Genomic DNA, 57,671 nt, shown 5'->3' with positions numbered 1-57,671 from the left:
CAGCCGGCCGACCCGCTCGAACTTGGCCCGGTCCTGCTCCTCCCGCCAGGCGTCGTGGTAGCGGTACTGGCGGCGGCCGGCCGCGTCGGTGCCCACGGCCTGGATGTGGCCGTCGGGGTCGCGGCAGATCCACACGTCCCGCCAGGCCGGGGGCAGCACCAGCGCCCGGATCCGGCGCAGGGTGCGCAGGTCCTTCACGGGGCGGCCGTCGGCGTAGGCGTAGGAGAAGGAACGCCCGCGACGGCGGCGGGTGATGCCGGGTTCGGCGGGGTCGCTGGGGCGCAGTTCTGGCACCCTGCCACCGTGCCCGGCACCGGGCCGGCCTAACGGACTACGCGTCTCTCAGCCGGGGAACCCTCGTCTACGTGCTGAAATACGTGATGGGGATGGTGCTGCCGGTGAGCGCCTGCGCCGCCGGGGCCGGGCCGGCCGTCGAGCAGGCCACGGGGCGCTTCTACGCCGCGGTGGCCGCCGGGCAGGGGGCGGCGGCGTGCGCGCTGCTCACCGACGCCGCGGCCAGGAGCCTCCCCGAGCCGTGCGCGACCAGCATCCTGGACGTCGGACTGCGCGGCGGCCCGGCCGAAGAGGTCGCGGTGTGGGGTTCCGAGGCCCAGGTGCGCCTGCGGGGGGACACCGTGTTCCTGCACCGCGGCGCCGACGGGTGGCGGGTGCGGGGAGCGGGCTGCCGGCCCGGCGGGGAACGGCCCTACGACTGCGAGGTGTCGGGCTGATGCGCACCGTGTTCGCCCTGACGGTCGCGATCATCGTGGTCGGCCTGGCCTACTTCGTGCTCATCGGGTTCCTGCGCCGATGATCCGCCGCAACGGGCTGAGCCTGTTCTTCATGGTGGCCTTCGCGCTGGCGCTGGCCGGGCAGTCGTTCGCGGGCCTCGGCGCCTACAACGACGACCAGCTCGGCTCCGGCGGCACCCCCGTCTCCTGGGGGGCCTACGTCACCTCGGCCGACTTCGCGGTCGACGTCGCGGAGAACTGGCAGTCCGAGTACCTCCAGTTCCTGCTGTACATCGTGGTCACCGTCTGGCTGATCCAGCGCGGCTCGCCGGAGTCGAAGACCGGCGACATCGGCGACAAGGTCCGGCCGGGCAGCCCGCAGTGGGCGCGGGTGGGCGGACTGCGGACGATGTTGTTCGCCAACTCGCTCGGCCTGGTGATGGGCGCGGCCTTCGTGTTGTCCTGGTACGCCCAGTCGGTCGCCGGCACCGCCGCCTACAACCGGGAACAACTCTCCCGGCTCCAGGACCCGGTGACCTGGCCCGAGTACGTGACCTCACCCGACTTCTGGGACCGCACGCTGCAGAACTGGCAGTCGGAGTTCCTGGCGGTGCTCTCGATGGTCGCCCTGTCGATCTACCTGCGCCAGCGGGAGTCGCCCGAGTCCAAACCCGTCGGCGCACCGCACGAGGAGACCGGCACGGAGGCCTGAGTTGACGCTCCCATTACCTAACCGCTATTCATTACCTAGCCGTTAGGGGTGGTGCATGCAGGACGCGATACTGGCGATGCTCGCCAAGGAGCCGTCGCACGGCTACGACCTCGGCCTGCGGCTGCGGCGTGCCCTCGGCCCGCTGGGCGGGTCGATGAACGCGGGCCAGGTCTACGTGACCCTGGCCCGGCTGGAGAAGGCGGGCCTGGTCGTCCACGAGCGGTCCGAGGAGTCGCCGGCCCGCCCCGACCGCAAGGTCTACGCCCTCACCGACGCGGGGCACGAGCGGGTGGCCGCGTGGCTGGCAGAGGTGAACCGGCCCAAGCCCGACCTGGTCGAGTTCCACCTCAAGCTCGCCGCGGCGAGCGCGTCCCGGCTGGCCGACCCGGTCGAGCTGGTCGACGCGCAGCGCCGCGAGCTGCTGCGCCGGCTGGCCGAGGCGCAGCGGGCGGTGCTGGCCGAGCCCGAGGGCTCGACCGGCGGCCTGCTGCTCGAAGGGATCGCGTTGCGGCTGCAGGCCGACCTGCGCTGGCTGGAGGCCTGCGAACGGGTCTGGTCGGGGGCCGGGAAGGAATCCGGGAACGAATGAACGTGCTGCAGGTCCGCGATCTGGCCAAACGGCACGGCCGGAAAGACAACCTGGTCCGCGCCGTCGACGGCGTCGACCTCGACGTGCCGGCCGGGCAGATGCTCGCGGTGATGGGGCCGAGCGGCTGCGGGAAGTCCACGCTGCTGCATCTGATGGGCGGCCTCGAACGGCCCACCGGCGGCCAGGTGTGGCTGGCCGGGGAACGCATCGACACCGCGGGCGAACGGGCCCTGGCCCGGCTGCGCCGCCGGTCGGTGGGGTTCGTCTTCCAGTCCTTCCACCTGGTGGAGGAGCTGACGGCGGCCGAGAACGTCGAACTGCCGGTGCTGCTGGCCGGCGGGTCGCCCAGGGCCGCCAAGCGGCGGGCCCGGCACCTGCTCGACCAGGTCGGGCTGGCTCATCGCGCCCGCCACCTGCCGTGGAAGTTGTCGGGCGGAGAGCGGCAGCGGGTGGCCGTCGCCCGCGCCCTGGCCAACGAGCCGCTGGTGGTGCTGGCCGACGAGCCCACCGGCAACCTCGACACCGCGGCCACCAACGAGGTGCTGCGGCTGTTCGCCGACCTGCGCGGCATGGGGCAGACCCTCGTCCTGGTCACCCATGACGGCAGGGTCGCGGCCAGCGCCGACCGGCTGATCTCGATGCGCGACGGGGTCTTCGTCGAGGACACCTGGCTGGGCGGGCGCACCGGGCAGTTCGACGGCCTGTTCGCGATGGGGGACTGACCGCCGTGGGACGCCTCCTTCTCGTGTTCCGCCTCGTGCTGGGCGACCTGCGCCGGCATCCCGGCCCGGCCGTGCTGCTGGTGTTGTCGACGCTCGTCGCGACCGCCGTGCTGAGCCTGGGCATGTCGCTGCCCGGGGCGACCGAGCGGCTCTATCTCCAGACCCGCGCCGCGACGGCCGGGCCCGACGTGGTGGCGGTGGCCCCCGGCATGAGCCGGGCGGCCGACACCGCGCTGAGGTCGCTGGAGAACGTGCCGGGGGTGGCGTCCCGCAGCCGGACGTACCGGACCTTCTTCACGCCGATCACCACGGGCGGCCGCGAGGTCCGCGCGGCGGTCCTCGGCGCCGACACCAGGCCCGGCCCGATCGACCGGCCGCTGGTGACGTCGGGGGTGTGGGTCCGCCCCGGCGGCGTCGTGGTCGAACGGGGCTTCGCCGGGGCGCTGCGCCTGCGCGTCGGCGACCGCGTCACCGTCGCCGGCCGGTCGTTCCCGGTGGTCGGCATCGCCGTCACCGCCGCGCGCATGGTCTATCCGTGGGCGACGATGGGCGGCCCCGACGGCGGCCCCAGCGACCAGTCGGGCCTGGTCTGGTTGCACGAACGCGACACCCGGGCGCTGGCCCAGGCGGACGTGCCGGTGGCCTCCCTCGTCTACCTGCGGCTGCGCGACCCGGCCGCCACCGCGGCCTTCCGGGCCGTCTACCACGAGGCCCACGACCCCGCGATCAGGGTGAACTGCTTCACCTGGCCGGTCATCGCCTACCAGGACTCGGTCTACCTCCGCGACGGCCAGCCGATCCTGATCGTCGGCGGCTGGCTGCTCAGCTTCATGGTCGTCGCCGGGCTGAGTACCCTGGCCGCCGGACGCGTCGCCGGGCAGACCCGCCGCGCCGGGCTGCTCAAGGTCGTCGGCGCGACCCCGGGCCTCGTGGCCGTCGTCCTGCTGACCGAATACATCGCCCTGGCGCTGCTGGCCGACGCGGCCGGCCTGGCCGTCACGCGGCTGGTCGCCCCGCTCGTCGTCAATCCTAGCGACAGCCTGCTCACCACCGGCGCGGGGCCGAGCGGCCCGGTCGTCGTGATGACGACCCTCGTCGCCGTCGGCGTGGCCGTGCTGACCGCCCTCGCCCCGGTCGTCAGGGCCCTGCGCACCGACGCCGTCGCCACGCTCTCGCCCGCCGTCCGCCGCCCCGACCACCTGGTCCTGCTCAGCAGGCTGGCCGGGCTGCTGCCGGTGCCGCTGCTGCTCGGCCTCCGCCTCGTCGCCCGCCGCCCCGGCCGCGCCCTGCTGCACGCCGGCGGCACGGCGACCACGGCCGTCGGCCTCACCGTCCTGCTGATGGTGGACGCCCAGCCCTACCGGGGCTGGGACTTCGGCGGCGTCACCATGGCCGACCTGATGGACGACCGGTCCCGCCTGCTCCTGCTGGGCGTCATCGCCGCGATGGTCATCCTCGCGGTGGTGAACACCCTCACCATGACCTGGACGACCGCGCGGGAGTCGCGGGCCACCATGGCCGTCGCCCGCACCCTCGGCGCCACGCCGGGACAGGTCACCGCGGGCCTGGCCACCGCCCAGCTCCTGCCGACGCTGCCCGGCGCGCTCGCCGGCATCCCCTTGGGCCTGTTCATGCAGTGGCTCTTCGGTCACCAGAACCCGCCGCAGCCGCCCGTCCCGTCGTTGTGGCTGATCCCGCCCGTGCTCGTGCTGGCCACCGCCGTCCTGGCGGCCGTGCCCGCGCGGGTCTCGGCCCGCCGGTCGGTGGCCGAGACGCTCAGGGCCGAAGCGGCCTGACGGCCGGAGGGCGGTCTCTTCACCGTTTCTTCGCCGTGCGCGGAGACTTCGGGCCGGTGTTCCCGGAGAGGATCCCAGGGTGCACAAAACGGCGGAGCGGCTGGCGAGGGACGGGGTCGTGGGCCTCATCGTCGTGTGGGCCGACAACAACGGCATCCCGCGCTCGCGGACCGTCCCGATCGAGCAGCTCCCGCAGGCGGCCGAGCGCGGCCTCGGCGTCAGCCCGCTGTTCGCGATCTTCGACACGCACGACGGCATCACCTACGGCCCCCCGGGGCTGAGCACCCCGTCGGGAGACGTGCGCCTCGTCCCGGTCGCCGACCGGATCGTCCGGCTGGCCGGGCAGCCCGGCTTCGCGTGGGCCCCCGGCCGCCAGATGACCGCCGACGGCTCCCCGTGGCCCTACGACCAGCGCGGCGTGCTGGAACGGCAGGTGGAGGCCGCCGCACGGGCCGGTCTGGAGTTCCGGGCGGGCTACGAGCTGGAGTTCCGCCTCAGCCGGGAGGACGGCCCCCTCGCGGTCGTGGGCCCCTCCTACAGCCCCCGGCTGATGCTGGAGGTCGACGAGTTCGCCACCCGGCTGATGCGCGACCTGCGCGCCAACGGCGTCGAGATCGGCCAGTTGCACGCCGAATACGGCCCCGCGCAGTTCGAGCTCAACATCGCCCCCGCCGACCCGCTCACCGCCGCCGACCTGCAACTGCTCACCCGCCAGACGATCCACGCCGCCGCCCGCGCCCACGGCCTGCGGGCCTGCTTCGCCCCGCTGACCGACGGCGCGCGCGTCGGCAACGGCTGGCACCTGCACACCTCGGTCGCCCGCGACGGCGTCAACCTCCTGTCGGGCGGCGACGGCCCGCACGGCCTGACCGCCGACGGGGCCGCCTACCTGGCCGGGCTGCTGCGCGACCTGCCGTCCATCGCGGCGGTCACCGCCCCCAGCGCCGCCTCCCTGCTGCGCCTGCGGCCCGGCTTCTTCTCCAGCGCCTACGCCTTCTGGGGCGTGGAGAACCGGGAGGCCGCCCTGCGCTTCGTGCCCTCCACCGGCCTGCTGGGCGCCGCCCACGCCAACGTGGAGCTCAAGCCGTCGGACGCCTCCGCCAACCCCTACCTGTCGCTGGCCGTCGTCATCGCCTCGGGCCTGGCCGGCATCGCCGACGGCCTCGTGCCCCCGCCGCCCGTCCAGGAGGACCCGGGCCCGTGGACCGAGGAACGCCGCGCGGCGGCGGGCATCCACCGCCTGCCCGCGACGTTCGAGGAGCAGCACGCGGCGCTGAACAGCGGCCTGGTCCGCGCGGTCCTGGGCGAGGAGCTCTTCGGCGCGTTCACCGTCGTGCGCGCCGCCGACCAGGCCTGGGCGGAGGGCAGGCCCCTCGACGAGGTCATCGCCGCCCATCTGTGGAGATACTGAGCACGCCCATTCCCTGTCACATCGGCGAATCGACGTACCGGCACGAACACCGGACGACGAACGGAGACCGAGATGCGTTACCTGCTGCTGAGCCTGGCCGACGAGAACACCCCCGCCCCCGACGAGAGGCTGTTCGCCGAGATGGGCGCGTTCATCGAGGAGATGAGCGCCAAGGGCGTCCTGCTGGCCACCGGCGGCCTGGAGCCCGGCGGGCTGCGGATGACCTCGTCGGGAGAGGAGTTCACGGTGACCGACGGGCCGTTCACCGAGGCCAAGGAGGTCGCCGTCGGCTTCGCCCTGGTGGAGGTGCGGTCGCGGGAGGAGGTGCTGGAGCTGGCCCGCCGCTTCCGCCGGATCGTCGGCGACGGGGTCAGCGAGATCCGCAGAGTCCAGTGATCGACGCCGTCTGGAGACTGGAGTCGGCGAAGATCATCGCCGCGCTGACCCGGCTGGTCGGCGACGTCGGCCTGGCCGAGGAGTTCGCCCAGGACGCCCTGGTCGCCGCCATGGAGCAGTGGCCCGCCGAGGGCAGGCCCGGCAACCCCGGCGCCTGGCTGATGTCCGTGGCCAGGCGCCGGGCGATCGACCACATCCGGGCCGAGCGCCGGCACGACCGCACCCACGGTCAGCTCGCCCACGACCTGCGCCAGGACGCCGATGACACCACCGGAGAGGACGACCGGGACGACACGCTGCGGCTGATGTTCCTGTCGTGCCACCCGGTGCTGCCGCCTCCGGCGCGGGTCGCGCTCACCCTGAAGCTGCTCGGCGGGCTGACGAACGCGGAGATCGCCCGCGCCTTCCTCACCGGCGAGCAGGTGATCGCCCGGCGGATCGCCGACGCCAAGCGCGCATTGGCCGAGCACCGGGTGGGCTTCGACCTGCCCGGCCCGGCCGAGGCGGCGGAGCGGCTCGCGTCGGTGCTGGAGGTCGTCTACCTGATCTTCAACGAGGGCTACGCGGCGGCGTCCGGCGACGACCTGATGCGGCCCGGCCTCACCCTGGAGGCGCTGCGCCTCGGCGGCATGCTGGCCGAGGCGGCTCCCCGGCCCGAGGTGCTGGGCCTGCTGGCCCTGATGGAGATCCAGGCCTCCCGCGCGGAGGCCCGCACCGGCCCGTCGGGTGAGCCGATCCCGCTGTACGAGCAGAACCGGGGCCGCTGGGACCGGCTCCGCATCCGCCGGGGGTTCGCCGCGATGTTGCGGGCCCGCGAACTCGGCGGGCCTCCCGGCCCCTACCTGCTCCAGGCCGCCATCGCGGTCTGCCACGCCCAGGCGCCGACGGCCGAGGAGACCGACTGGGCCCAGATCGTCTCCCTCTACGAACTCCTCGTCCGGCTGACCCCGACCCCCGTCGTGCGGCTCAACCGGGCGGTGGCCGTCGGCATGGCCCACGGCCCGCAGGCGGGGCTCGACCTGACCGAGGACCTGACCGCCGATCCGGCGCTGCGGAACTACCACCTGCTCCCGGCCGTGCGCGCCGACCTGCTGCTGCGCCTGGGCCGCGCCGGCCCGGCCCGGCGGGAGTTCCTGCGGGCGGCGGCGCTGGCCGACAACGCCGCCGAACGCGCCTTCCTGGCACGGCGGGCCGCCGGCGTCCCGGCGGCCGAGCCCGCCGGGGCGCTGCTCGGCCCGGCCGTGGCCGATTTCCTCGCCGGGCGCGCGGACGCGACGGCCCGGTCCTACGGGCAGACGCTGCGGCGGCTCGGCACGGCCCTCGGCGAGCAGACCCCGGTGGCGGAGCTCACCCCCGCCGAGACGGCCCGCGTGGTGACCTCGGCCTGGGGCGCGACGGCGGCCCGGACGTGGAACCGGCACCTGGCCGCGCTGCGCTCGTTCGGCGCGTGGGCCGGCCGGCCCGACCTGGTCGCGGAGCTCGCGCGGCGGCCCGAGCCCGCGCCGGCGCCCCGGCCCGCCGTGCCCGCCCAGGCGTGGCGCGAAGCCGATGCGGCGCCGCGCGAGCGGGCCCTGTGGTGGCTGCTGCACGAGTCGGCCGCCCCGGTGACCCGGGTGCTGGCCCTCAACGTCGAGGACCTCGACCTGGAGGCCCGCCGCTCCCGTACCGGGATCACGTGGCGCTCCCGGACGGCCGCGCTGCTCCCGGACCTCATCGGCGACCGCACCCGCGGCCCGCTGTTCCTCTCCGGCCGCCGCCCCGCGCCCGCCCGCGCCCCCGCCGAGGGCGACCTGTGCCCGCACACCGGCCGCCGCCGGTTGTCCTACGAACGCGCCGAGCACCTCTTCAAAACGGCCACCGGCCACACCTTGAGTGCACTTCGCCTGACCTGAAAAGTCAGGACGATTACCCACCTGTACACCCGAATACCCCCGATTTACACTCACGGAGAATGATCGGGAGGTGGCCCGGCATGCTGGTCAGCGACGTCATGACGGCGTTCCCGGCGCACATCCGGCTCGGTTCGACCATCAGACGGGCGGCCGAGGTGGTGAGCGTCTCCGAGGTCGGCCAGCTCATGGTCATCGACCACGACGGCAGGTTCGCCGGATCGTTGTCCGAAGAGGATCTGGTCCGGGCCATGCTGCCCGGCTTCGACGACGTGACCGCCGGAGGCGGCACCCTCGCCGACGCGTTCCGGATCTTCCTGGAGAAGGGCCGCGCGCTCGCCGACCGGGTCATCGACCCGCTCGTCGTGCGCGACACGGCCACCGTGCGCCCGGCCGACGAACTGGCCAGGGCCGCGATCGTGATGATCGAGCGCGGCATCCGGAGGCTCCCCGTCGTCGACGAGGGGAATCTCGTGGGCACGCTCTCCCGCGCCGACCTGTGCCGTGCGGTGATCTACCATTCCTGAGCTGCGGTTGACCCTCACCGACCGGCACACCCGGGCGACCAGCCAGCGGGTGTGCACCCTTCCGGTCATCCTCGGCCGCGACGCCGGCGCGGCGGCCGTGGTGCTCGACGACGGCGCCGTCTCGCGGCGGCACGCGCGCCTCGAATCCGACGGCGGCCGGGTCGTGCTCACCGACCTCGGCAGCTCCAACGGGACCTTCGTCAACGACGTGCGGATCACCCGGCACGTGCTCGGCACGGGCGACCGCGTCCGCATCGGCCGCTACGAGCTGACGTGGGCGTTCATCGACCCCGACCGGACGACCACCCTCGACGCCGGCCAGCTCACCATGGTGCGCCCGGTCGGACCGCCCCGGGTCGCCGCCCGCCGGGTGGTGGAGGCGGCCGAGGCGTTCAACCGGCGGGCCGGGCACGAACTCGACGGGTTCCTGTCCTTCGCCCACGGGTTCCTCCCCGCCGAGCCGCCGCTGCTGTCCTTCCCCGAGTCCCACCGGGCCTGGGACGAGATGACCACCCGGTTGCCCGAGCTGTTCCGCCGGCTGACGCTGCGGCGGGCCTTCGACGCGATGCCGGTGCTCGACGCCCGGCCCGACGCGCTGCCCGACCGCTACCTGCTGCGCGCCTCGACGATGCTCGGGGTGTTCGCGCACGCCTACCAGTACATGGCCGTCGACCCGCCGAAGGCGCTGCCCGACTCGCTGCTGCGGCCCTGGACGACGGTCTCGCGGCGGCTGGGCAAGAAGACGCCCGCCGTGTCGTACATCGACCTGTTCTTCTACAACTGGCGGCTGCGCGACCCGGCCGGGCCGCGCGTGCTCGACAACATGGACCTGCTCGTGCCGACCTGGGACAACGCGGCCGAGCGTGTCTTCTACCTGGTCACCACCGAGTTCGCGATGGGGCTCACGCCCGTGCTGGGCGCCATGGTCGAGGCACAGGAGGCCGTCGTCGCCGACGACCCGGCCGCCCTGGAGCGTTCCCTCCTGGTCATCCTCGACCGGCTCCGGTACGTCACCCAGGTCGTCTACCCGCAGATCGACCCCAACCCCCGGGGCCGCAGCCCGCTCGACCAGGTGCTCTGGGCCAAGACGGTCGGCACGGCCGGCGTGCCGATCTTCGACGGCGCGCCCAGCCCGAGCGGCACCGCCCAGCCGCAGGTCCACGCGATCGACGCGTTCCTCGAACGCCGCGAATACGGCTCGATGGTCGGGCGGCAGAGCACCTACCTGGCCGGCTTCTTCCCCCGCCACTGGCGGGAGCTGGTGGCCGCGCTCCGCGAGGTGTCGGTGCGCCAGTACGTCGAGGACACCCGCGACAGCACCCTGCGCGGCGTCTACAACGCCATGCTCGACGCCTACGTGGGCGACCGCGGCTGGATGGGGCTGCACCGCGTCAAGGCGTACGGCTTCCTGGAGGTCGCCTTCAAGGTCGGCCGCCAGGTGACCACCGGGGCCCGGTTCACCGGCCTGTTCAAGGACCGGACCTGGGACAAGGTCGACGGCGAACTCGCCACCGTCCGGGAGGAGCGCCGCCCTCCGGTGGGCGCGCCGGTGGTGTTCGGGACCGCCCGCCGGGGCCGCGTCGTCACCGGGGAGTCCGGTGCCTGGACGTGCTACCTCGACATCGACGTCACCGGGCAGGGCGTGCACCACCTGCCGGGCGACCGGGTCGGCGTGCTGGCCGAGAACGACGACGACCTCGTGCGCCGCACCGTCGCCGCGTTACAGGCGACCGGCGACGAACTGGTGCCGCTCACCCCCGAGTGGCGGACGGCGGTGGCCGGCCGGGCCGGGTTCGGCGAGGTCGACGTGCTCCCCCTCCGCACCCTGCTGCGCTTCGCCCGCCTGCGCCCCGTCGGCCGCGAGGTGGCCAAGCGGCTGATCCGGCGCACGGCCGTCGGCGCCTGGCAGCGGATCGTGGACGCCCGCATGGAAGACCAGTGGGAGCTCTGGGACGTCCTGAACCTGCTGTACGCGGGCGGCTACGACGTCACCCGCCTGTGGAAGGCCGACCTGCGGGAGAAGGACGCGTTCTGCCGGGTGGTCCCGCCCGAGCCGTTCCGCCTCTATTCGATCGCCTCGGCCCCGCCCCCCGGCGAGGCGGCCACCACGTTGCGGCTCGTGGTCGCCGGGCTCGGCTACACCTCCGCCCGGACCCCGTGGTCCTACCCCCGCGAACGGCGCGGCACGGCCTCCCACTTCCTGCGCCGCGCGGCCCAGGAGGGCCGCGGCCACCTGTCGCTGCGGATCGTGCCGACGCCGAGGTTCCGGCTGCCCGCCGATCCCGGCCGGCCCGTCGTGATGTTCGCCGCCGGTTCGGGCATCGCGCCCTTCCTCGGGTTCGCCGCCGCCCGCACCGGACCGGGGGAGAACCGGCTCTACCTGGGGATCCGGTCGCCGGGAGAGTTCGTCCACCACCCTGATCTGGAGACCGCGGCGGCCGAGGGCCGGCTGCGCCTGTCGGTCGCGTTCTCCCGCGCCGACGCCGGCGTCACCTTCGACGGCGCGCGCCACGTCGTCGGGGCCGGGCGACGCCGCCGGGTCGACGACGTGATCCGCGCCGAGGCCGACGACCTCTGGGCGCTGCTCGAACGGGGCGCCCACGTCTACGTGTGCGGCAGCGCGCGGTTCGCCGTCGCCGTGCTCGACGCGCTCGCGGAGATCGTGCCCGGCGACGGCCGCGAGTTCCTCCGGCGGCTGACGGCCGACGGGCGGCTGAGCCAGGACGTCTTCACCACCTACCTGGGCCACGCGCAGCAGGGCCCCCGCTTCGACGTGTCGGAGCTGGCCCGGCACACCACCGCCGAGGCGGGCTACTGGATGGCGATCGGCGGGGCCGTCTTCGACGTCGGCGAGTTCCTGCACCTGCACATCGGCGGGCCGCACATCGTCCGCAACCACGTCGGGCTCGACGCGACGGCGGCGTACCGGAAGATCCTGCACCACGCGCACGCCGAGATCGACGCGCAGCTCGCCATGTACCAGATCGGCCACCTGCGCCGGCTGGAGTTCGGCGCGAAGTGGGGCGTGGTGCTCACCGAGGAGGGGCTGCGCGCGCTGCCGCTGGAGGAGCTGTTCCGGACCTGGGTCCGGTTCGTCTACCTCCTGGTCGGCATGGAGAACGCGCTGACCGCCGACTACGCCTTCACCACCATGGCGGCCACCGCGGGCGAGGACCCGGCCGAGCTGACGCCGTTCAAGGCGCAGTTCGCCGTCGAGGCCCACCGGCGTTTCCTGGTCAGCTACCTCGACGGGCTGCTCGGCGACGACCTGCGCACCCTGTGGCAGCTCACCGCCGGGTTCTGCGACCCGCACCTGGACATCCGCTCCTACGACGCCGACCTGGCGGCCCTGACGGCCCGGCCGGAGACCACGCTGGTCAGGACCACGGTGTCGGCCGTCAGGGACCTCGACTTCACGCGCGTCGCGACGTTGTGCCGCGCCTACGCCCACCACGACGTCCGCCTGCTCCGCGACCTGAAGGCCGCGATCCTGGAGGGCCTGCGGGCGTTCGAGACCCATGAGGCCGACGTCGTGGAGCGGGCGGGCGCCACGTTGCTGAACGCGGTCGGCGAGGCCCTCGGCGCGGTCGCGGCCTACCACCGGCGGCTGGCCGACCTGACCCGCGCCCAGGGCGTCACCCCCGGCGACGCCGCCGACGACGTCATCCCGCCCGACCGGGGCATCCCCGGCCACGGCGGCCCTCTCCCCGTCTGAGAACCGGCATCCCGGCCGGCCTCAGCCGGTCAGCAGGGACAGCGCCTTGCGCAGGGCGGGGTCGCGGCCGGTCGCCAGATCCAGGGCCGTCATGGGGGCGTGGTGGTCGGCCGGGACGCCGACCGTGTCGATGATCTCCTTTCCGGGGCCGAGATGGCGCACCGACGGCATCGCGAGCACGCTGCCGTCGCCGAGCGACCACGCGGAGGCCGGCCCCGAGACGGCGCCCGCCGTGCGGGTGCCCACGGTGGGGGCGATCCCGTTGCCCTGGGCCGCCGCGCTGAAGTCCTCACACGCCGACGCGCACCGCCGGTCGGTGAGGACGACCAGCCGGGCCCCGAGCAGGGGCACGCCGTCGTCGGTCCGGTTGGGCGTGCACGAGCCGTCGTAGGCGCAGAAGTAGCTGGTGACCTTGCCGTGGGCGAACGCGCCGAGCAGCCTGACGACCTCTCTGGGGGAGCCGCCGCCGTTGCCGCGCAGGTCGAGGACGACCTTCTTGGGCCCGCCGCGCAGCGCCGCGATCACCTGGTCGGCGGCGCCGTCGTAGAAGCCGGGGAGCCGCACGTACCGGACCCCGGAGACGTCCCTGACCCGCAGGGTGCGCGCCCGAGGCGTCAGCGGGCCCTCGGTGAGCCTGACCGTGCGCACCCGGCCGGTCGTGGGCCGCTTCAGGGTCATCGTGAACGACGGTTGCCGCACCTGCTCGACCAGCAGCGGGTTCAGCGTGCCGCCGACCCAGACGGGCACCCCGTCGATCGCCTGCACGATGTCGCCGGGCCGGACCCCGGCCCGGTCGGCCGGGCTGTCGTCGACGACGTCGGTGATGAAGAACGGCGGCCGGGCCGCCGGGTCGATTCCCGCCCCGCCGATCCCCGACGCGCCCACGATGCCGGTCCCCACGGGGCCGCCCTCGCGCGGCGGTTCGGGCACGTGGTGCCGGGCGTGGTTGTCGCGCAGCCCGGCGACCATGCCGTCGACGGCGGCGCGCAGCGCCACCGGGTCGCCCGTGCCGAGCGCGGCGGCCGCGGCGGCCCAGTCGGCGTCGCGGTCCCCGGTCAGCGCGGGCAGCCGCAGCCCGGCGACGTCGGCGCCGCGCCGCTGCAGGTTCCGCGTGTACGCGGCGAACGCGTCCCTCAGCAGATCCTGGGTGCGCAGGCCGGGCCCGGCGTAGTAGTGGTCGAGCACGCAGAAGAACGCCTGCCCGAGCGTGTCCACCGACGTCGGGGGAGGAGAGGCGGGGGGTGGTCCCGTCATGCGGGCGCACGCCGGAGGGGCGGCGGCCGCCGCCGGAGCGGCGGGGGCGAGGGGCACGGTCAGGAGGGCGGCGAGGGCCGCCGCGGCCAGCAGCTTGGTCATGGGGCCGAATGTCGCGGACCCGGCGTTGCGCGGGGGTGAACGCGGACGCTAACGCCGCTGTAACCCCGGAGCCGGTAGGAACGGGTCATGCGAGTCTTGGTGGTGGAGGACGAGCGCGACCTGGCCGACCTCGTCGGCGAGGGGCTGCGCCGCCATGCGATGGCCGCCGACGTCGTCTACGACGGCGCCGCCGCGGCCGAACGCCTCGGCGTGCACGACTACGACGTGGTCGTCCTCGACCGCGACCTGCCCGACGTGCACGGCGACGACCTCTGCCGCGACCTGGCCGGACGCGGCGGCCGCACCCGCATCCTGATGCTGACGGCGGCGGCCTCGGTGCCCGAGCGGGTGGCGGGCCTGGGGCTGGGCGCCGACGACTACCTGTGCAAACCCTTCGACTACGCCGAACTGGTGGCCCGGGTGCGGGCGCTGGGGCGGCGCAGCCGCGAACCGGTGCCGCCCGTGCTCACCCGCCACGGGATCGTGCTCGACACCCGGCGGGTGCAGGCCGCCAGGGACGGGCGGCACCTGCACCTGTCGCTGAAGGAGTTCGCCGTTCTGGAGGCGCTGCTGCGCGCCGACGGCGCCGTCGTCAGCGCCGAACGCCTGCTGGAGCTGGCCTGGGACGAGCACGCCGACCCGTTCACGACGGTCGTGCGGGTCGTCGTCAGCCGGTTGCGCGGCAAACTCGGCGACCCGCCGTGCATCCGGACGGTGCCCGGAGCGGGATACGTGTTGTGAGGACGATCCGCGTCCGCCTGGCGCTCACCTACACGGGGCTGTTCCTGGTGACGGCCGCGGTGCTGCTGGCGAGCGTCAACCTGTCGCTGCACCACCGGCTCCGGCTGGAGACGCGACCCCCGGCGCCGCCCGCCCCCGTCGCGGGCGGGGTGCTCACCCGGCCGCCCGAGCCGGTGCTGCGGCCGAGGCTGATGGAGGAGGTCGTCACCTACCAGTGGGAGGTGGCCGGCGTGGCCATCGCCGTGATGACCCTGGTGTCGCTGGCCGTCGGCTGGTTCTTCGCCGGGCGCATGCTGCGGCCGGTCCACCGCATCACCGCGACGGCCCGCCGCCTGTCGTTGTCGAACCTGCACGAGCGCATCGCGCTGACCGGCCCGCACGACGAGCTGCGCGAGCTCGCCGACACCTTCGACGAGATGCTGGCCCGGCTGGAGCGCTCGGTCGAGGGGCAGCGCCGCTTCATCGCCACCGCCTCCCACGAGCTGCGCACGCCGCTGGCCGTGCAGCGCGCCGCGATCGAGATCGGCCTCCCCGACGACGTCGGCCCGGTCAAGGGCAAGCTGCTGGCCGCCAACCGGCGCAGCGAGCGCCTCATCGACGCCCTGCTGGTGCTCGCCCAGGCCGAGCACGGGATCGAGACGCCGGAGGAGGTCGAGTTGTCGGAGGTGGTCCGCCTCGCCGTGGCCGAACTCGACCACGGCGACGTGACCGTGACCGTGACGGCCGGGCCCTGCACGGTGCTCGGCGACCGGACGCTGCTGCACCGCCTGGTGACCAACCTCGCGGGCAACGCGGTCCGCCACAACGTGCCCGGGGGCACCGCGGAGATCACCCTGACGGGAGGCGTGCTGCGGGTGGTCAACACCGGCCCCCACGTGCCGCCCGAGCGGTTCGGCGACCTGTTCGCCCCGTTCCGGCGCATCGGCACGACCCGGACGCAGGGCGCCGGCCTGGGCCTGTCGATCGCCGCCGCCATCGCCCGCGCCCACGGCGCGCGGATGGAGGCGCGTGCCAACCCGGGAGGCGGGCTGGAACTGGTCGCCCGGTTCCCGGCGGTCAGCTGACCGGCCGCCGGCCGGCCGCCCCGAACCGCGACATCACCCGCGACAACACGGCCGACTGGTCGCCGGAGCCGGTCCGGTCCCAGACCCCGCCGGCCAGCAGGTACCTCTCCCCGGCCACGAAGGCGGTGCCGGCCCGCGACATGGCGTCGATCCGGCGCCGGACGTGCGGCCGGCGGGAGAACTCGCCCATCCGCAGGGGCAGCACCATCCAGCTCGTCAGCGTGTACCCGCACGCGCGGGCGTGCGCCAGCACCGAACAGGGGTCGGCGTACGACGAGATCATCAGGAGCACCGTGTCGAACCCGGACGACAGGATGCGTTTGCTGATGCCCGCGCCCGAATGGCCGCCCGACAGGTGCGGAAAGGCCGGCCGCTCCCGCGGATGGGGAAGATAGGGCGGGTTGGCGACCACGCACCGGAGTTTCTCGCCGGGCCGCAGAGCGGCGAAGAAATCGCCGTGCCGGACGTCGTAACGCCCGGACAGGCCGCTCCGGTGGATCAGCTCGCGGGCGGACGCGGCGGACCTCTCGTCGAGTTCGTAGCCGCTCATCCGGCCCTGGAAATCGATGCGCTGAATGGCGCTCACCATGGCCCGCCCCGAGCCGGCGCCGAATTCGTGAACGTGTCTCATCGCAGGTCGGCGAGTGAGGAGCTCCGCCACGCAGAGCCCGTAGAATTCCGACTCCTGGTGATCATAAAAAGCCAGCATCCGCGCTCCTCGATTACTCGAATCGGCGATTGTCTCGGCTTACCCGGGTTCACCCGAGCTATGTCGCGGACGTGTGGAAATCTCTTTTCAACGTTAAATCCGAGTGGTGGCAAAAAGGTGGACAAGTTATGCGCGCCGCGCCGCCGGGTATTTTCACGTCGGCCGAATCAGCGTGCCATTCATCGTCCGGAGCGGGCTGTCCCGCATGACAGACAGGTGCGCTGCCCATGGCCGTCCAAGAGCCGATCACCTCTCCGCTCGCTCCCGTCAAACGGGGCAAGGGCACGGTCGTCGTGTCGTGGCTGACCACGACCGACCACAAGGTGATCGGTTACATGTACCTGATCTCCGCGTTCTTCTTCTTCCTGGTCGCCGGGATCATGGCGCTGCTCATCCGTGCCGAACTGGCCCATCCGGGCCTGCAGATCGTCTCCAACGAGCGGTACAACCAGCTCTTCACGCTGCACGGCACGCTGATGCTGCTGCTGTTCGCCACCCCGCTGTTCGCCGGGTTCGCCAACGTCGTGATGCCGCTCCAGATCGGCGCGCCCGACGTGGCCTTCCCGCGGCTGAACGCGGTCAGCTTCTGGTTGTTCCTGTTCGGCGGGCTGGGGGTGACCGCGAGCCTCTTCAACGCCGGGGGCGCCCCGTCGTTCGGCTGGACGGGCTACACGCCGCTGTCGACCGGGCCGTTCAGCCCCGAGATGGGCGGGGACCTGTGGATCATGGGCCTGGTGTTGTCGGGGCTCGGCACGATCCTCGGCGCGGTCAACTTCATCACCACGATCATCACCATGCGGGCGCCCGGCATGACCATGTTCCGGATGCCGATCTTCACCTGGAACATCCTGCTGACCAGCGTGCTCGTGCTGATCGCCTTCCCGGTGCTGGCGGCGGCGCTGCTGGTGCTGGAGGCCGACCGGCGGCTGGGCGCGCACGTCTTCGACGCCGAGGTCGGCGGCGCGATGTTGTGGCAGCACCTGTTCTGGTTCTTCGGGCACCCCGAGGTCTACATCGTGGCGCTGCCGTTCTTCGGCATCGTCACCGAGATCATCCCGGTCTTCAGCCGCAAACCGCTGTTCGGCTACGTCGGACTGGTCGGCGCGACCATCTCGATCACCGGCCTGTCGGTCACCGTCTGGGCGCACCACATGTTCGCCACCGGGCGGGTGCTGCTGCCGTTCTTCTCGTTCATGTCGTTCCTGATCGCCGTGCCGACCGGGGTGAAGTTCTTCAACTGGATCGGCACCATGTGGCGCGGCCACCTGTCGTTCGAGCCGCCGATGTTGTTCGCGGTCGGCTTCCTGGTGACCTTCCTGTTCGGCGGGATCACCGGCGTCATCCTGGCCAGCCCGCCGCTCGACTTCCAGGCCCACGACTCCTACTTCGTGGTGGCCCACTTCCACTACGTGCTGTTCGGCACGGTCGTGTTCGCCATGTTCGGCGGCTTCTACTTCTGGTGGCCCAAGTGGACCGGCCGGATGCTCGACTTCCGGCTCGGCCGCTGGCACTTCTGGCCGCTGTTCATCGGCTTCCACACCACGTTCCTGGTGCAGCACTGGCTGGGCATCTCCGGCATGCCGAGACGGTACGCCGACTACAGCCCCGTCGACGGCTTCACCACCCTGAACGTGGTCTCCTCGGTGGGCGCGCTCATCCTCGGGATCTCGACGCTGCCGTTCCTGTTCAACGTCTGGTACACCGCCAAGTACGCGCCGAGGGTCGAGGTCGACGACCCCTGGGGCTTCGGCAACAGCCTGGAGTGGACGACGTCGTGCCCGCCGCCCCGCCACAACTTCCACCGCATCCCGCCCATCAGGTCGGAGCGGCCGGCGTTCGACCTCAAGTATCCCCATGTCACCAGACGCGGGATCCCCAGTGGATGACGACCGTGTCCTCGCGGAGATGGCCCGCCATCTCCGCGAGCAGGACCGCGCCTTCGCGGCGCGCATCGACCGGCTGAACGCCACCTGCGCCGAGATGGCCCGGGGGCGCTTCCAGTGGGAGGTGAGCCGGACCGAGATGACCCTGATCGTGCTGGCCACGATCCTGGCCGCCGTGCTGATGGGCGCGGCGGCGGTCATGGTCCATCGTGATCAGCCGAGCACGCAGAACTCGTTGCCGTCGGGGTCGGCCATGAGCACCCGGTCACCGGCGGCGCCGAGCCGGGTCGCCCCGAGGGCGACCAGCCGGTCGATCTCCACCTGGGCGATGTCGAAGTGCAGCCGGTTCCTCCCGGTCTTGACCGGCAGCGGCGGGCCGCCCCAGGTGATCTTCGGGCCGCCGTGCGGCGACCGGATCGCGGTCTCCTCGTTCTGGTCCCACACCAGGGGCCAGCCCAGGGCCGCGCTCCAGAAGTAGCCGACCGCCTGCGACCCGTCGCACGCGAGCGCCCCGATGAACCCGCACTCGGCGAGGAACGTGTTGCCCGCCTCGATGACGCAGAACTCGTTGCCCTCGGGGTCGGCGAGCACGACGTGCTCCTCCTCGGGGAGCTGCCCGACGTCGATGTGCCGGGCCCCCAGGGCGAGCGCCCTGGCCACGGTCGCCCGCTGCCCGTCGTCCGAGTCGCTGGTGAGGTCGAAGTGCATCGGGTTCTCCCGGGTCTTCGGCTCCCGCGTCGGGAGGAACCGCAGGCGGAAGCCGGTATCGTCGGCGGGCAGCAGCGTGGTGGCGCCGTCCGCCTGCCAGCCGAGGAACTCGCCCCAGAACCGGGCGAGCGCGGGTGGGTCGTGCGCGTCGATGGAGAGCGCGGCGAGCTGAGGGGTCATCCGGTTGACGCTAGCCGCGTGGAATGTGGCGGTTCCACTGGATTTCCCACGTCTGTAACGCATCGGTAACGGTTGAACACGCCGCTCTGGTGCCTTCTTTGTGTGAACGCTAACAATCTCAAGAGAAATCCCCTCGGCTGAGCGGTGTTCTGGCGGTGTTAGCGCTAACAATCGAGGGTCGAGCCTTGCAAGTGAAGGGAAGGCCATGACGGCATCCGAGAAGTCAGGAATGAGCCGCCGCACCTTCGTGCGGACGTCGGCCATCGGGGTGGCCTTAGCCGCGACGACCAACGGCGTTCAGGCGGGCACGGCCCAGGCCGCGACCGCGAACGTCACCGAGTCCCTGGCCGGTATCCCCTATGTCGGCGCCGGGAGCAACACCCCGGTCAGGCCGTTCTGGCTGCACGAGATCAGCCTGAAGACCGGGTTGCTGCAGGAGAAGCGCGACCGGATGAAGGCGTTCCTGCAGGCGTTCGACGAGCGCCGTTTCCTCTTCCTGTTCAACAACCAGGCCGGCCGGCCGAACCCCGCGGGCGTGACCGCACCCGGCGGCTGGGAGGACGGCGGCCTGCTGAGCGGCCACTGGGCCGGTCACTACATGAGCGCCCTGGCCCAGGCCTACGCCGACCAGGGCGAGGCGGTCTACAAGACCAAGCTCGACTGGATGGTCAACGAACTCGGCGCCTGCCAGGACGCCATCACCGCCCGCCTGACCGCCCCCGGAGACCCGGAGGAGCCGGAGGCGCTGCCCATCGGCCGGGTGGCCGGGAAGTTCGGCAACGCCCTGAAGCTCAACGGCGGCAGCAACGCCGAGCACGTCAAACTGCCCCAGGAGGCGGTGTCCCAGCTCACCAACTTCACGATCGCGACCTGGGTCAACCTCGCCGCCGCGCAGAACTGGAGCCGGGTCTTCGACTTCGGCCAGAGCACCGCGGTCAACATGTTCCTCACCGCCCGCGCCGGCGTCACCGGCAACCCGCCCCGGTTCGCCATCACCACCACGGGCAGCGGCGGCGAGCAGCAGATCAACGGGACCACCGCGATCCCGACCGGCCAGTGGGTGCACCTGGCCGTCACCCTCTCGGGCACCGTCGGCACCCTGTACGTCAACGGCGCCGTCGCCGGCACCAACCCGAACATGACGCTCAACCCGACCAGCCTCGGGGTCCCGGGCAACGTCTGGATCGGCCGCTCGGCCTACGGGGACGCGATGCTCAACGCGAGCGTCGACGAGTTCCACATCTTCGACCGCGCCCTGAGCGCCGCCGAGATCACCTCCCTCCAGACCTCGGCCGCCGGCACCACGGGCGGCGGCAACATCGCCTGGTACCGGTTCGACGAGACCGACGGCGCCTCCGCGCTCGACTCCTCGCCCAACAACCGTCCCGCCGGCATCGTCGCCATCCCGCAGTCGGGCGGCGCGCTCTGGAAGCCCGTCTACGCCGGCTACCTGGGCGCCATCCCGGAGGACGCCGTCATCCGCGTCGGCCCGCCCCGCTACGCCCAGTACGGCGGCAACGCCGCCACCAACGTGTGGGCGCCGTGGTACACGCAGCACAAGATCGTCAGGGGCCTGCTGGACGCGTACACGCTGACCGGCAACACCAAGGCCCGCGACATCGCCGTCAAGATGGCCGACTGGGCGCACAACGCCCTGAGCACCGGCGACAAGAACCACCCGAACTACACGGGCCCCATCACCCGCGACAACCTCAACCTGATGTGGGACACCTACATCGCCGGCGAGCTGGGCGGCGCCAACGAGGTGTTCGCCGAGATCCACGCGCTGACCGGCGACCCCAAGCACCTGGAGACGGCCAAGTTCTTCGACAACCGCGAGTCCCTCTTCGGCGCGACCGTCGAGAACCGCGACATCCTCACGGTCACCAACCCGCTCGCCTACGGCCGCAGGCGCCCGGCCCGCCTGCACGTCAACCAGCACGTGCCCGGCTTCTCGGGCTACATGCGGATCTTCGAGCAGGGCGGCGGCGACGACTACCTCAAGGCCGCCGAGAACTTCTTCGGCATGCTGGTGCCGCACCGCATGTTCTCCCACGGCGGCCTCGGCGGTAACTACCCGGGCTCCAACAACAACATCGAGATGTTCCAGAACCGGGACAACATCGCCAACGCGATCGCCCAGGGCGGCGCCGAGACGTGCTCGATCTACAACGTGGCCAAGCTGGCCCGGAACCTGTTCTTCCACACGCAGGACCCGGCCTACATGGACTACTACGAGCGGGCCCTGTTCAACCAGCTCGCCGGCTCGCGGGCCGACTCGGCCGGCACGGCCAACCCGCAGGTCACCTACTTCCAGCCGCTGACCCCCGGCGCGGGCAAGTCCTACGGCAACACCGGCACCTGCTGCGGCGGCACCGGCCTGGAGATCCACACCAAGTACCAGGAGGCGACCTACTTCAAGTCGGCCGACGGCTCGGCCATCTGGGTCAACCAGTTCCTGCCCTCGACGGTGACCTGGTCGGAGAAGAACGTCACCCTGACCCAGGAGACGAACTTCCCGCGCCAGGCCGGCACCAAGCTCACGATCGCCGGCGGCGGGCAGTTCGACATCCGGCTGCGGGTGCCCAAGTGGGCCGTCAGCGGCTACCAGGTGAAGATCAACGGCGTGCTCCAGTCGCTGGAGACCCCGACCCCGGGCACCTACCTGACCCTGAGCCGCACCTGGCACACCGGCGACACGATCGAGATCTCGATGCCGTTCAGCATCCGGATCGAGCGTGCCATCGACCGCCCCGACACCCAGTCGATCATGTGGGGCCCGCTGCTCATGCCGATCCTCGGCAACCCCGGCGGCGGCGCCTACCGCGAGCTGACGCTCTACCGCCACCTCAAGCGCGACGGCGACTACTCGCGCGCGGCCATCACGGCGAACGGCGTCAACGCGGCCGGCGACCCGCTGTTCACCACGGGCGGCTTCAACCTCCGCCCCTGGTACGTCGGCGACACCCAGGCCCACTCGGCCTACTTCCGCCGGGTCGAACCGAAGATCGTCTTCGGCGGCGTGGACTCGGGCGTGCCCAACGTGAAGCGCGACGACGGCCTGCCGAACTACGACGTGCCGGTCACCGGCGTCGTCTCGCCCGGCACCGACGGCCTGACCTTCCTGGACGTGCTCTGGGACCAGGCCCCGTTCGCGACGCACGCCGCGTTCATGGCCAAGGTGAACTCCACCGCCGACGCGTTCGTGACGGCGGGGCTGCTGACCGCCGAGCAGAAGGCCGCGATCGTGGCCGCCGCCGACAGCGCCCGCGCCGAGCTCGCGCCCGAGGCGGAGCTCCCGGCCACGGTCACCCCCGAGGCCCGGTTCATCGGCGGCTCGGCCTACCTGGCCGTCCGCGTGGTGAACGACCACGACGCCCCCGTCGACGTCGTGATCGAGACGGCCTACGGCTCGAAGTCGTTCGCCGGCGTGGCCCCCGGCAAGTCCGCGTTCCAGCAGTTCGCGGTCCGCGCCGCGGCCCTGCCCGCGGGCGAGGTCACGGTCACCCTGACCGGCACGGTCGGCGGCGACGAGGTCACGACCGAGATCGTCAAGCAGTACGCGGCCAAGTAAGGATGACCACCGAGTTCGGGCTCTCGGAGCTCTGGGAGCCCGCCACCCGCCGCGACCCGCACACGTTCTACGCGCGCGTGCGGGCCGCGGGCCGGCCCGTCCCGCAGATCGACCCCGGGGGGAACCGGTTCTGGGTGGTGGCCCGGCACGCCGACGTGCTCGAAGGACTGCGGCACCCGGAGATCGGCCACCGGCTCCCCTGGCACACGCACGGGGAAACGGAGGCCGAGCGGATCGCGGCCCGCCAGCTCATCTCCCTCGACCCGCCCGACCACACCCGCCTGCGCGGGCTGGTCAGCCGGGCGTTCACGGCCCGGATGGTGGCACGTCTGGAGCCGTGGATCGCCGAGGTCGCCGACGGGCTGGTCGCCCGCGCGCGGGAGCTGGGCTCCTTCGACGGCGTGGCCGACCTGGCCGACCCGCTGCCGGTCAACGTGATCGCCCAGCTCGTCGGGGTGCCCGAGGAGGACCGGGGGATGTTCCGGGCCTGGTCGGCGACCATCGTGTCGGCCTCCGACTGGGACGGCTCGGCCACGCTGGCGTTCGCCGCCTACGTCGACGACCTGGCCGCCCTCCGCCGGAAGGCCCCGGCCGACGACCTGATCTCCGAGCTCGTCGCCCTGGAGGCCGGCGGCGACGCGCTCGACCGCGACGAACTGGTCGCGATGGTGCAACTGCTGCTCATCGCCGGTCAGGAGACCACGGTCGACGTCATCGTCAACGGGGTGCGGCTGCTGCTCACGCATCCGGACCAGTGGCGGGACCTGCGGGCGGACCCGTCGCTGGCGGGCGCGGTCGTGGAGGAGACGCTGCGCTTCCGCGGCCCGGTCGAGATCGTCCCGCCCCGATTCGCCTTCCGCGACCTCGACCTGGCCGGTGGCGTCATCCCGGCGTACGAGCGGGTGGCCCTGTCGTTGTGGGGCGCCAACCGCGACCCGGAGGTGTTCGCCGATCCCGACGTGTTCGACGTCCACCGGCCCGACGCCGGCCGGCACATCGCCTTCGGGCACGGCGTGCACTTCTGCCTGGGCGCGGCGCTGGGCCGCCTGGAGGCCCGGATCATGTTCGACCGCGTCGCCCGCGAGCTCGGCACGCTGCGCCTGGCGGTCGATCCCGCCGAGGTGGACGACTTCCGCCTGCACCACGGAGGCATGCCGCTGAGCCTCTAGTCTCCCGGCCCGAGGGCGCGCAGGCAGAAGGCGGAGACGAACTCCTCGGCCTCCTCCAGGGTCCGGCCGCCCTCGGTCAGCGGGATGCGCTCCGACCCGAGCACCGCCAGCACCGCCCGCGCGGCGGCCTCGACGTCGGAGGTGCGGAACTCGCCGGAGTCGACGCCGCTCTGGATGATCTCCCGCAGGATGGCCTGCATCGGCGCGACGTGGGCGGCCAGCCGCTGGTAGGCATCGGGCCCGAGGGTGGCCGACAGGTCGGCGGCCCCCGGGTGGGGGTGGGCGACCAGGCCGGTGAGCTGGAGCCGCACGAACGCCCGCAGCCGGACCGACGGCGAGGCGTCGGCGGGCAGGCCGCGGGCGTAGCTCTCGACGAAGTAGTGGGTCACCCGCTCGGTGAAGGCCAGCAGCAGCGCCGTCTTGTCGGGGAAGTAGTTGTAGAGGACGGTCCGGGTGATGCCCGCCTCGGCCGCCAGCTCGGTCATCGAGATCGCGTCGATGCCCTGCCTGCGGGCCAGCCGCGCGATGGCCTCCAGGATCTTCTCCTGGGTCTGGGCGCGGTGCTCGCCGATCGTGGCGGCCGAGATGCGCGGCACGTCAGGCCGCCACCGTGGCCACCCGGCCCAGGTCGCCGAGCACCTCGGTGTTGAGCTGGTAGGCGAGCCGGGTCTCCCGGATGATCCGCTGGCGACCGGCCTCGTCGAGGCTCTCGCCGAGGGCGTCGAGGCGGCGCCGGTATTCGTCCTTGAAGCGGGGGAGGCTGCCGATGTCGAAGTGGTAGAAGTCCACCCCGCCCCCCTTGCCGTAGCCGTAGATCTTCTGCAGTTCCAGCCGGATGAACTGCCCGCCGGACAGGTCGCCGAGGTAACGAGTGTAGTGGTGCGCCACATATCCGCCCGGCCAGTCAGAAACCTGGTTGATCCGGGCGACGAGCGTCTGGGTCGGCTTGCTGGGGGCGACCCGCGCGGCCCAGTCGTCGCCGTAGATGGCCGTGAGGTCGCGGACGAGCGCCTCCTCCCGGTAGAGCTCGGGGAAGACGAAGGCCCCGGCGACGGGATCGCCGGCCAGCCGCCTGGACGCGCCGTCGAGGGCCACATAGGCGAAGTAGTGCTGGGCGACCATCTCGCCGTAGGCCTCGGGACTGAGCCGTCCTGCCATCAGGTTCTTCAGGTAGTTGTCGTCCTCCGCGGACTCGTGGTCGGTCCAGGTCGCGGTCCGCAGGACCTCGGCAAAACCCATCGCAGGCTCCTCAGAGTGTCGTTCATGACGAAGTGTCACAAACCTTCGCCGCGATCGTCAACAGGTTGATGACAGCCTGTCGTTAAACGTGATTACAGAATTACGATCGCTCTCAGCGAACGCACGCAAGCTTGGGAACATCATGGGACTCGCCTTAGTTGAGCGCATATAACTCAAGCCTGAGGAGCACGCATGACTGAGATCCTTCCCGTCCTGCCGCTGGACGACGAGGTCGTCCTGCCCGGCATGGTCGTCCCCCTCGATCTGTCCGACTCCGAGGTGCGCGCGGCGATCGAGGCCGCCCAGGCCACCGGCGCGAAGAAGCCGCAGGTCCTCCTGGTGCCCCGCATCGACGGGCACTACGGGGCGGTCGGCGTCACCGCCGTGGTCGAGCAGGTGGGCAGGCTGCCCGGAGGCGAGCCCGCCGCGGTGGTGCGGGGCGTCTCGCGCGCCCGCGTGGGCACCGGCACGACCGGCCCCGGCGCGGCCCTGTGGGTCGAGGCCACCCTCGTGGCCAAGGCCGCCGGCGAGCCCGACGCCAAGGTCAGCTCCCTGATGAAGGAATACAAGGCGCTCACCACCACGATCCTGCAGAAGCGCGGCGCCTGGCAGGTCGTCGACCAGGTCAACGGCATCGACGACGCCTCCGTGCTGGCCGACAGCTCCGGCTACGCGCCCTGGTTGTCGACCGCCCAGAAGCTGCTGCTCCTGGAGACCCCCGACGCGGGCGAGCGGCTGGAGAAGCTCGTCGGCTGGGCCCGCGACCACCTCGCCGAGGTCGACGTCGCCGAGACGATCCGCAAGGACGTCCAGGAGGGCATGGAGAAGCAGCAGCGGGAGTTCCTGCTCCGCCAGCAGCTCGCGGCGGTCCGCAAGGAGCTGGCCGAGCTGAACGGCGACCCCGAGACCGAGGAGGAGGACTACCGGGCCCGGGTCGAGGCGGCCGACCTGCCCGAGAAGGTGCGCGAGGCGGCCCTCAAGGAGGTCGACAAGCTGGAGCGCACCTCCGACCAGTCGCCCGAGACCGGCTGGATCCGCACCTGGCTCGACACCGTCCTCGACCTGCCGTGGAACACCCGCACCGAAGACGAATACGACATCGCCGGCGCCCGCGCGATCCTCGACGCCGACCACACCGGCCTGGAGGACGTGAAGGACCGGATCATCGAATACCTCGCGGTCCGCAAGCGCCGCGCCGACCAGGGGCTCGGCGTCGTCGGCGGGCGGCGGTCCGGCGCGGTGCTCGCGCTGGCCGGCCCTCCCGGAGTCGGCAAGACCTCGCTCGGCGAGTCGGTGGCCCGCGCCATGGGCCGCAAGTTCGTCCGGGTCGCGCTGGGCGGCATCCGCGACGAGGCGGAGATCCGCGGCCACCGGCGCACCTACGTCGGCGCGCTGCCCGGCCGCGTCGTCCGGGCGATCCGCGAGGCCGGCTCGATGAACCCGGTCGTCCTGCTCGACGAGGTCGACAAGGTCGGCGCCGACTACCGGGGCGACCCGACGGCGGCGCTGCTCGAAGTCCTCGACCCGGCGCAGAACCACACCTTCCGCGACCACTACCTCGAGGTCGAGCTCGACCTGTCCGACGTGCTGTTCCTGGCCACGGCCAACGCCCTGGAGCAGATCCCCGGCCCGCTGCTCGACCGCATGGACGTGGTCACCCTCGACGGCTACACCGAGGACGAGAAGGTCGTCATCGCCCGCGACCACCTGCTGCCCCGGCAGCTCGAGAAGGCGGGCCTGACCCCCGACGAGGTCACGATCGACGACGGGGCGCTGCGCCGCATCGCGGGGGAGTACACCCGCGAGGCGGGCGTGCGCTCCCTGGAGCGGGCGGTCGCGCGGGTGCTGCGCAAGGTCGCCGCGGCGGTCTCGCTCGGCGACAGGGCGCTGCCGCTGACCGTCTCCGACGCCGACCTGGTCGGCTACCTCGGCCGGCCGCGCCACGTGCCCGAGTCGTCGCTGCCCGAGTCGCGCCAGCGCACCTCGGTGCCCGGCGTCTCGACGGGCCTGGCGGTGACCGGCGCGGGCGGTGACGTCCTCTACGTCGAGGCGTCGCTGGCCGACCCCGAGACCGGCTCGACCGGGGTGACCCTGACCGGTCAGCTCGGTGACGTGATGAAGGAGTCGGCCCAGATCGCGCTGTCCTACCTGCGCTCGCGCGGCGCGGAGCTGGAGCTGCCGGTCGGGTCGCTGAAGGACCGCCAGGTCCACATCCACGTCCCGGCGGGCGCGGTGCCGAAGGACGGCCCCTCGGCCGGCGTCACCATGACGACCGCGCTGGCCTCGCTGCTCAGCGGGCGTCCGGTGCGCAATGACGTGGCGATGACCGGTGAGGTGTCGCTGACCGGCCGGGTCCTCCCGATCGGCGGCGTCAAGCAGAAGCTGCTGGCCGCCCACCGGGCGGGCATCACGACCGTCCTGATCCCGGCCCGCAACGAGCCCGATCTCGACGACGTCCCGGCCGAGGTGCTGGCCGATCTCGAGGTCCACGCCGTCGGCGACGTGCGTGAGGTCCTGGAGATCGCGCTGACCCCGGCGACGGTGGGGCAGTCGGCGGCCGCGTAGTCTCCTCCGAGCGCGAAGGGGGTCTCCCGGGACAGGGGAGGCCCCCTTCGTCATGTCCCGGTCATGTCCTGATCTGCAAGGTTCGTGTCGTTGCGGCCGCCGGGCGGCGACTCGCAGGATGGGGGCATGCGGGTCGTCTGCGTCATCACCGAAGGGTTCCAGCACCTGGATCTGGCCGGTCCGGCCGACGTGTTCGCCACCGCCGGGCTGGTGTCCCGGAGGGCGGCGTACACGCTGGAGGTGACCGCCGTCGCGGCGGGGCCGGTCCGGTCGTCGAACGGGCTGGCCACGCTGGTGGAGACCCCGATCGACGAGGTCGCCGGGCCGATCGACACGCTGCTGGTCGCGGGCGGGCCGACCGTCGACGACCACCTGCGCGACGCTCGCCTGGTGGCGGGGGTGCGCCGGCTGGCGGCGGGGGCCCGGCGGACCGGATCGGTCTGCACGGGGGCGTTCCTGCTCGCCGAGGCCGGGCTGCTCGACGGCGGGCGGGCCACCACCCACTGGTTGTCGGCCGGGGAGCTGAGCCGGCGCTACCCGGCCGTCGAGACCGACGCCGACGCGATCTACGTCAGGAGCGGCGACGTCTGGACCTCCGCCGGGGTGACCGCCGGGATCGACCTCGCGCTGGCGATGGTCGCCGACGACCACGGCCACCGCGTCGCGCGCGAGGTCGCCCGGGGGCTGGTCGTCTACCTCCACCGGCCCGGCGGGCAGTCGCAGTTCTCGGCGCCGATCCAGGCCGTACCGAGAAGTGAGCCCCTGAAGGAGCTGCAGACCTGGATCGACGAGCACCCGGAGGAGGACCTCAGCGTCCCGGCGCTGGCCCGCCGGATGAACCTGAGCGAACGGCACTTCTCCCGGGTCTTCACCGACGAGACCGGCATGCCCCCCGGCCGGTACGTCGAGATCGCCCGCACCGGCGCCGCCCGGCGGCTGCTGGAGACCACCGACGAACCCCTCGACGTCGTCGCCCGGCGGACCGGCCTCGGCCTGCCCGGGAGCCTCTACCGGGTGTTCCGCCGGCACCTGCGTGTTTCCCCCGGCGACTACCGGCGCCGGTTCCGAGACAAGGACCATTAGACAGGGAGCACTGAGTGCGCATCGCCATCCCCCTCTACCCCGGCTTCACCGCCCTCGACGCGGTCGGCCCCTACACCGTCATGGCCTTCGCGCCCGGCGTCACCGTCGCCTTCGTGGCGGGTGAGCCGGGCCCGGTCGTCGACGACCGCGACAGCCTGTCGATCACCGCGACCGCGACCTACGACGACCTGCCCGACCCCGACGTGGTCCTCGTCCCGGGTGGTCCGGGCACCGTCGGGGCGCTCGGCGACCGCCGCCTGATCGAGTGGATCCGGTCGGCCCACCGCACCTCGGCGTGGACGGCCTCGGTGTGCAGCGGCGCCTTCCTCCTCGCCCACGCCGGGGTCCTCGACGGCCTCCCGGCCACCACCCACTGGGGCTTCCACGATCAGCTCGCGGCCTTCGGCGCCGTCCCGGCCGCCGGGCGCGTCGTCACGCAGGGGAAGGTCGTCACCGCCGCCGGGGTGTCGGCCGGCGTCGACATGGCGCTGACCCTGCTCGCCCTCCTGCGTGACGAGGACACCGCCAGGGCCGTGCAACTGGCCATCGAGTATGACCCCGCCCCACCCTTCACTTCGGGCTCGGCCGCGACCGCCTCTCCTGAGCTGCGGGAACGTGCGCTGAGTTTCATCCGCGTGGTGTGACCTGCGTTTTAAAGCGAGCTTCAAGCCGGTCGCTACTGACCCGCTATCGGGACGGTTTATTCCTTTACCTGTCAAACTCCTCGTCCCGAGAGGAATCCGAAATGCGATTCATCAAGAAGCTCCTGGTGAGCGGCGGCGTCGCGGCCGCCCTCATCACCGGCGCCGTGGTCGCGCCGACGGCCGCCAGTGCCTCCCCCTTCGTCGGAGACTGGGGCCCCTACTTCTCCGCCGACCACAAGGCCGAGGCCGAGGGCAAGTACGTCCTCGACCACGAGAAGAAGAAGGTCTGGTACTGGGAGAAGTTCAAGAAGCCCATCAAGAAGTGCTGGTGGAAGCACGGCGAGAAGAAGTGCAAGATCGTCGGCTGGAAGTGGGACAAGAAGTGGTCCTGGAAGTGGGTCGACTACACCAAGGTCTCGGTCAAGGGCGAGCTCACCAACCACAAGTGGTGGGGCGACAAGAAGTACGAGTGCGCCTGGGCCGTCTTCAAGATCGAGGACTTCGACGGCCACACCTCCTTCAAGAAGTTCCGCAACTGCGACAAGGGCGGTGACTGGTTCGGGTTCGGCGCCACCGACGTGAACACCATCGACGTCCAGGTCTCCCGCGGCAACTTCTTCGGTCCCAAGGGCTTCTACGGCCCCTGGTCGCCGGTCTACGAAGCCGCCTGACCGGCACCCCCGAACGGTGGACTGAGCGGTCTGCTGAACGGCCCGCGCCAATCCCGGCGCGGGCCGTTTCCTTTCCCGCCCGACGATCACCGAGTAATGTTCGGTCATGTATCCGGGTGCCGTCGCCGCAGTGAGCCCTGACAAACCCGCCGTGATCATGGCCGGTTCCGGCCGGGTGGTCACCTACCGGGAACTCGACGAGGAGTCCAACCGCCTCGCCCACCTGCTGCGCGAGGCCGGGCTGCGGCCCGGCGACCACATCGCGTTCATGCTGGAGAACCATCCGCTCTTCCTCGCGGTCGCCTGGGCGGCGCACCGGTCCGGGCTGCTCTACACGGCGATCAGCTCGCGGCTCCAGGCGGGCGAGCTGACCTACATCGTGGAGAACTGCGGGGCGAAGGCGTTCGTCAGCTCGGCGGCGTGCGCCGAGACGGCCGCCGCGGTGACCGGCCCGCCGCTCCGGCTCATGCTCGACGGCACGGTGCCCGGCTTCCTCTCGTACGAAACCGCGGTCGCCCCCATGCCCGTCACCCCCGTGGCCGACGAGGTGCAGGGCATGGACATGCTCTACTCCTCGGGCACCACCGGGCGGCCGAAGGGCGTCAAGCCCAACTGGACCGGCCAGCCGCTCGACGTGCCCGGCCCGCTGATGAACCTGATCGGCTTCCTGTTCGCCCCCACGGCCGACAGCGTCTACCTGTCACCCGCGCCGCTCTACCACGCCGCCCCGCTGCGCTACTCGCTCACCTTCCAGCGTTTCGGCGCCACGGTCGTCGTCATGGAGCGCTTCGACCCCGAACAGGCGCTCGCCGCCATCGAGAAGCACGGCGTCACCCACTCCCAGTGGGTGCCGACCCACTTCATCAAGCTGCTGAAGCTCCCGGCCGAGACCCGGTCCCGATACGACCTGTCCACGCTCGCGTACGCCATCCACGCCGCCGCCCCCTGCCCGGTGCCGGTCAAGGAGCGGATGATGGAGTGGTGGGGCCCGATCATCCACGAGTACTACGCGGGCACCGAGGGCAACGGCTTCGTCTACGCCGGCCCGCACGACTGGCTCACCCACAAGGGCACCGTCGGACGGCCGCTGCTCGGCGTGCCGCACATCCTCGACCCCCAGGGCGAGGAACTGGGCCCGGGGGAGACCGGCGTCGTCTATCTGTCCGGCGGGCCGACGTTCGTCTACCACGGCGACCCGGAGAAGACCGCCGCCGCGCACGACCCGAAGGGGCGGGGCTGGTCGACGCTCGGGGACATCGGCCATCTCGACGAGGAGGGCTTCCTCTACCTGACCGACCGCAGCTCTTACATGATCATCTCGGGCGGGGTGAACATCTATCCGCAGGAGGTGGAGAACCTGCTGGCCGTCCATCCGAAGGTCGCCGACGTGGCCGTCTTCGGGGTGCCCGACGAGGAGATGGGCGAACAGGTCAAGGCCGTCGTGGAGCCCGCCGACCCCGCGTCGGCCGGGCCGGAGCTGGAGGCGGAGCTGATCGTGTACTGCCGGGAACGGCTGGCCCACTACAAGTGCCCGAGGTCGGTCGACTTCCGCACGGAGCTGCCCCGGCACCCCACCGGCAAGTTGTACAAACGAATTTTGCGCGACGAATACTGGCCGGAGCAGCACAAATAAGGTGGATGTTCGGTTTCGCCAGGTCAGCGGGGTGATCGCTTAAGCCGGCCTTATCGGCGGTTTGCCATCTTAGAACCACCGGCCCGAAGGAGCCGGGATTCGGTAAGGGGATGGCAGAGATGAGCGCTGACGAGCGGGAGAACGAACAGGGGACCACCGAGGTCCTGGAGGGGCGCGGCTGGAGCCAGTTCGGCCGGCGGGCCCCGCAGTACGGCGACTACCGGGGCGAGCAGTCCGCCCCGAGCTTCGCGCCGCCCCCGCCTCCGCACCAGCCGGGCCCCATCCAGGGACACGTCGGCGCGAGCCCGGTCGGCGACACCGCCGTCTACGGCCTGCCGCCGGTCCCGCCGGAGCCTCCCCGGCAGCGGTCCGACGGGCGGGCCTGGAAGCGGGGCGTCTCGATCCTCGCCCTAGCCTGTGTGGCGGTGGGCGGTGGGGTCGCAGGGGCCCTCATCACCAACGCGATGAACGACGACGGCACCCCGGTGCTGGCCAGCCCGGTGGTGAACGCGCAGGGCAACGGCTCGGCGGCGATGCCCGCGAAGGGCACGATCGCGGCGGTCGCCAAGGCCGTGCAGCCCTCGGTCGTCATGATCACCGTGACCTCGCAGCAGGGACAGGGCGAGGGCTCCGGCGTGATCCTCTCGGCCGACGGACTGATCCTCACCAACAACCACGTGGTCGCCGGCGCCGGGCAGAACGCCCAGATGGCGGTCAAGTTCAGCGACGGCCGGACCATCCCCGCCACCCTCGTGGGCACCGACCCGACGACCGACATCGCGGTCATCCGCGCCACCGGCGTCTCCGGCCTCACGGCCGCCTCGCTCGGCGACAGCGACGCCCTCCAGGTGGGCGACTCCGTCCTGGCGATCGGCAGCCCCCTCGGACTGGAGGGCTCGGTCACCTCGGGCATCGTCTCGGCCCTCGACCGCACCGTCACCTCCGGCGGCGGTGGCGGTGGCGGCGGCCAGCAGCTTCCCCCCGGCTGGGGCGGCGGCTTCGGCCAGCAGGAGCAGCAGGCCGACCCGACCACGACGATCGGCGGCATGGTCCAGACCGACGCGGCGATCAACCCCGGCAACTCGGGCGGCGCCCTGGTCAACGCGGCCGGCCAGGTCATCGGCATCAACACCGCGATCGCCACCTCGGGCGGCGGCAACGGCAACATCGGCGTCGGCTTCGCGATCCCGATCAACACCGCGCGGAACGTCGCCGACCAGCTCATCAAGACCGGCAAGGCCGTCCACGCCTACCTGGGCGTGAGCGTCGGCGACGCCACCGGCGACACCGCCGGCGCCCTGGTGTCGTCGGTCGAGCCGAACAGCCCCGCGGCCAAGGCGGGCCTGCAGCAGGGCGACATCATCACCAAGGTCGACGACACCCCCGTGGACGCGGGCGAGACCGTCGTCGGCATCGTCCGCGGCCACCAGCCGGGGACCAAGGTGACCGTGACCTACGTGCGGAACGGTCAGGCGAACACGGCGACGATCACTCTGGAGGAGAAGACGACGAGCTGACGCGGAGATCTCTCGGGTAGGGGACAGGGAAGGACCGGCGGCGCCTCGCGGTTGGGGGCGCCGCCGGTCTTCTCTTTTCTCCGTTACGGCTCCGCCCGCCCGGCCCCGCCCGCCGCCTCCGGGGCCGCCCCCGTGAGCGGCGCCGACCGGCCGCGCCCGGTCCGCCCCGCTACGGCCGTCTCCGGACCATGTTCTCGGCCTCCCACAACTCGCGGTAGTAGCCGTCGGCCGCCACGAGTTCGGCGTGGGTCCCGCGCTGGACCACCAGGCCGTCTTCCAGGACGACGACCTCGTCGACCGCCTCCAGCCCCCGGAGCCGGTGGGTGACGAGGAGGGTGGTGCGGCCCCGGGTGGCGTCGAGGAGGTCGGTCATCAGGGCGTCGGCCGTGGTCTCGTCGAGGGCCTCGGCGGGTTCGTCGAGCAGGAGGACCGGGGGGTCGTAGAGGAGGGCGCGGGCCAGGGCGAGGCGCTGGATCTGGCCGCCCGACAGGGTGCGGCCGTCTTCGCCGAGCTGGACGTCCCAGCCGGCCCGGTCGGCGAACGTGTCGAGCCTGGCCTCCCTGACCGCCCGCGCGAGGTCGGCGTCGCCGGCGTCGGGGCCCGCGAGGCGAAGGTTGTCGCGGAAGGTGGTCTGGAAGACGTAGGGGTCCTGGGTGAGGCCCGTCATCATGGCGCGGGCGTCGTCGGGGGAGATCCGGCGCAGGTCGGCGCCGTTGACGGTGATGCTTCCCGAGACGACGTCGACGGTCCGCATCAGCGCCGACAGCAGGGTGCTCTTGCCCGCCCCGCTCGGGCCGACGACGGCCACGCGCTTCCCGGGGGTGAGCGTCAGGCTGACCCCGCCGAGGGCGGGCCGGTCGCCGTGCCGGACGACCAGGTCGTCGACCACGACCGTCAGCGGCCCCGTGGGCCGGGGCAGCGGATCGGCCGGGGCGGGCACCGCCGGGGGAGTGGCCTCGATCTCCCGCAGCCGTCGGACCGCCGCGAGCACCCCGGTCAGCCGTTCGCCGGCCGCCGCCAGCGGGAGCACCGGCTCGAAGGTCACCAGCGCCGTCAGGGCGAGCACGGCGGTCGCGATCGAACCGGCGTCGAGCGCCTTGGCCACGGCCACCACGATCACGACGGTGAGCCCCTGCACCAGCACCCCGGCCGCCAGCGCGGTCGCGTTGACCCGGGCCTGCCCGCGTTCCAGCCGGGCCAGCCGGTCGTCGGCCGCCGCGGCGGCGGCCAGGGCCCGCCCGGTCGCGCCGTAGGCGGCCAGGTCGGCCGACCCGTGCACGAGGTCGGCGGTGTGGGCGGCCAGGTCGGCCCGCGCGGGCGCCAGCCGGGTGGTCGACCGGCGGGCCAGTGCGGCGGTCGCGGCCGGGAGCAGCACCCCGGCGACGGCCAGCCCGGCCGCCAGCACCACCGCCGCGAGCGGCAGCAGGAAGGCGGCGATGACGACGGCCGTCACCCCGGTGACCAGTGCGGCGATGGCCGGGAGGAGACACCTGACGAGCAGGTCCTGGACCGCGTCGGTGTCGTCGACCATCCGGCTCAGCAGGTCGGCGCCCCGGTGGGAGAGCGGCCCGGCCGGGATGAGCGCGTCGTAGAGGCGTTCCCGGGTCGCCGCCTGCGCCCGCAGCGCGACGTCGTGGCCGGACAGCCGCTCGGCGTAGCGGAAGACGCCGCGCGAGGTCGCGAACGCCCGGACCGCCACGATCGCCACCGACAACGCGGCCAGCTCGGGCTGCTGCGCGGCCCGCGTGATGAGCCAGGCGGCGGAGGCGATCAGCCCGAGCCCGGCCAGGTCGGCCGCCGACCCGGCCAGCGCGGCGACCAGCAGCCGCCGGTTCCAGATCACCGAAGAGGTCACTTGATCACTCCGTCGTCGACTCTGATCACCCGGTCGGCCAGGGCGATCATCGCCGGGCGGTGGGCGACGATCACCGCGGTGCGGCCCTCGGACAGGGCACGGGTGGCCTCGATGACCGCCGCCTCGCTGCGGCCGTCGAGGCGGGCGGTGGGTTCGTCGAGGAGGAGCAGGCCCGCGCCGGGGCGGCAGAAGGCGCGGGCCAGGGCCAGGCGCTGGCGCTGGCCGGCCGACAGGTCGGCGCCGCGTTCGCCGATGACGGTGTCGTAGCCCTCGGGCAGGTCGGTGACGAACGCGTCGGCCTGGGCGGCGACCGCCGCGGCGCGGATCTCCTCGGGGGAGGCCGCGCCGTCGAGGGAGATGTTGCCGGCCACCGAGGTGGCGAACAGGTGGGGGCGCTGGGGGACGAAGGCCAGGTGGCGACGCCATCTCTCCAGGTCGAGGGTGGCCAGGTCGACGCCGCCGACCAGGACCCGGCCCTCGGAGGGGGTGACGAAGCCCAGCAGGAGGTGGAGCAGGGTGCTCTTCCCCGCGCCGCTCTCGCCGACCAGGGCGACCCGTTCGCCGGGGGCGATGGTGAGGGACACGTCGCGGAGGGCGGGGTCGTCGCGGCCGGGGTAGCGCACGGTCACGCCGTCGAGGCGGATCTCGGGCACCCGCTCGTCGACGACCGCGGGGCGCGGGGCGGCCGGTTCGGCCCCTTCGAGCAGGGCGAACGCCTGGTCGGCGGCGGTGACGCCCTCCATGGCGGCGTGGAAGCGGGTGCCCATCGCGCGCAGCGGCAGGTAGGCCTCGGGGGCGAGCAGCAGCACGAGCAGGGCCGTCGTCAGGTCGAGCGACCCGGACAGCAGCCGCAGGCCCACCGGCACCGCGACCAGCGCCAGGGACAGGGACGCGACCAGCTCCAGCACCAGCGACGACAGGAACGCCACCCGCAGGGTCTTCATCGTCGCCGAGCGGTGGGCGCCGGCGACGTCGCGGATCACGGTCGCCTGGTAGCGGGCCCGGCCGAACGCCCGCAGGGTCGGCAGGCCCCGCACCACGTCGAGGAAGTGGCCGCCCAGCCGGGACAGGGCGGCCCACTGCCGCTCGGTCACCTCTTTGGTCGTCAGGCCGACCAGCGCGCCGAAGACGGGGATCAGCGGCACCGTGACCAGCACGATCAGCGCGGTCGTCAGGTCGGCGGCGAACAACCGGACGATCACCGCCAGCGGCACCACGGCCGCCACCGCGATCGACGGCAGGTAGCCCGTCAGGTAGGGGTCGAGCGCGTCGAGGCCCCGGCCGGTCAGCGTCACCAGCTCGCCCGAGCGGGTCTCGGCCGGGCTCATGCCCTGGAAGCGGCGCAGCAGCCGATGGCGCAGCTCCGACTTCACCCCGCTCGCGGTGGCCCCTGCCGCCACGCCCTGGACCCAGCCCAGCGCGCCCCGGGCCGCGATCACCAGGGCCAGCCAGCCCAGGACGCCGACGGCGAACCGCCCCGACAACACCCCGGCGAGCAGTTCGGCCTGCACCAGGACCAGCAGCCCGGCCGCCACCGCCGCGCCCAGGCACACCGTCAGGTGGCGGCGTGGCAGCAGCCGCACGAGACCTCTGTGCACCGAGCCCCCCTCAGAAGTAGGCGGGGACCGGCCCCTTGCCGAAGGCCTTCCACACCCAGATCTGCGCCCCGGCCATGACCGGGACGAACGGCAACACCATAAACGTCAGCACCGTCAGGGTCGCCGACGGGGCCGCGTTGCCGATGACCGCGCCCGCCATCCCGGCCAGCGGCACCAGCGCCGGCACGGCCGCCAGGGCTCCGGTGACCAGCGGCGTCCCGACGCCGGTCAGCCGCCAGTCGAGGAACCTCCGGCCGTGCATCACGAACAGTGCGGCGATGAGGAGGCCGTACAGGAGCCCGAACGGGAACGAGAACCCGGCCAGGCCGGCCAGGAGCAGGCCCCAGGCCAGGCAGACGCCGAGCGACCCGAGGGTGATGAGCCACTCCCAGAAGGCGCGGGTGAAGAGGCGGCGGCGGAACCACAGGCCCGCGTCGCGCACCACCCACGAGACCAGCAGCAGCACCACGGCGGTGTAGTTGGCGCTCAGGGCGTACTCACAGGCGGGGAACGCGCCGAACAACACGCCCGCGGCGGCGATCAGCCACACCTCGTTGGCCAGCACGAACGGGCCGACGGCGCCGATCGCCCGGTCGCGGTCGGCGGTGACGGGCAGCAGCAGGCCGACGCCGAGGTCGAACCCCTCCAGGGCGAAGTAACCGGCCACCAGCAGCGCGAGCGCGCCGAACCACAGGATCTCCATCAGTCGCTCCTAGAACGTCAGCGCGGGGGCGGGCGCGGGCTTCTCGCCCAGCGCGATCTCGTCGGGACCCCGCCGGACGATCCGGGAGATCAGCACGTAGTCGGCGACCGCCAGCAGCGTCAGCACGCCGACGAACCCCGCGAACGACAACGTGATCTGGGCCTGGGTCAGCCCGGGGGTGAGGGCGTCGGCGACCTTCAGCCGCTCCCAGATCATCCAGGGCTGGCGGCCCTCCTCCCGGGCGATCCACCCGAGGATGGCCGCGACGAACGGGAGCGGGGTGACCAGCACGATCAGCGGGTGGAGGAACCGCCAGCGCGGCGCCCACTTGACCACGACGACCAGCAGGAGGGCGATGAGCTGGAGCAGGTGCCCCAGCAGGATCATGAAACCGAGGCCCAGCGCGGCCAGCGGCCGGTCGGTGAACTTGTCGGGCTGGACGCTGGTCACCGGCCCGAACTGGGCGAACCCGAAGCCCACCACCATCATGGTGCCGACGAACGCGGTCCAGATGCCCATCCGCAACGACCGGGAGAACAACTCCTGGTCGGAGGTCTTCCGGAACAGGTGGTAGGCGCTCGCGCCCATCACCACGAAACCGCCCACGGTCAGGCCGGCCGACAACACGTGGGGCAGCGCCATCGACAACGACGGGTTGGTCAGCAGCGCCCCGAAGTCGTCGAGCCGCAGCACGTCGCCGTCGCGCACCGCTCCGGCCGGGTGCTGGAGGAACGAGTTGGCCACCATGATCCAGAAGGCGGACGCGTAGGCGGTGATCGTGACCAGCCAGATCGTCGCGACGTGCAGCCACTTGGGCAGCCGGTGCCAGCCGAAGATCCACAGGCCGAGGAACGTGGACTCCAGGAAGAACGCGATCAGCGTCTCCAGCGCCAGCGGCGCGCCGAAGACGTCGCCTGCGTAGTGGGTCAGGCCGCTCCAGCTCAGCCCGAACTGGAACTCCATCACGATGCCGGTGACGATGCCGAGCGCGTAGTTCGTCACGTAGATCTGCCCCCAGAAGCGCGTCATGCGCTCGTCGAGGGTGGTGCCGGTGCGGGCGTATCGGGTGTGCATGATCGCCACAAGGGGGGCCAGGCCCAGCGTGAGCACGACGAACAGGAAATGCAGGCTCCCCGTCACCGCGAACTGCAACCGGGCCAGGTCGAGGACGTCCATGGAAGGCTCCTTATGTCTGGCTACATATAGAGAGCCTACATGTAGACTGGCTACATGCCGCACACGGTTAAGGTGAACACGTGAACCCCGACGCGCTCCGTGGGCATATGGACGCCCTTCTCCTGTCCGTGGTGGAGCACGAACCCCTCCACGGCTACGCGATCATCGAAGCCCTGCGGGAGCGGTCCGGCGGCGCCCTCGACGTGCCGACGGGTACTGTTTACCCAGCGTTGCGACGCCTGGAGCGGGCCGGCTTCCTGGCCAGCGAGTGGGCGACCGTCGGCGGCCGCAAACGCCGCACTTACCGGCTGACCGAATCGGGCCGGGCGGAGCTCGCGGGCGAACGCACCGCCTGGACCAGCTTCACGAGCGTGATCGGGCGGGTGCTGGACCCGCAGACGTGAACGGTCGGCGCGACGTCAGCGAGACAGGGCGGGAACCTGACCCGCCGACCTGAGGCAGCGGGCCGCGCTCCAGAGTTGCCAGGTCCAGAAGGCGAGGCTGATCCACGTGGCCACCTGGCCGGGGAGATAGCCGGGGAACGCCGACAGCGCCAGCCCCGCCGAGACCATCAGCGTTCCGCACAGCGCCGCCATCAGCGGCGCCTGGAGCCACACCAGCAGGCCCAGCAGCCGGGCCAGCGGGCGGGAGCGGCGGGTGCGGCGCAGGCGCAGCAGCACCGCCGCGCCCACCAGGCCGGTCGCCATCTGGATGAGGTCGACCGACCGGGCCACCACCTCGAACCAGGCGGGTTTCGCCACGTCGAAGCCGGCCGGGAAGATCTGCCACAACACACCCCACATCAGCGCCACCCCGGGGGTGCTGAGGAACAGCAGCGCCGCCGTCCGGCGGCTCTGCGCCGCCGTCAGCTCCTCCTGGAACCCCGGCGCCACCTCGGCGACCGGGCCGAAGTCGGCCACCGCGCGGGCCTGCGCCTCTCCCGGGGGCAGGCCCTCCTCGGCGTAGGCCTCGGCCGCGTCGTACAGGCCGTCGCGGGCCTCGGCGAGGAGATCGCGTCTGGCCCGCCGGGGCCCCCGGAGCGTCTTGGCCAGCGCGCCGACGTAGTCGTCGACGACGGCCGTCTCGAATGCGGTGTCCATGGTCGTTCGTCAGATTATGGGGGACCCCGCGAGTGTCACATCAGGGCGAACCCTGATCCGTCCCCGACGAGTGGGCCCACGTCCCGCCCTGCGTCACCGACGGGCGGGGGTGCCGGTTCTGCTGCTGGGGGGTGGACGACCACAACACCGCCGCCACCGCCACCAGGACCAGCAGCGCCACCCACGAGAGACGGCTGAAGAAGGTGTGCCGCAGGGGCGGCCAGCTGAACCGGAGTTGCCGGCGGCCACCGGGGCTGGCCGCGAACACGCAGTCGCGCAGCCGCAGCCGGTCGGCGTTCACCGCCCCCGGCAGGTGGCAGTGGGTCAGGTCGGCGCCCTCGATGGTCAGGTCGTCGGCGTCGAGGCCGGCGATCGACAGGACCCTGATCGGGCCGCCCCTGCGCCCGATCTTCGACCGGCCGCGGCTGGTCAGGCCGGTCAGGTCGAGGTCGGCGTCGCCCGCGCGCACGGTCAGGCGGCCGAGCACCCGCGCCTCCGACAGGTCGACCGGACACCCCGTGACGTGGAGCTCGACCGGGCCGGAGGCCCTGGCCTGGGTGAGCGCCAGGTGGCGGCCCACCGTGGCGGGGGCCAGGAACGCCTTCGCCCCGAACCTGACCGACTGGAACCCGGCCGCGCCCTCGAACGCGGTCTTCAGGAACGACACCGGACGCGAGAACCGGGCCCCGCGGAAGGTCGCGTCGCCCTGGAACCTGGCCTGGTCGAAGGAGCTGAACCCGTGGAACTCGGCCTGGCGGAACGACGCCGAGCCGAAGCAGGCCTCGCCGAAGAGGGCGTCACTGGCGACGGCGCACTCGTCCATCGAGAGGTGGCCGCGCACGCGGGAGCCGTACAGGGAGATCTCCCGGCCGAAACGCACGCCTTGAAATGAGACATTTCCCCTGAAATGGGTGTTGAAGAACGAGGCGAGCGCGTCGAATCGGGCTTCGTCGAACGACGCGTCGCCATTGAAGGTGACGTCGCCGAAACGGGCGGGGGAGCAGAACACGGCCTGGTCGAACCGGGCCCGGCCGACGATGTTCTCCATCGCGGCGAGAATCCGGTCGAGCAACCCGGCGGGGACGGTCGTGCCGCGCAGGTCGAGGGGCTGCCCCGGCGTCAGCGTGGCGAGGTGGGCTTCCAGTTCTTCGGCTTCCAGGTGGGTCAGGCAGCGGTTGTACGGCTGCCGCGTCACCCCTACACAATCGGCGCTCGTGGCGCAGGTGCTCCAGGAAAGGAGTTGCCTCATGCCAAAAGAATTACCCATAAATCGCGCCGCTTGGGAAACACCTGTCAAATGTGTCGTCGATGCCACCCCAGAAACGGCCCCGGTATGACATACCGGGGCCGTTCGCATTATTCGGTGCTCAACTGGGTGATACGGGGTGGACGGAGGGTGCTGAGGATCTCGTCCGTGCAGTTGCACGAGCCACAACCGGGGATCATGGAGTCTCCTGCCGTCGTCGGGACGCGGGACGTACCCATGGGTGCGACCGGGCAACCTGACCGGCGTGATAGGCCTTGGAATGCGGTGGGGCCCAATCGGGTTGCACCCCGAGAGGAAAGGAGTCGCGAGTGGCGACCATCGAGGTAACCGAGAGCAACTTCAACGAGATCGCCGACGACGGCATCGTCCTGCTCGACTTCTGGGCGGAGTGGTGCGGGCCGTGCAAGTCGTTCGGCCCGATCTTCGAGAAGGCGTCGGCCAAGCACGACGACATCAAGTTCGGCAAGATCGACACCGAGGCCCAGCCCGCCCTGGCCCAGGGGTTCGACATCACCGCGATCCCGACCATCATGGCCATCCGTGACGGCATCGTGGTCTTCGCCCAGCCCGGCGCCCTCCCCGCCCCCGCACTCGACGACCTGATCACTCAGGTGCGCGCCCTCGACATGGACGCCATCCGGGCCGAGATCAGCGCGGAGATCAACAAGAACTAGTCCGGCCAGCCGAAAAAGGCCCCCGATCCGGGGGCCTTTCGCGTTCGCCGGGTCAGTCGCCCCGGTAGAGCTCCGCCACCCGGAACGCCAGGTCGAGCGACTGCGACCGGTTCAGCCGGGGGTCGCAGGCCGTCTCGTAGCGCAGCGCCAGGTCTTCTTCGAGGATCTGGTGGCCGCCGCCGACGCACTCGGTCACGTCGTCGCCGGTGAACTCGATGTGGATGCCGCCGGGGTGGGTGCCCAGCGCGCGGTGGACCTCGAAGAAGCCGGTCACCTCGTCGAGGACGTCGTCGAGGCGCCGGGTCTTGAAGCCGCCGCTCGCCTCGAAGGTGTTGCCGTGCATCGGGTCGCAGATCCACGTCACCACGGCGCCGCTCGCGGTCACCTTCTCGACCAGCGGCGGCAGGGCGTCGCGGACCTTCCCCGCGCCCATGCGGCTGATGAAGGTCAGCCGGCCCGGCTCGTTGGACGGGTTGAGCTTCTCGACCAGCGTCAGCGCCTCGTCGGCGGTCGTGGCCGGGCCCAGCTTGACCCCGATCGGGTTGCGGATCTTGCTGAAGAACTCGACGTGGGCGTGGTCGAGCTGGCGGGTGCGCTCGCCGATCCAGACCATGTGGGCCGAGACGTCGTAGGGCAGACCCGTGCGGCTGTCGATGCGGGTCATCGCGTGGTCGTAGTCGAGGATCAGGGCCTCGTGGGAGGAGTAGAACTCGACCGTGTGGAACTCCGCGGGCTCCGCGCCGCACGCCGACATGAAGGCCAGCGCCTGGTCGATCTCCCGGGCCAGCCGCTCGTAGCGCTGACCGGCCGGGGAACCGGCCACGAAGTCCTGGTTCCAGGCGTGGACCTGCCGCAGGTCGGCGTAGCCGCCCTTGGTGAAGGCCCGCGCCAGGTTCAGCGTCACCGCCGAGGAGTGGTAGGCCCGCAGGAGACGGCCCGGGTCGGGCACCCGCGAGGCCTCGGTGAACTCGAAGCCGTTGACCATGTCGCCCCGGTAGGCCGGCAGTTCGACGCCGTCGCGGGTCTCGGTGTTCTTCGACCGCGGCTTGGCGAACTGCCCGGCGAGCCGGCCGATCTTGACGACGGGCACCCGCCCGGCGTAGGTCAGCACGATCGCCATCTGGAGCAGCGTCTTGATCTTGTTGCGGACGTTGTCGGCGGTGGCGCCGGCGAACGTCTCGGCGCAGTCACCACCCTGCAGGACGAACGCCTCGCCGCGCGCGACCGCCGCCAGCTCGTCTTTCAGCCGGTCGCACTCCCCGGCGAAGACCAGCGGCGGCAACCCGCGCAACTCGGTGACCACATCGTCGAGCGCGCCGCGGTCGGGCCACTCGGGCTGCTGGGCGGCGGGCAGGTCACGCCAGGTGTCGAGGTTGAGTGCGCTCACGACATACGAGGTTATCGTTCCTCGTCCCGAGGACCGGCCTGCCATGTCCATTCAGTGAGATGAGCGTACGTGCTCGGGCCGGAAACCCAGCCCGATGGCGCGGCCGAGGAGGCGGCGTACCGGCAGGGGGATCCTCCGCGCGGCGGCGCCGATGGAGCCCGCATCGGCGTCACCCGCGAGGACGCGGGCGATGATCCGGTTCTGGATCTGCACCTGGATCGCCTGGGTCGCGGCCGTCGGATACCAGCGCCGGCGCCGCAGTTTCGCCAGGAGAGAAGCCGGCACGGGATCGAGCACCGGCCGCCGGTTCCGCTGCGCCCGGCCCAGCGGCCCGGCGAGGAGGTTCCCGGCCGCGATGGCGTCCTGGATCGCCAGGTTGATCCCGACCCCGCCGACCGGCGACATGGCGTGCGCGGCGTCCCCGATGACCAGCATCCCCGGCAGATGCCACCGCGGCAGCCGGTCGACGACCACGGTGAGGAGCTGGACGTCGTCGAAGGTGACCTCGCTCGTGTCGAGGTAGGGCAGCAGGTTGGTGACGCTCGACCGGAAGTTCGCCAGGCCGGCCGCCTTGAGGTCGTCGAACCCGCCCTTCGGGATCAAGTAGGCCATCTGCCAGTAGTCGCCCCGGTTGAACGACACCAGCGCCGTGCCGCGGCCCGGCCGCAGGAACACGTCGTCGGGATGCCCGTCGTGGCGGGGCAGCCGGAACCACAACACGTCCATCGGCGCCCCGATGTCGGCCGGCTCGAACCCGACGGCGGCGCGCAGATCGCTGTGCCGCCCGTCGGCCGCCACGGTCAGCGCGGCCCGGATCTCCGTGCGGGCGCCGCCCGACTCCACCACGACCCCGCGGACCGCGTCGCCCTCGCGGATCACGTCCACGGCCTTGTGCTCCATGAGGAGCCGGAAGTTCGGATATTCGCCGGCCGCGGTGGTGATCAGCCTGAGGAAGTCCCACTGCGGCACCATCGCCAGCCGCCGGTGCCTGCCGGGCAGCCCGCGGAAGTCGGCCATCGGGATGAACTCCTCGCCCGTGTAGAGGGCGAAGTACTCGAACGAGCGGTGCGGGATGGCCTCGAACCTCTCCAGCAGCCCCAGTTCGTCGAGGACCTGGATCGTCGACGGATGGATCGTGTCCCCCCGGAAGTCCCGGAAGAAGTCGGCGTGCTTCTCCAGCAGGACGACCTCGATCCCCGCCCGCGCGAGCAGCAGCCCCAGCATCGCCCCGGCGGGCCCGCCGCCCGCGATCACCACGGTGGTTTCCATGATTCCCCTCCTACCCGGGCAATCCACGGGGCAGGCGGCGGCGAATGGGGTTCGTGAACGATGTCGTGCCCCTATCCGTCACGGGCCGCAGCCCGGAGCTCGACGAGCTGCTGATCCTGGTCGCCCGCGGCGACGAGACGGCCTTCGAGCGCCTGTACGACAGACTGATCGCCCCGGTGTTCGGACTGATCCGCCGCGTCGTGCGCGACCGGGCCCAGGCCGAGGAGGTCGCCCAGGAGGTCATGGTCGAGGTGTGGCGGACCGCCGCCCGCTTCGACCCCGCCCGCGGCGGCGCCCTGTCCTGGGTGATGACCGTGGCCCACCGCCGCGCCGTCGACCGGGTACGCTCCGCGCAGGCGTCCTCCGACCGGGAGGACCGGGTGGCCCGGATGGGCGGCGAGGTCGCCTACGACCACGTGGCCGAGACCGTGACCACGCGCCTGGAGGGCGAACGGGTCCGCCGCTGCCTCGACGGCCTGACCGAACTGCAACGCCAGGCCGTCACGATGGCCTACTACGGGGGTTACAGCTATCCCGAGGTGGCCGGCCTGCTGAAGGTCCCCCTGGGGACCGTGAAGACACGGATGCGCGACGGTCTGGTCCGGCTGCGCGACTGCATGGGGGTGGAGCGGTGAACGACGAGATCCACACCCTGTCCGGGGCCTACGCCCTGAACGCCCTGCCCGCCGGTGAACTGGGCGAGTTCGAGGGCCACCTGTCCCGGTGCGAGGCCTGCGCGATCGAGGTCCGGGGGCTGAGGGAGACGGCCGCGCGGCTCGGCGTCGCGGTGGCCGAGGCCCCGCCCCGGGCCCTGAAGTCACGGGTCATGGCCCAGATCGCCGAAGTCCGCCAGGAACCGCCCGTGATCGAGGAGACGCCACCCGAGGTCGTCGTGCCGCTGCGCCGCCGCCCCGGCCGGTGGGCCCTGGCCCTGGCCGCCGTCTCGGCCGCCGCGGCGGTGTCGATCGGCGTCGTCGCCGTCAACGAGATCCGGTCGCGGGACGCCTCGATCGAGGAGATCCAGAACCTGCTCGCCGCGCCCGACGCCGTGGTCCGCAAGGTCGGCATGGCCGGCGGGGGATCGGCGACGGTGGTGGCCTCGGAGAGCCGCGGGAAGGTGATGTTCACCTCCGACCTGCCGGCGCTCGACCCGTCCCGGACCTACCAGCTCTGGACCATCGGCGGGGAACACATCCGCCCGGCGGGTCTGGTCGACGGCGGCGGGATCCGCACGGCGACGGTGGACCTGCCGCCGGGGACCGACCACTTCGGGGTGACGGTGGAGCCGGCGGGCGGTTCCGAGCAGCCGACGACGGAGCCGGTGATGCTCGCGAAGGTGGTCTGAGAGGCGAATCCGTCGTGTTCGGGGGATCACTCTCCGCTAGAGTTGGCCAGAGTGTTGAACTAGTGTTGCACTACTGATGCACGGTTCGACTAGCCTGGGCGGGTGAAGACTTTTCCGTTCAGTGCGCTGGCGCGCGAGCGCAACGAGGTGTTCCCCCAACTCGACGCCGCTGACGTGCTGCTCGAACGGCGCGATGCGGAGAATGTGTGGCTCGTACGAGATGAGCGATACCAGGCCGCCCGAGGCGCGCTGCTCACCCTGGCCCGATCGATGGCCATCGTCGCGCGGGCCAATCAGGCGCTCGCCGAAGAGGCGCTCGGTGAAGACCTGCCGTGGCTGGTCTGGCTCCCCGAGGCCGAGCGGCTTCAGTGTGTCCGTGAGCTGCTCGCGCATCTGCTCGCCGGGGCCGACACCGGCGAGCTGCTGCCCTACGCCCGGGCCCGTAAGTCGTGGACCTCGACGGCGCTGGTCTGGAGCGACCCCGAGACCGCCCGCGAACTGGCCGATCCTTTCGACGGATCAGGAGGACAGCCGATCCACGGTGTGGAATGACCGGGCGCGGTGACGAGATCCGGCGCCCCACGAACTGGCTGGTACGCGCCGCGAACGCGAAAACGGCCAAGGCATGGCGCGAACTCTGCGCGCAGGCGCCGGGGAACTGTGACCGCTGCTGGGTCGACCTCACGAGTGATCCGCGCCGTGTCAACGATCGGCAGCACCCGCTCAAGGGATCGCTCGGCCGGGTGAAGCATGAGGGCCGGGAACTCGAACAGTGGCAGTACGAGGTCACCGCGGGGGGCCGGGTCTGGTATCTGGTCGACGACGCCGGGCGGACACTCTGGTTCACGAAGGTGGCCGCGGGCCATCCCAAGCAGACGGAGCGGCGCGGCGGATGAACCGATGGGCGGCGGCGGGCCTGCCGCCCATCGGGACCGTCAGCGCGTCAGGATGCCCAGCGCCCGCACCAGGCCCTCGGTCGCGCCGTTCCGCAGCCGGGCGTAGTCGGCCTCCGGATACTGCCGGGGACCGTCCTCGACCAGCAGGATCAGGTACAGGTACGCCTGGTACATCGCGAACCTGACCCGGGACGTCGGGGTGAAGCCGGCCCGCCCGCCGCCCTCCTGGTAGCCCGCCAGCATCGGGTCGTCTCCGGTCAGGTCGGAGAAGATGGTCGGGGTCACGAAGTCGGCCAGGGGGTCGCCCCAGAAGGCGCGTTCGTGGTCGATCAGCGCCTCGATCGTGCCGTCGGGGTTGAGGAACACGTTGCCCGGCCAGACGTCGAAGTGGACCAGCGCGGGGGTCTGCACGTCGTCGAGGGCCGCCGCGTTGCGGTGGAAGGCGCCGACCAGGTCGAGGATGGTGGCCGGGAGGCGGGTCTCCCATTTCACCGCGTCGTCGAGGATAGCGCCGACCATCTTCAGGAACGCCTCGCGCCACGTCGCCCCGGTCAGGCCGGCGTAGGGGTAGCCGAACGTGCCCGAACCGGGGATGCGGTGGAGGGTGGCCAGGTGGGCGCCCATCTCGCGCCTCAGCGCGCCGTCCCGCGCGGGGTCGGGTGCCGCCCGGTTCCACGGTGTGCCCGTGAGCGCCGACAGGATCAGCCAGTCGCCACCGATCCCGGGGTCGTCGAAGCCCGCGTGGAGCAGCGTGGCCATGGGCAGGCCGGTGCCCTGGGCCAGGTGGTAGACCATGGCCTCGGTGCGCAGCAGGTCGCGTTCGTAGGTCAGCAGCGGCAGGTCGGGGGGCGGGCCGACCTTCAGGACGACCTGCGACTCGTCGTCGAGGCCGAGGCGCCAGACGGCGTTGGCGAAGCCGTCGGGCAGTTCCTCGGCCGTCACGACGCCCGCTCCCACGGCGCCGATGACGAGCGCGTCGAGTTCGGCGGTCGTCAGCGACCGCTTCGTTTTGCTGTCCATGTCAGGCCGCCGAGATCGTCCAGCTCGCCTCGTGCGTGTCGCCGGGCTTGAGGACGATCAGGTCGGTGCCGCTGTTGTAGGCGTCGGGCGGGCAGGTCATCGGCTCGACCGCGACGCCCTTGTAGCCCAGGCCCACGCCGTTGCAGACCTGGACCCACGGCAGGGACTCGTGGTCCCACGTGACGGCCACGCCGCCGCCGGGGCCGCTCACCACGACGCGGCCCTCGCTCAGGGCGGTGTAGGCGTGGTCGATGGCGACCCGGCCCAGCGGGTGGGGCTCGCGGAAGTCGTAGTCGGTGCCGTCGACCGCGACCAGCTCCGTGGGGGCGAGCAGCTCGTCGGTCAGGAACACCTTCCCCGCGGGCAGGGACAGCGTGTATTCGGTCACGTCGGGGCCGGCCAGCAACCACGGGTGGGGGCCGCAGCCGTAGGGGGCGGCGGTCTCGCCGATGTTCTCGGCCTTCAGGGTGGTCGTCAGGCCCGTCTCGTCGAGGACGTACGTCGTGGTGAGGGCGAGCCGGTAGGGGTAGCCCTGGTGGGGTTCCAGCGTGTAGGTCATGACCGCCGAGGAGCGGTGGTCTTCGATCGCGGTGAACTCCACGCACGACCAGTGGGCGTCGGAGACGAAGCCGTGCAGGGCGTGGCCCCGGTCGGGCTCGTTCACGGGGAGCTCGAAGCACTCGTCGGCGAACACGTAGCGGGCGCCGACGACCCGGTTGGGCCACGGCGCGAGCAGGGTGCCGTTGTAGAACTCGATCGGCCCGTCGACGGGTCGGCTCGGGATCAGGTCACGTCCTCCGTGCGTGAGGGCTGAGACGGCGCCGCCGAGTTCGGTCAGCTCCGCGCGGTAGCCGCCGCCGAGGAGGGTGTACTGGGGCACGGGGGGTGTCCTTTCTCCGAGAGACAAGGTCAAGGGTATGCGCCACGTGATCGGCCCAGCTCGGCAGCCTCCTGGCCACCCGAGTGGGAGCGCTCCCACAACCTAGTGTGAATTGGGCTGATGAGTCAACGAAAAAGAAGCAGGTCACCGCAGTTCGCCGGTCTCGACAAGGTCCCGGTACCAAAGGGCGCTGTCTTTCGGAATTCGCTTCTGCGTCGCGTAGTCGACGTGCACGATGCCGAATCGCTGGCTGTATCCCTCGGCCCATTCGAAATTGTCGAGCAGCGACCACACGTGATATCCCTCGACCTTCGCGCCGGCCTCCATCGCGCGGTGCATCGCGCCGATGTGGCCGCGCAGATAGGCGATCCGGTCGTCGTCGTGCACGCCGCCGTCGGCGGCGACCGCGTCGTCGGTCGCCAGGCCGTTCTCGGTGATGACGATCGGCACGCCGGGGTGGTCGCGGGTGACGCGCAGCAGGACGTCGTGCAGGCCGTCGGGGTAGTCCTCCAGCCAGCCGGCCACCCTGACCGGATGGCGGACGACGCGCCGCTGTTCGGCGTCGATGAAGAGCGGCGTGTAGTACTGCACGCCGAGCACGTCCACCTTCTCGCTGATGATCTCCATGTCCCCGTCCATGATCATGTCATGCCGGGTCATGGCCTCCTCCGGGTAGGTCCCGTTGAAGACGGGCTCCAGGTAGAGACGGTTCTCGCGGGCGTCCTGGCGGCGCGCGGCCTCCTTCGCCTCGGGCGAGTCGTCGGCCGGGTAGGTCGGGTGGAGGTTCAGCGCGGGGCCGATCCGGCGGCCCGGGTGGCGGTCGTGCAGGAGGCGGCTGGCCAGGCCGTGGGCCAGCAGCAGGTGGTGGCAGGCGACCAGGGCGCGGTCGTCGTCGCGCACGCCCGGGGCGTGGATGCCGGTGCGGTAGCCGCAGTCGACGACGGTCTTCGGCTCGTTGATCGTGAGCCAGTCGCGGACGTGCAGGGCGTCGTACATGATCTCGGCGTATTCGGCGAAGCGGTGGGCCGTGTCGCGGTTCTCCCAGCCGCCCTCGTCCTGGAGGGCCTGGGGGAGGTCCCAGTGGAACAGCGTGACCATCGGGCGGATGCCGGCGCCGACCAGGCCGTCGACCAGGCGCTTGTAGTAGTCCAGGCCCTTGAGGTTGGGGCGGCCGGTGCCCGTCGGCTGGACACGCGGCCAGGCGATCGAGAAGCGGTAGCTCTCCAGGCCCAGCTCGCGCATCAGCGCGATGTCCTGCTCGACGCGGTGGTACTGGTCGGCGCCCGGGTCGCCGGTGTCGCCGTCCCGCACGTTTCCCGGGGTGGCGGCGAAGGTGTCCCAGACCGACACCCCCCGGCCGTCCTCCTTGGTGGCACCCTCCACCTGGAAGGCGGAGGTGGCCGCCCCCCAGACGAAGTCACGGGGGAAGCGTACGGGCGTCATGGTTCTCCTCGGTCGGTCTGCGGCGCAGGCGCCGGCGGCGCTGAGTGACATCAGCACAAATACACCACGACGCGTTATTCCAACCATCTGCGCGGTTCCTCCAGCAACCGCTTGACCGCTCCGAGGAAGAGCGCGGCGTCCCGGCCGTTCACGACGCGGTGGTCGAAGGCCAGCCCGATCCGCACGGTCTGGCGGACCATGAAACCTTCATCGCCCTGCTGGACCTCCTGCTGCGTCGAGGCGAGCGACAGCGCCGCCACGTGGCCGGGATGGACGATGGGGATCGCGGACTCCACGCCCGCCTCGCCGTGCAGGGTGACCACGATGTTGGCCCCCTCCAGATCGCGTTCCCGGAAGCTGCCGCGCAGCGCGGTCATCCGGTAGTCCATGAGCTCCCGGGCCACCGCGTCGAGCGGACGCACGTCCGCGTCGCGGACGACCGGCACGAACAGGCCCTTGCCGACGTCGATGGTGACGCCGACGTGCGACCCCTCCGCGAGCCGGATCCGGCCGTCGCCGAGCCAGGTGGAGAACAGGTGCGGGAACTCCGCCCGCTGGTCGGCCACCGCCTTGACCAGCAGTTCCGACAGCCCGATCAGGGTCCGGGCGTGCTTGGACAGGTCCCGGGTCAGCTTGGCGGTGTCGGTCACGTCGGCCTTGACCACCGTGAACGCCGCCGGGATGGTCTGGTGCGACAGCACCACCACGTCGGCGGCCTGACGCTGCGCCTTCGGCAGCACGACGACCTCGCGCGGGTCGGCCAGCGACTCCACGTCCTCGGCCCTGATCACCTTCTTGCCGAGCGCCCGCACCCGGTCGAGCGAGACGCCGTGGCGCTCGATCAGCACCTGCGCCGGGCGGGTGATCACGATGTCGATCTCCCCGGACTCCAGCGGCGGCACCTCGGGGACGACCGGTTCCGCGACCTCGACCGCCGCCCCGATGGCGGCGATCAATTCGCCCGGGGCGCAGTCGCCGGAATGGACCCGGATGGCCAATGTCCCGTCGGCCGGACTTTCCAGTTCCTCCGCCGTCTTCGACGTTTCGATGACCACGAGCGGGTCGCCCTGTTTCACCTCCTGGCCGTCGGCCGCGAGCCATTCCACGAGGATGTAGCTGTCGTCGTTGTTGTTCAGCTTCGGAATGCGGAATTCGGTCATTTGTTTATGGCTCTTCGGATGTCGGCGGGCTGAACGGTGCACCGGGCCTCAAGGTGCGCGGCCGTCGGGATGATCGAGTCGGGCGCCGAGATGTGCGTGATCGGCGCGGTCAGCCGGCCCCACAGCCGTTCGTGCAGCAGCCGGGCCACCTCGGCGCCCCAGGTCCCCCCGGCGGTGCCGTCCTCCGCGACGTGCACCCGTTTGGCCGCCGCGAGCACGTCGGCGACCGGGGTCACGTCGAGCGGGTGGAGGCGGGCGGGGACCAGCAGCGTGCAGGCGATCTCGTCCTCCAGCAGCAGGTCGCGCAGGGCCGTCAGGGCGCGGTCGGTGAGGCCGCCCGGGGCCAGCAGCACGTCCTCGGTGTCCCGCTCCGCCCGGATCACCGCCCAGCCGTCGCGCACCTCGAAGGTGTGCAGGCCGTCGCCGTCGCTCAGCATCGGCTTGGTGTAGAGGACCTTGTCCTCGAAGAACACGGCCGGCCTACCACCCGCGAAGATCTCGGCGAACAGCCGCCCGGCGTCGTGGAAGGGGCTCATCTCGTACACCGACAGGCCCGGCACGCCGATGAAGTGCTTCTGCAGGCTCTGGCTGTGCGTCGGCCCGTAGCCCCGCCGGCCGCCGGTGGGGAGGCGCACGATCAGCGGCACGTCCACCGGACGGCCGTACATGGTCGTCGACTTGGCCGCGAAGTTCACGAGCTGGTCGAAGGCCAGCGTGGCGAAGTCGCCGAACATGATCTCCACGATGGCCCGGTCGCCGGCCAGGGCCAGCCCGGCGCCGACGCCGACGATGCCCCCCTCGGACAGGGGAGTGGACATCACGCGCGGGCCGAAGCGGTCCGACAGGCCCTTGGTGATCTTGAACGCGCCGCCGTACGGGTCCGAGACGTCCTCGCCCAGCAGGTGGACCGACGGATCGTTCTCCATCAGCGAGTGCAGCGACCGGTTCAGGTGTTCGGCGACTCTCATGACCACTCCGACAGGGGCCGGGCCAGCACGTTCTCCACCGCGGCGTCGATGAACGCGCGCTCGATCTCCTCCAGCGCCGCGACCTGCGCGGGGAAGTCGCGGGTGTAGTGCGGGTACCAGTCGCCGGCGGCGGCCTCGGCCAGTTCGGCGGCGGTGCGGGTGTCGTCGCCCTTGCTGTGCGGCCCGGCCCGGTGCACCGACACCTCGAACACGGCCGGGCGCTTCTCCCGCCGCACGTGGTCGACCAGCGGCGCCAGCGCGCCGCGCACCACGTTGACGTCGACCGACTCGACCCGTTCGTGCCGGACGCCGAACCCGGCGCAGCGGCCCGCGATCGACCCGGCCATCTGGCGGGCCGTCGGCGTCGACTGGGCGATCCGGTTGTGCTCGACGACGACCAGCAGCGGGGCGCCCCAGAGCTGGGCCATGTTCAGGGCCTCGTACACCGACCCCTCGCCCCAGGTGCCGTCGCCGATGTACGCGCACACGATCCCGTCGCCGGTCCGCCGGTGCCTCAGCGCGACCCCGACCGCGACCGGGAGCGACTCGCCCTGGACGCCGGTCGACAGGAACCGCTCGTGGTAGATGTGCTGGCTGCCGCCCACTCCGTTGCAGAGCGCGCCCTCGCGGCCGGTGATCTCGGCGAGCAGGGCGTGCGGCTCGTCGTAGCGGGCCAGGAAGTGGCCGTGCCCCCGGTGGTTGCTGAACACGTGGTCCTCGGGCCGCAGCAGGGCGCTGACCGCGACGGGCACGTGCTCCTGGCCGAGGCAGGTGTGCGTGGTGCCGTTGAGGCGGCCCTGCTCGAACAGGCGCAGCAGGGCCTTCTCGAAGTGCCGGATCCGCAACATCCGCGACAGGTCGGCTTCCGAGACGGGCGTCAGGGTGCGTTCCCGCACCGCTCCGATCATGACTGGGACTCCTTGGCACGGGCCGCCGCGAGCGCGGCCAGCGCGGCGAGGCGGCGGTTGGGCCGCAGGGTGGTCAGGTGGGCTTCCAGGGCGCCGGCGTCGAGCGACCCGATGAAGTCGAGCGCGGCCTTCCTCGACCGGCGGGCCAGGTGGCGATGCAGCGCCTCGTCGCCCGTCACGGGGTCGAGGGCGTTCAGCCAGGGGCCGAGGTCCTGCTCCGGGACGACCGGGACGGGCCGGGCCCGGCCGACCGACTCGTAACGTTCGATGCCGCGCACCGGGACCGAGTAGGGCACGCCGAGCTTGGCCTCCGACAGGCCGCCGACGGCGCTGGCGATCACCGGGACGCCCCGGGCCATGGCCTCGACACAGGCGTACCCGAAGGTCTCGTCCCAGAGCGAGGGCATGAGCAGGACCTTCGCCCGCGACAGGATGTCGTCGATGTCGTCGGAGGGCTGGCCGATCTCGATGTTGGGCCGGCGCTTCAGCTCGTCGAGGTCGTCGGCGGTGGTGCCCCAGGTCGGCACGGCCAGGAACCGCAGGCGGGGCCGCGCGTCGGCGAGGCCGAGGAGCACGCTCAGGCCCTTGTAGCCGCACGGGTTGATCATCGTGATCAGGTCTCCGCCGGCCAGTTCTGCCGGATCTCCGTAAATATGCGGATAAATCAGTGTGGACGAGATGTCGCCCCACTTCTGGAGGTACGTCTCCGCCGCCTGGCTCACCGCCACGACCGACGCCGCCAGCTTCACCATCCGGGTCCCGGCCGCGCTCGGATAGAACGCCCCGGGCCCGAACGGCAACTGCTGCAGCGTGTGCGCCAGGTAGACGACCCGCTCCGGGGCCGCCCGCAGCGCGGCCCCGAGCACGATCAGCCCGGGGTCGTCCGACGGGACCAGGGTCCAGTCGGGGGAGACCTCGGCGGCCACCTCGCCGATCAGCTTCGCGAGCAGGGAGGCGCGGGTCGCCACGTGGGCCCGCACCCCGTTGTGGTCGTAGACCAGCACGTCGGAACCGGCCGACGTCACCTCCGCGCCGAGACCCCTGAGATAGGCCACGTGGTCGTCGGCGGACGTCGAACGAAGCTCCCCGCTCATCGGCGCCACGACGTGGCACTCGTGCCCGCGCGCCGCGAGCTGCTCCATCATGATCCGGTTGGACTTGTTCGCCCCGCCGTGGCTGGGGAGGTGGAACATGTTCTGGGCGAGCAGGACTCTCATGCGTTGTCGGAGAGCAGTTCGTTGATCTCGTCGTCCGACATGCCGTCGAGCTGCTTCAGCAGGGCGGCCAGCTCGTCGTCGTCCACGGCCGCGATCCGGCCCTGGTCGATCGCCTTGGACGCCTCCGCGACGGTGAACCCGGACGAGAACAACACGTCGATGGGTAACTCGACGCCGAACTGCTCCTCCACCCGGGCCAGGAACTGGACCATCGTCAGCGACTGGCCGCCGAGTTCGAAGAAGTCGTCGTCGACCGACGGCGGGGCCTGGCCGAGCAGCTCGGTCCAGATCTCGGCGACGGCGGATTCGGTGGGGGTCATGCGGAGGTTCCCTTCAGTTCTGCGAGACCGACCAAATCGTCGGGTTCGGCGTCCGGGGTGTCCCGGTCGAAGTTCCGGAGCGCCCGGTGCCTCAGTGCGATCACGATCGTGACGGCCATGGCGAGGCCGCAGATCAGGTAGAGCAGGCCGATGCCGCGCCCCTCGCCGACGCCGATCACGGCGCCGACCGTCGAGGCCAGCGCGCCGTCCTCGCGCAGCAGCGGGACGAACACCAGCCCGGCCAGCCAGGCCTGCACGGCCAGGCCGATCGGCTGCGTCGACATGGCCAGCATCTGGTTGATGGCGATCACGCGGGCGTGGTAGCGCTGCGGCACCTTCGAGTGGATGATCGTGATCCAGATGCCGTCGCTGATCGTCATGAACAGCGCCATCCCGGCCGCCCCCAGCGCGACCAGCGGCAACCACGGCCGCAGGCCCATCGAGAAGGCGAAGAGCGCCACGACGGCCACGGCCGAGAGCATGCCGAACATCCGGCGGCGGCGCGGGCCGCCCCAGATCGAGATCACGAACCCGCCCGCCACCGCCCCGGCGGCGGCGACCACGGCCACGGTCCCGGTGTCGCCCAGGTCGCCCATCGAGAGCACCAGCGGCGAGATCATCGTGAACGCGGTGAACAGGAAGAAGTTGACGACGAACATGGTGATCGCCATCGCCCGCAGGCCCGGCCGCCGCCACAGGTAGCGGAAGCCGTTGCGGATCTCCGCCCCGACCGTCTCCCGCCGGGTCCAGGCCATGGCCCTGGGGAACGGCGTGAACAGGGTGACGGCGACGGCGAACAGGTAGCAGACGACGTTGGCGATCAGGATCCCGTTCAGGCCGATCGCGGCCAGCACCCCGACCGCGAACAGCGGGACCATCAGCCGGCCGATCGCGTTGCCGAGCTGGAGCACGCCGCCGGCGTGGCCGAGATAGTGCTTGGGAGCCAGTTGCGGCACGGCCGACGCCCAGGCCAGGCGTTGCACCGTGAGCGCCACGCTGAGCAGGACGAGGATTCCGTACAGCGCGGGCATCGGGAGGGTGTCGGTGAGCAGCAGCCCCAGCATGAGCGCCTGCAGCCCGAGGCAGGCGCCGTCGCCGACGAGCATCGCCCTGCGCCGGTCGCTCCGGTCGACCAGCGCGCCGACGAGCGGCGAGAGCACCAGGCCCGGCACCAGCGCGATGATGGCGAACAGGCTGAACTGCAGCAGCGAGCCGGTCTTCAGGTAGGCCCAGATCGGGACGGCGAACTCGGTCATGGCCGTGCCGACCATCGACACGGTCTGGCCGGCGGCGACCCGCAGGAACCGGCCCAGCGTGGCCTCGACGGGCGGCGCCTCGCGGGAGACCGCCTCCTTGCGCCACGTCTCGGCGGCGTGGGGGCCGTCGAGGTCGGTGTGGACGGCGGTGATGATCCTCGCCAGTTCCGCGGCCCGGTAGCGGAGGAAGTAGTGGCCGGCCTCGTCGATCACCACGAGCGCCGTCGTCCTGGCGGTGACGTGCCAGTCGCGGTAGCGCTCCTCGTAGAAGTCGGTGATCGGGTCGCGGCTGCCGACGATCGAGACGACCGGGGCGGTCAGCGGGGTCGCGCCCTCGTCGATCAGCCGGGTGAAGTAGGCCTCGCCCGCCTTGGCGTCGGAGCGCATGGTCGTGACGATGCGCTCGACCTCCTCGGCGCCCAGGCCGTCGAGGTCGGCGCCGATGGCGCGCAGCCAGTTGGCCTCGGAGTTGTTGTTCCGCAGCCGGCGGTTGTTGAAGTAGTGCTTGTTCAGCAGGCCGCTCAGGCCCTTGGTCGGGACGGCGAACGGGAAGCTGCCGGCGATGTAGACGGCGTCGATCTCCCGGCCGGCCGCCTCGACGCGGCGGGCGATCTCGGTCGTGAGGGCGCTGCCGACGCAGTGGCCGTACAGCACCAGCGGGCCCTTGACCTTGGCCAGGATCTCCGCGCAGATCCTCCCGGCGGCCTCGTCGAAGGGCAGGATCTCCTCGTCGACGCCGAGTTCGTGCCCGGGGAGGGCGACGGCCTGGAGCGCGACGCCCTTCGGCAGCGCGTCGGCGAGCGCCTGGTAGACGACCGCGCTGCCGCCGCCGTAGGGCACGCAGACCAGGGTCATGGCCGGGGCGGCGATCGGCTTGGTGAGCCGGACCAGCAGGCCCTTCTCCTCCTCTTCCGGCCCGTCGACCAGCGCGGCGAGGGCCGCTACGGTCCGGTTGGCCAGGGCGTCGACCACGCTGACCGGCTTGTCCGGCATCGTCTGGCGGAGTTTGGCGATCATGCGGATGAGCAGCAGCGAGTGGCCGCCCAGCGCCATGAAGTCGTCGTCGACGCCGATGGTCTCGACGTTGAGGACCTCTTTCCAGACGCCCGCGATGAGGAGTTCCGTCTCGGTGCCCGGCTCCCTCCCCGCGGAGGCGGTGACCTGGGGGGCGGGCAGCGCCCTGCGGTCGACCTTGCCGTTCGCGTTGAGCGGCATGCGGTCGAGCTCGGTGAACACCACCGGGACCATGTACTCCGGGAGCCGGAGCGCGCAGTGCTCGTCCAGGCCCCGCACCGGACCGGCGACCGGCACGTAGTAGGCCACCAGCCGTTCCTCGTGCACCGCCGCCACCGCGTCCCGCACCCCCGGATGGTCGAGGAGCGCGGCCCTGACCTCGTCCAGCTCGATGCGGTACCCGCGGATCTTCACCTGGTCGTCGAACCGGCCGAGGAACGCCACGTTGCCGTCGGGCAGCCAGAGGACCCGGTCGCCCGTCCGGTAGACGCGTTCACCCTCGAACTCCACGAACCGTTCGGCGGTCAGGTCCGGTCGGTTCACGTAGCCGCGGGTGACGCCGACGCCACCGACGTACAGTTCGCCCGGGACGCCGGCGGGAAGCAGGCGGCGGTGCGGGTCGAGAACGAACATGCGCATGTTGGGCAGTGGCGCCCCGATGGGGACGACCTCGTGGTGCTGCCGGTGGGTGACCGGGTAGACGCACGTGCCGACGGTGGCCTCGGTGGGGCCGTACTCGTTGATCAGCCGTCCGGGGCCGAGGATCTCGAGCCAGCGGTCGGCGAGCGAACCGGGGAGGGCCTCCCCGGCCACGACGATCACCCCGGCCAGCGCGGCGGCGCGGGCGTCGTCGAGCTGATGGCCCAGCACCTCCAGGTGTCCGGGGGTGAGCTTGACGAAGCTGAAGTCCCGGCCGCTGAGCAGCTCGCCGAGCTCGCCCATGTCGAAGTCCTGGTCGAGGACCGTCACGGCCTGGCCGGTCACGAGCGGC

50 protein-coding genes and 1 pseudogene (2 of these 51 running past the window's edge) are annotated in these 57,671 nt (G+C 71.9%); 27 read left to right on the top strand and 24 right to left on the bottom strand.

Annotated elements, in window-relative coordinates; all coding sequences use genetic code 11:
- Positions 1–198: pseudogene (locus AW273_RS39330) on the bottom strand (DNA topoisomerase IB-related protein); its annotated part reaches 102 nt to the left of the window's first position; the annotation flags it as partial.
- A 167-nt stretch (positions 199–365) separates the two neighbouring features.
- Here AW273_RS39330 and AW273_RS14985 point away from each other — a divergent pair.
- From AW273_RS14985 to AW273_RS14940, 10 genes are all read left to right on the top strand, one after another.
- Positions 366–731, top strand: coding sequence for a hypothetical protein (locus AW273_RS14985; protein WP_062348917.1), 366 nt, complete (start codon positions 366–368; stop codon positions 729–731).
- Positions 732–810: 79 nt separating this feature from the next.
- Entirely contained in the window at positions 811–1,443 is a 633-nt protein-coding gene (locus AW273_RS14980) for a DUF6766 family protein (protein WP_062348916.1), read from the top strand.
- 55 nt (positions 1,444–1,498) lie between these two features.
- On the top strand, positions 1,499–2,032 hold the full coding sequence (locus AW273_RS14975; protein WP_062348915.1) for a PadR family transcriptional regulator: 534 nt from the start codon (positions 1,499–1,501) through the stop codon (positions 2,030–2,032).
- Entirely contained in the window at positions 2,029–2,754 is a 726-nt protein-coding gene (locus AW273_RS14970; protein WP_083949772.1) for an ABC transporter ATP-binding protein, read from the top strand. The genes AW273_RS14975 and AW273_RS14970 overlap by 4 nt, the downstream gene beginning before the upstream one ends.
- Before the next feature lie 5 nt (positions 2,755–2,759).
- Entirely contained in the window at positions 2,760–4,550 is a 1,791-nt protein-coding gene (locus tag AW273_RS14965) for an FtsX-like permease family protein (protein ID WP_062348914.1), read from the top strand.
- Between the two features lie 79 nt (positions 4,551–4,629).
- Positions 4,630–5,961, top strand: a complete 1,332-nt coding sequence (locus AW273_RS14960) for a type I glutamate--ammonia ligase (RefSeq protein WP_062348913.1) — start codon at positions 4,630–4,632, stop codon at positions 5,959–5,961.
- A 72-nt stretch (positions 5,962–6,033) separates the two neighbouring features.
- Positions 6,034–6,357, top strand: a complete 324-nt coding sequence (locus AW273_RS14955; protein ID WP_062348912.1) for a YciI family protein — start codon at positions 6,034–6,036, stop codon at positions 6,355–6,357.
- Positions 6,354–8,249 (top strand): DUF6596 domain-containing protein, encoded by a 1,896-nt coding sequence (locus AW273_RS14950; RefSeq protein WP_062348911.1) that lies wholly within the window; start codon positions 6,354–6,356, stop codon positions 8,247–8,249. Before AW273_RS14955 ends, AW273_RS14950 begins: the two co-directional genes overlap by 4 nt.
- A 59-nt stretch (positions 8,250–8,308) precedes the next feature.
- Positions 8,309–8,773 (top strand): CBS domain-containing protein, encoded by a 465-nt coding sequence (locus AW273_RS14945; protein WP_062348910.1) that lies wholly within the window; start codon positions 8,309–8,311, stop codon positions 8,771–8,773.
- Positions 8,774–8,780: 7 nt separating this feature from the next.
- On the top strand, positions 8,781–12,488 hold the full coding sequence (locus AW273_RS14940; RefSeq protein ID WP_062348909.1) for an FHA domain-containing protein: 3,708 nt from the start codon (positions 8,781–8,783) through the stop codon (positions 12,486–12,488).
- A 21-nt stretch (positions 12,489–12,509) separates the two neighbouring features.
- Here the strand turns inward: AW273_RS14940 and AW273_RS14935 are convergent, their stop codons facing one another.
- Positions 12,510–13,844: a S41 family peptidase gene (locus tag AW273_RS14935; RefSeq protein WP_062348908.1), complete on the bottom strand. Its 1,335-nt coding sequence runs from the start codon at positions 13,842–13,844 to the stop codon at positions 12,510–12,512.
- An 87-nt stretch (positions 13,845–13,931) separates the two neighbouring features.
- Between AW273_RS14935 and AW273_RS14930 the strand changes: the two genes are divergently transcribed.
- Entirely contained in the window at positions 13,932–14,585 is a 654-nt protein-coding gene (locus AW273_RS14930) for a response regulator transcription factor (RefSeq protein WP_062348907.1), read from the top strand.
- Complete coding sequence (locus AW273_RS14925) at positions 14,582–15,649, top strand: sensor histidine kinase (RefSeq protein ID WP_063909962.1); 1,068 nt, start codon at positions 14,582–14,584, stop codon at positions 15,647–15,649. Before AW273_RS14930 ends, AW273_RS14925 begins: the two co-directional genes overlap by 4 nt.
- Here the strand turns inward: AW273_RS14925 and AW273_RS14920 are convergent.
- Positions 15,642–16,238, bottom strand: coding sequence for an SAM-dependent methyltransferase (locus AW273_RS14920; RefSeq protein ID WP_062348905.1), 597 nt, complete (start codon positions 16,236–16,238; stop codon positions 15,642–15,644). The genes AW273_RS14925 and AW273_RS14920 overlap by 8 nt on opposite strands.
- A 347-nt stretch (positions 16,239–16,585) precedes the next feature.
- Between AW273_RS14920 and ctaD the strand changes: the two genes are divergently transcribed.
- Complete coding sequence (gene ctaD / locus AW273_RS14915) at positions 16,586–18,244, top strand: aa3-type cytochrome oxidase subunit I (RefSeq protein ID WP_062348904.1); 1,659 nt, start codon at positions 16,586–16,588, stop codon at positions 18,242–18,244.
- On the opposite strand, the gene AW273_RS37200 is transcribed toward ctaD, so the two are convergent.
- Both AW273_RS37200 and AW273_RS14910 read right to left on the bottom strand, forming a co-directional pair.
- Positions 18,216–18,449, bottom strand: coding sequence for a hypothetical protein (locus AW273_RS37200; protein WP_157555817.1), 234 nt, complete (start codon positions 18,447–18,449; stop codon positions 18,216–18,218). The two genes, ctaD and AW273_RS37200, sit on opposite strands and share 29 nt — an antisense overlap.
- A 5-nt stretch (positions 18,450–18,454) precedes the next feature.
- The gene (locus AW273_RS14910) at positions 18,455–19,129 is read right to left on the bottom strand and encodes a VOC family protein (protein WP_062348903.1); all 675 of its coding nucleotides are present in this window, start codon (positions 19,127–19,129) and stop codon (positions 18,455–18,457) included.
- Positions 19,130–19,358: 229 nt separating this feature from the next.
- Between AW273_RS14910 and AW273_RS14905 the strand changes: the two genes are divergently transcribed.
- Positions 19,359–22,703 carry a beta-L-arabinofuranosidase domain-containing protein gene (locus AW273_RS14905; RefSeq protein ID WP_198168148.1) on the top strand — a complete coding sequence of 1,115 codons (3,345 nt, stop codon included), beginning with the start codon at positions 19,359–19,361 and terminating at the stop codon, positions 22,701–22,703.
- Between the two features lie 2 nt (positions 22,704–22,705).
- Positions 22,706–23,872, top strand: a complete 1,167-nt coding sequence (locus AW273_RS14900) for a cytochrome P450 family protein (protein WP_062348901.1) — start codon at positions 22,706–22,708, stop codon at positions 23,870–23,872.
- Here the strand turns inward: AW273_RS14900 and AW273_RS14895 are convergent.
- Positions 23,869–24,468 (bottom strand): TetR/AcrR family transcriptional regulator, encoded by a 600-nt coding sequence (locus tag AW273_RS14895; protein ID WP_062348900.1) that lies wholly within the window; start codon positions 24,466–24,468, stop codon positions 23,869–23,871. The genes AW273_RS14900 and AW273_RS14895 overlap by 4 nt on opposite strands.
- Before the next feature lies 1 nt (position 24,469).
- Positions 24,470–25,111 carry a biliverdin-producing heme oxygenase gene (locus AW273_RS14890; RefSeq protein ID WP_062348899.1) on the bottom strand — a complete coding sequence of 214 codons (642 nt, stop codon included), beginning with the start codon at positions 25,109–25,111 and terminating at the stop codon, positions 24,470–24,472.
- A 192-nt stretch (positions 25,112–25,303) separates the two neighbouring features.
- Between AW273_RS14890 and lon the strand changes: the two genes are divergently transcribed.
- The 6 genes from lon (at position 25,304) to AW273_RS14860 (ending at position 33,224) form a co-directional block, all read left to right on the top strand.
- On the top strand, positions 25,304–27,676 hold the full coding sequence (gene lon, locus AW273_RS14885; protein WP_062348898.1) for an endopeptidase La: 2,373 nt from the start codon (positions 25,304–25,306) through the stop codon (positions 27,674–27,676).
- Between the two features lie 126 nt (positions 27,677–27,802).
- Complete coding sequence (locus AW273_RS14880) at positions 27,803–28,759, top strand: GlxA family transcriptional regulator (RefSeq protein ID WP_062348897.1); 957 nt, start codon at positions 27,803–27,805, stop codon at positions 28,757–28,759.
- Between the two features lie 14 nt (positions 28,760–28,773).
- On the top strand, positions 28,774–29,403 hold the full coding sequence (locus tag AW273_RS14875; protein WP_062348896.1) for a DJ-1/PfpI family protein: 630 nt from the start codon (positions 28,774–28,776) through the stop codon (positions 29,401–29,403).
- Positions 29,404–29,504: 101 nt separating this feature from the next.
- On the top strand, positions 29,505–30,074 hold the full coding sequence (locus AW273_RS14870) for a hypothetical protein (RefSeq protein WP_062348895.1): 570 nt from the start codon (positions 29,505–29,507) through the stop codon (positions 30,072–30,074).
- A gap of 130 nt (positions 30,075–30,204) precedes the next feature.
- A complete protein-coding gene (locus AW273_RS14865) occupies positions 30,205–31,707 on the top strand; it encodes an acyl-CoA synthetase (RefSeq protein ID WP_232327420.1) in 1,503 nt (500 codons plus the stop codon).
- A 119-nt stretch (positions 31,708–31,826) separates the two neighbouring features.
- On the top strand, positions 31,827–33,224 hold the full coding sequence (locus AW273_RS14860) for a S1C family serine protease (protein ID WP_062348893.1): 1,398 nt from the start codon (positions 31,827–31,829) through the stop codon (positions 33,222–33,224).
- Positions 33,225–33,393: 169 nt separating this feature from the next.
- On the opposite strand, the gene cydC is transcribed toward AW273_RS14860, so the two are convergent.
- From cydC to AW273_RS14840, 4 genes are read right to left on the bottom strand one after another with little or no spacing between them, the layout of a single operon-like run.
- Entirely contained in the window at positions 33,394–35,079 is a 1,686-nt protein-coding gene (cydC, locus tag AW273_RS39475; RefSeq protein ID WP_062348892.1) for a thiol reductant ABC exporter subunit CydC, read from the bottom strand.
- A complete protein-coding gene (gene cydD, locus AW273_RS39470) occupies positions 35,076–36,677 on the bottom strand; it encodes a thiol reductant ABC exporter subunit CydD (RefSeq protein ID WP_062348891.1) in 1,602 nt (533 codons plus the stop codon). The genes cydC and cydD overlap by 4 nt, the downstream gene beginning before the upstream one ends.
- A 10-nt stretch (positions 36,678–36,687) precedes the next feature.
- A complete protein-coding gene (locus tag AW273_RS14845) occupies positions 36,688–37,380 on the bottom strand; it encodes a cytochrome d ubiquinol oxidase subunit II (protein WP_062348890.1) in 693 nt (230 codons plus the stop codon).
- Positions 37,381–37,389: 9 nt separating this feature from the next.
- Positions 37,390–38,556, bottom strand: a complete 1,167-nt coding sequence (locus AW273_RS14840) for a cytochrome ubiquinol oxidase subunit I (RefSeq protein ID WP_062348889.1) — start codon at positions 38,554–38,556, stop codon at positions 37,390–37,392.
- A gap of 107 nt (positions 38,557–38,663) precedes the next feature.
- Between AW273_RS14840 and AW273_RS14835 the strand changes: the two genes are divergently transcribed.
- On the top strand, positions 38,664–38,960 hold the full coding sequence (locus AW273_RS14835) for a helix-turn-helix transcriptional regulator (protein WP_439648630.1): 297 nt from the start codon (positions 38,664–38,666) through the stop codon (positions 38,958–38,960).
- A gap of 15 nt (positions 38,961–38,975) precedes the next feature.
- On the opposite strand, the gene AW273_RS37880 is transcribed toward AW273_RS14835, so the two are convergent.
- Together AW273_RS37880 and AW273_RS14825 are read right to left on the bottom strand one after the other, a co-directional pair.
- Positions 38,976–39,656 carry a permease prefix domain 1-containing protein gene (locus AW273_RS37880; protein ID WP_063909961.1) on the bottom strand — a complete coding sequence of 227 codons (681 nt, stop codon included), beginning with the start codon at positions 39,654–39,656 and terminating at the stop codon, positions 38,976–38,978.
- 40 nt (positions 39,657–39,696) lie between these two features.
- Positions 39,697–40,905 carry a pentapeptide repeat-containing protein gene (locus AW273_RS14825; RefSeq protein ID WP_198168147.1) on the bottom strand — a complete coding sequence of 403 codons (1,209 nt, stop codon included), beginning with the start codon at positions 40,903–40,905 and terminating at the stop codon, positions 39,697–39,699.
- A gap of 326 nt (positions 40,906–41,231) precedes the next feature.
- Between AW273_RS14825 and AW273_RS14820 the strand changes: the two genes are divergently transcribed.
- Complete coding sequence (locus AW273_RS14820; RefSeq protein ID WP_062348886.1) at positions 41,232–41,597, top strand: thioredoxin family protein; 366 nt, start codon at positions 41,232–41,234, stop codon at positions 41,595–41,597.
- A 52-nt stretch (positions 41,598–41,649) separates the two neighbouring features.
- Here the strand turns inward: AW273_RS14820 and AW273_RS14815 are convergent, their stop codons facing one another.
- Both AW273_RS14815 and AW273_RS14810 read right to left on the bottom strand, forming a co-directional pair.
- Entirely contained in the window at positions 41,650–42,984 is a 1,335-nt protein-coding gene (locus tag AW273_RS14815; protein WP_232327419.1) for a class II 3-deoxy-7-phosphoheptulonate synthase, read from the bottom strand.
- 51 nt (positions 42,985–43,035) lie between these two features.
- On the bottom strand, positions 43,036–44,253 hold the full coding sequence (locus AW273_RS14810) for an FAD-dependent oxidoreductase (RefSeq protein WP_062348885.1): 1,218 nt from the start codon (positions 44,251–44,253) through the stop codon (positions 43,036–43,038).
- A 44-nt stretch (positions 44,254–44,297) separates the two neighbouring features.
- Between AW273_RS14810 and sigK the strand changes: the two genes are divergently transcribed.
- From sigK to AW273_RS14790, 4 genes are all read left to right on the top strand, one after another.
- Entirely contained in the window at positions 44,298–44,888 is a 591-nt protein-coding gene (sigK, locus tag AW273_RS14805; RefSeq protein ID WP_062348884.1) for an ECF RNA polymerase sigma factor SigK, read from the top strand.
- On the top strand, positions 44,885–45,598 hold the full coding sequence (locus tag AW273_RS14800; protein ID WP_062348883.1) for an anti-sigma factor: 714 nt from the start codon (positions 44,885–44,887) through the stop codon (positions 45,596–45,598). Before sigK ends, AW273_RS14800 begins: the two co-directional genes overlap by 4 nt.
- Positions 45,599–45,700: 102 nt before the next feature.
- Positions 45,701–46,150 (top strand): hypothetical protein, encoded by a 450-nt coding sequence (locus tag AW273_RS14795; protein WP_062348882.1) that lies wholly within the window; start codon positions 45,701–45,703, stop codon positions 46,148–46,150.
- Positions 46,147–46,494: a BAR domain-containing protein gene (locus AW273_RS14790; RefSeq protein WP_062348881.1), complete on the top strand. Its 348-nt coding sequence runs from the start codon at positions 46,147–46,149 to the stop codon at positions 46,492–46,494. Before AW273_RS14795 ends, AW273_RS14790 begins: the two co-directional genes overlap by 4 nt.
- A gap of 39 nt (positions 46,495–46,533) precedes the next feature.
- Here the strand turns inward: AW273_RS14790 and AW273_RS14785 are convergent, their stop codons facing one another.
- The 9 genes from AW273_RS14785 to AW273_RS14745 form a co-directional block, all read right to left on the bottom strand.
- Complete coding sequence (locus AW273_RS14785; RefSeq protein WP_062348880.1) at positions 46,534–47,514, bottom strand: phosphotransferase family protein; 981 nt, start codon at positions 47,512–47,514, stop codon at positions 46,534–46,536.
- Position 47,515: 1 nt separating this feature from the next.
- Entirely contained in the window at positions 47,516–48,394 is an 879-nt protein-coding gene (locus AW273_RS14780) for an aldose 1-epimerase family protein (protein WP_062348879.1), read from the bottom strand.
- A 144-nt stretch (positions 48,395–48,538) separates the two neighbouring features.
- Positions 48,539–49,837: a GH1 family beta-glucosidase gene (locus AW273_RS14775; protein ID WP_062348878.1), complete on the bottom strand. Its 1,299-nt coding sequence runs from the start codon at positions 49,835–49,837 to the stop codon at positions 48,539–48,541.
- Positions 49,838–49,911: 74 nt separating this feature from the next.
- Positions 49,912–50,997, bottom strand: a complete 1,086-nt coding sequence (locus AW273_RS14770) for a 2-oxo acid dehydrogenase subunit E2 (RefSeq protein ID WP_062348877.1) — start codon at positions 50,995–50,997, stop codon at positions 49,912–49,914.
- The gene (locus AW273_RS14765) at positions 50,994–51,965 is read right to left on the bottom strand and encodes an alpha-ketoacid dehydrogenase subunit beta (RefSeq protein WP_062348964.1); all 972 of its coding nucleotides are present in this window, start codon (positions 51,963–51,965) and stop codon (positions 50,994–50,996) included. Before AW273_RS14765 ends, AW273_RS14770 begins: the two co-directional genes overlap by 4 nt.
- Positions 51,962–52,873 carry a thiamine pyrophosphate-dependent dehydrogenase E1 component subunit alpha gene (locus AW273_RS14760; RefSeq protein ID WP_062348876.1) on the bottom strand — a complete coding sequence of 304 codons (912 nt, stop codon included), beginning with the start codon at positions 52,871–52,873 and terminating at the stop codon, positions 51,962–51,964. The genes AW273_RS14765 and AW273_RS14760 overlap by 4 nt, the downstream gene beginning before the upstream one ends.
- Entirely contained in the window at positions 52,870–54,090 is a 1,221-nt protein-coding gene (locus tag AW273_RS14755) for a glycosyltransferase (RefSeq protein ID WP_062348875.1), read from the bottom strand. The genes AW273_RS14760 and AW273_RS14755 overlap by 4 nt, the downstream gene beginning before the upstream one ends.
- On the bottom strand, positions 54,087–54,410 hold the full coding sequence (locus AW273_RS14750; RefSeq protein WP_062348874.1) for a phosphopantetheine-binding protein: 324 nt from the start codon (positions 54,408–54,410) through the stop codon (positions 54,087–54,089). The genes AW273_RS14755 and AW273_RS14750 overlap by 4 nt, the downstream gene beginning before the upstream one ends.
- Positions 54,407–57,671 carry the 3' portion of a non-ribosomal peptide synthetase/MFS transporter gene (locus AW273_RS14745; RefSeq protein WP_062348873.1) on the bottom strand. The gene runs 2,033 nt beyond the window's last position, so the window shows 3,265 of its 5,298 coding nt (coding positions 2,034–5,298); its start codon lies beyond the right edge, outside the window — the gene reads right to left on this strand; it ends in the stop codon at positions 54,407–54,409. The genes AW273_RS14750 and AW273_RS14745 overlap by 4 nt, the downstream gene beginning before the upstream one ends.

Origin of the sequence: Herbidospora yilanensis, from assembly GCF_001570565.1 — a bacterium.
Classification (GTDB): Bacteria; Actinomycetota; Actinomycetes; order Streptosporangiales; family Streptosporangiaceae; genus Herbidospora; species Herbidospora yilanensis.
Note: the sequence above shows the minus strand (reverse complement) of the source record. Positions and strands in the feature narration are given on the sequence as shown.

Coding starts and splice junctions, on each gene's coding strand:
- AW273_RS14980 (WP_062348916.1), top strand. CDS start 811: ATGATCCGCCGCAACGGGCTGAGCCTGTTCTTCATGGTGGCCTTCGCG.
- AW273_RS14975 (WP_062348915.1), top strand. CDS start 1,499: ATGCAGGACGCGATACTGGCGATGCTCGCCAAGGAGCCGTCGCACGGC.
- AW273_RS14970 (WP_083949772.1), top strand. CDS start 2,029: ATGAACGTGCTGCAGGTCCGCGATCTGGCCAAACGGCACGGCCGGAAA.
- AW273_RS14955 (WP_062348912.1), top strand. CDS start 6,034: ATGCGTTACCTGCTGCTGAGCCTGGCCGACGAGAACACCCCCGCCCCC.
- AW273_RS14945 (WP_062348910.1), top strand. CDS start 8,309: ATGATCGGGAGGTGGCCCGGCATGCTGGTCAGCGACGTCATGACGGCG.
- AW273_RS14935 (WP_062348908.1), bottom strand. CDS start 13,844: ATGACCAAGCTGCTGGCCGCGGCGGCCCTCGCCGCCCTCCTGACCGTG.
- AW273_RS14930 (WP_062348907.1), top strand. CDS start 13,932: ATGCGAGTCTTGGTGGTGGAGGACGAGCGCGACCTGGCCGACCTCGTC.
- AW273_RS14920 (WP_062348905.1), bottom strand. CDS start 16,238: ATGGTGAGCGCCATTCAGCGCATCGATTTCCAGGGCCGGATGAGCGGC.
- ctaD (WP_062348904.1), top strand. CDS start 16,586: ATGGCCGTCCAAGAGCCGATCACCTCTCCGCTCGCTCCCGTCAAACGG.
- AW273_RS37200 (WP_157555817.1), bottom strand. CDS start 18,449: ATGGACCATGACCGCCGCCGCGCCCATCAGCACGGCGGCCAGGATCGT.
- AW273_RS14910 (WP_062348903.1), bottom strand. CDS start 19,129: ATGACCCCTCAGCTCGCCGCGCTCTCCATCGACGCGCACGACCCACCC.
- AW273_RS14905 (WP_198168148.1), top strand. CDS start 19,359: ATGAGCCGCCGCACCTTCGTGCGGACGTCGGCCATCGGGGTGGCCTTA.
- AW273_RS14900 (WP_062348901.1), top strand. CDS start 22,706: ATGACCACCGAGTTCGGGCTCTCGGAGCTCTGGGAGCCCGCCACCCGC.
- AW273_RS14890 (WP_062348899.1), bottom strand. CDS start 25,111: ATGGGTTTTGCCGAGGTCCTGCGGACCGCGACCTGGACCGACCACGAG.
- lon (WP_062348898.1), top strand. CDS start 25,304: ATGACTGAGATCCTTCCCGTCCTGCCGCTGGACGACGAGGTCGTCCTG.
- AW273_RS14880 (WP_062348897.1), top strand. CDS start 27,803: ATGCGGGTCGTCTGCGTCATCACCGAAGGGTTCCAGCACCTGGATCTG.
- AW273_RS14870 (WP_062348895.1), top strand. CDS start 29,505: ATGCGATTCATCAAGAAGCTCCTGGTGAGCGGCGGCGTCGCGGCCGCC.
- AW273_RS14860 (WP_062348893.1), top strand. CDS start 31,827: ATGAGCGCTGACGAGCGGGAGAACGAACAGGGGACCACCGAGGTCCTG.
- AW273_RS14845 (WP_062348890.1), bottom strand. CDS start 37,380: ATGGAGATCCTGTGGTTCGGCGCGCTCGCGCTGCTGGTGGCCGGTTAC.
- AW273_RS14840 (WP_062348889.1), bottom strand. CDS start 38,556: ATGGACGTCCTCGACCTGGCCCGGTTGCAGTTCGCGGTGACGGGGAGC.
- AW273_RS14835 (WP_439648630.1), top strand. CDS start 38,664: ATGGACGCCCTTCTCCTGTCCGTGGTGGAGCACGAACCCCTCCACGGC.
- AW273_RS37880 (WP_063909961.1), bottom strand. CDS start 39,656: ATGGACACCGCATTCGAGACGGCCGTCGTCGACGACTACGTCGGCGCG.
- AW273_RS14825 (WP_198168147.1), bottom strand. CDS start 40,905: ATGAGGCAACTCCTTTCCTGGAGCACCTGCGCCACGAGCGCCGATTGT.
- AW273_RS14810 (WP_062348885.1), bottom strand. CDS start 44,253: ATGGAAACCACCGTGGTGATCGCGGGCGGCGGGCCCGCCGGGGCGATG.
- sigK (WP_062348884.1), top strand. CDS start 44,298: ATGGGGTTCGTGAACGATGTCGTGCCCCTATCCGTCACGGGCCGCAGC.
- AW273_RS14790 (WP_062348881.1), top strand. CDS start 46,147: ATGACCGGGCGCGGTGACGAGATCCGGCGCCCCACGAACTGGCTGGTA.
- AW273_RS14785 (WP_062348880.1), bottom strand. CDS start 47,514: ATGGACAGCAAAACGAAGCGGTCGCTGACGACCGCCGAACTCGACGCG.
- AW273_RS14775 (WP_062348878.1), bottom strand. CDS start 49,837: ATGACGCCCGTACGCTTCCCCCGTGACTTCGTCTGGGGGGCGGCCACC.
- AW273_RS14770 (WP_062348877.1), bottom strand. CDS start 50,997: ATGACCGAATTCCGCATTCCGAAGCTGAACAACAACGACGACAGCTAC.
- AW273_RS14765 (WP_062348964.1), bottom strand. CDS start 51,965: ATGAGAGTCGCCGAACACCTGAACCGGTCGCTGCACTCGCTGATGGAG.
- AW273_RS14760 (WP_062348876.1), bottom strand. CDS start 52,873: ATGATCGGAGCGGTGCGGGAACGCACCCTGACGCCCGTCTCGGAAGCC.
- AW273_RS14755 (WP_062348875.1), bottom strand. CDS start 54,090: ATGAGAGTCCTGCTCGCCCAGAACATGTTCCACCTCCCCAGCCACGGC.
- AW273_RS14750 (WP_062348874.1), bottom strand. CDS start 54,410: ATGACCCCCACCGAATCCGCCGTCGCCGAGATCTGGACCGAGCTGCTC.